Raw genomic sequence first — 55674 nt, 5'->3', positions numbered from 1 at the left:
GCAGGCGGCGCTTGTCTCCGCGCTCCGCGAGGTGGCGAGGGCGGCGGCGCCGCGGCGGATGGAGACGCGGGGCGGGCGGCGGATGTCCGTCGCGATGACCTCGGCGGGGCGGCTCGGCTGGGTTTCGGACGCGCGGGGATACCGCTACGAGCGGCGCCAACCATCGGGTGAACCCTGGCCGCCGATCCCGGAGGCGGCGCTTGCGGTCTGGCGCGCGGTATCGGGCTGGAAGGAGCCGCCCGATTGCCTCCTCCTCAACCATTACGAGGAGGGCGCGCGGATGGGCCTGCATCAGGACCGGGACGAGAACGCCTATGACGCGCCCGTCGTCTCCGTCTCGCTGGGGGACCCGGCGCGGTTCCGCTTCGGCGGGCTGGAGCGGAGCGAGCGGACGCGGAGCTTCGAGCTTCTCTCGGGCGACGTTCTCGTCATGGGCGGCCCCTCGCGGCTCATCTGGCACGGGGTGGACCGCATCCGTTTCGGCGTCTCTCCGCTGCTGGAGAAGGGCGGCCGGCTCAACCTCACGATGCGGGTGGTGCGGGAAGGGTAGGGGGCCCGGCAGGGTGATTTCCATGGAAATCGGCCTCGGAGCATTGTTTTTGCTCAATAAAAACCGTGATCGCCCTGAAACATCGCTGCTGACCGGCGCGGCCGTCGGTCAGTAGAGCTGCGACCGCGACCGCGCTTCCTGCGCCTCCGGGCTCTCGACAGGCCCGTCATCCCCGCAATGCGCCTTCAGGATTTCCCCCATCGTCGGCAGGGAGGACCGCTCCGGCCAGGTCTCCGGCTCCCAGAGATGCGAGCGCATGAAGGCTTTCGGGCAGTGCATGAACACTTCCTCGACCCGGATGCGGGTGACGGTGATGGGCAGCTTGCCCCGCGTCTCGAACCGCTTGCGCAGCGCCTCGTCCGCATGGATCGTCGCGCGACCGTTGATCCGCAGCGTCTCCTTCACGTTCGGGATGATCGCGATGAGGCCGATTGCGGGGTTGGCGAGGATGTTCTTCAGCCCGTCGATCCGGTTGTTGCCGGGCCAGTCGGGGATCAGGAGGTGATGATCGTCCTCCACCAGCAGGAACCCCGGCGCGTCGCCCTTCGGCGAGACGTCGAGCCGCGCGCCGTCCGTCGTCGCCAGCACGGCGAAAGGGCAGGCGGCGAGCCATTGCCGGCAGATCGCGTCCAGCCGGTCGATCACCTTGATCGCGGCCTTCGGATGGACGGGGCCGTAGAGGGCGAGGAGGTCGGCTTCGGTCTCGATCATGGTCACCCCGCCCGGTTTCAGGTCCAGAACGCATCCGGCGCGACGGGCGCGCCGATCCATTTCGCGAAGGCCGCGAAGAGCCACAAATACCGGCTCCCCGCCTCCGGGGCCAGCGTGATCAGGATCTCGAAGCTCGTCGCCGCGATCAGCACCGGGAGCAGCAGCGCAACGCAGGCGAAGATCGAGAGGATGAGCGGCGCCCAGACGGCGCGCATGTCCCCCTGTCGCTCATCCTCGATCATCGCGATCACCGGGCGGCGCAGGGCAGGGGGGATGATCGTCACGAGGCAGAAGAGCGACAGCGAGTAATGGAGGAAGGTCGGCGCGAGGGTGGAGAAGAAAGAGAGGTAGAGCCACCAGTAGCGGCCCGGCTGCGCGCCGATATCGGCGATGGTCTCCTGCAGGTCGATCAGCTGGGCGCCGGCGACGAAGTTCAGGAGGTGGATGGCGGCGATCAGCGTGCAGCCGAGCAGGGTGAAGAGAAGGGCGGCGGCGGCGAGGTCCAGCGCGCCGAAGACGACAGTCCAGAGGTTGCGCGCCTCGGCCCCCTTCGCGATCAGCCAGCGCGTCACCCCGAAGGAGAGCCAGTCGAACACCCCGTTCACGAGCGGCAGGAGGCCAATGAAGATCAGCAGCGTGCGCCCGCGCGCATCGTCTCCGCCACCAAGCGCGGCGGCGAGGGCTAGGAGGCTATAAATCGCGAGGGCGAGGCCGAGATAGACGAGGCGCCCGTCCGCACCGCGCCGCAGAAGCGATGCGAATGCGCCTGCGCCTGCGAATGCGCCTGCGAATGCGCCTGCGCCTGCGAATGCGCCTGCGAATGCGCCTGCGACTGCGAATGCGCCTGCGAATGCGAATGCGCCTGCGAATGCGCCTGCGACTGCGAATGCGAATGCGCCTGCGACTGCGACTACGACTGCGAATGCGACTACGACTGCGAATGCGCCTGCGAATGCGCCTGCGAATGCGAATGCGCCTGCGAATGCGAATGCGCCTGCCAGCCACCGGCAGACAACTGCGTAGCCTTGTCTGCCGGTGGCTGAATTGTAGATCGAGGCTGTATATAGCCCTGCGGCGAGGGCAAGGCCGCCTTTCGTCGCATCGCCGCGCCATCCTTCCGGCAGGGCCGGCAGAACCTCGAAGCCCCCGATCACGCCGGGCGCGCCCGTCCATGCCCAGACGGCGACGAGCAGCGCGATGGGATAAAACACCGCCAGTTTCAGCGCCAAGTCGAAGAGCGGCCAACCGAAGGCCGCGCCCGCCGCCCGCTCCGCCGCGGCCTCGTCGGGCGCGAGAAACTCGGTCATGTGATCGAGCCGCGCCCGGAGGCCGCCCGCGGGCGGTGGAAGCGTCTCCAGGCTCTTCGGCCTCAGCCCGGCGGAGACCCGCGCCAGCGCTCGGCCAACGAGCCGCTCATAGAGCTTCGTGCCCCGCCGGGATTTCAGCCAGCCGACAATCTCCTGCCGCGAAGGCTCCGTCTTCAGCCGCGCGGCGAAGACGAGAAAGACGATCCCGCCGCCGGGGGCCAGAAGCCAGCCGGAGGAGAGAATGCGCAAGGCGAGGTCGAATACGAAAAGGTCCCCCATGAGGGGGAGTTAGCCTCAGCGGCGCCAGCCTTGCCAGCGGTTTCTCCCGTTAGCCCGCCTTCGCGACGCCGACAAGGGCGGGGCGGAGGAGGCGGCCCGAGATCGTGAAGCCGGCCTGCATGACCTCGATCACCGTTCCGGGCTCGAAGCCGGGGACCGGCGCCTCGAACATCGCCTGATGGAGGTTCGGGTCGAACTTCTCCCCCGGCGCGGGCTCCACCGGCTCGATCTTGTGCTTGGCGAAGGCGGAGAGAAGCTCCCGCTGCGTCAGCTCGATCCCCTCGATCAGGCTGGCGGCGGCGGCGCGCGCCGACTCGTCCGCCGCGGCGAGGGCGCGGGCCATGTTGTCATGGACGGAGAGAATGTCCCGCGCCAGCTTCGTGCCGCCATAGGCTTCCGCATCCTTGCGGTCACGCTCGGCCCGGCGGCGGACATTCTCCGCCTCGGCCAGCGCGCGCATCAGCTTTTCCCGCAACTCGTCCCGCTCGGCGATCAGCGTGGCGACCTCCTCGCTCGCCGGCGCCGCTGCGGACGCAGGCGCGGCCTCAAAGGCGGGCGTCTCGAAGCCCCCCGACTCGAAGGCGGAAGCATCGTTCGGCGTCTCGAAGCCAGGCGTCTCGAACCCGCCTGTGTCGAAGGCCGGAGGGTCGTTCGGCGGCGGCGCGTCCGGCGTCTCGAAGGCGGGCGCCTCGAAATCCGGGGCGTCGAAGGCCGGCTTGTCGAAATCCGGAGTCTCGAAAGCCGGCGCGTCGGAGCCGCCCGCCGCCTCGTCCATGGAGAACCCGAAATCCGGCGCTTCCCATTCGTCGGCGCCCGCTTCCTTCTTCTTCCCGTTCATCACTTCGCCTTTCCGCCGGCGGTCAGGGCTTGCCCCGGCCCGCCAGCACTTCGCCCATCATGCGGGCGGTGTAGTCCACGATCGGCACGATGCGCCCGTAATTGAGCCGCGTAGGCCCGATCACTCCGATCGCGCCGACCAGCTTCCGGTCGGCGTTCATATAGGGAGAGATGACCAAAGTGGAGCCCGAAAGGGAAAAGAGCTTGTTCTCCGACCCGATGAAGATGCGCACGCCCTCTCCCTCCCGCGCCAGGTCGAGAAGCTGCGCGATGTCCCGCTTCCGCTCCAGATCGTCGAGAAGCTTGCGCATCCGGTCGAGATCGGCGGCGGCGCCGGAGAGGAGGTTGGCGCGGCCGCGGACGACGAGTCGGTCCGGCTCCACGGCGCCCTCGCCGCTCCAGACGGCGACGCCCGCCTCCACCAGAGCCTGCGCCGTGTCGTCAAGCTCCCGGCGCCGGCGCTCGATCTCCCGCGCCACCACCTCTTTCGCATCGGAGAGCGTGCGCCCGACGAGCATCGCGTTGAGGAAATTCGCCGCCTCCCGCATCGCGGAGGGGGTGAGGCCGGGCGGCGGCTGGATCATCCGGTTCTCGACCGCGCCATCCTCCGTCACCAGCACGACGAGCGCGGCGGCGGGGTTGAGCGAGACGATCTCGAGATGGCGGATCGGCGCCTCCCGCTTCGGCGCGAAGACGAGGGAGGCGCACTGACTGAGGCCGGAGAGCATGGAGCCCGCATGGTCCAGCGCGCGGGTGATGTCCCCGTCCCGGTCGTCGTTCAGCTTCTCGATCTCCGCCCGCTCCTCGGCCGAGATCTCCCCGATCTCGAGCAGCCCGTCCACGAAGAGCCGGAGGCCCGACTGGGTGGGGATGCGCCCGGCGGAGGCGTGCGGGCTTTCGAGGAAGCCGAGCTGCTCCAGGTCCTGCATCACGTTGCGGACGGAGGCGGCGGAGAGCGGCTGGTCCAGCCCCTTCGCGATGGTGCGGGAGCCCACGGGCTCGCCCGTCTCGATGTAGGTCTCCACCAGCCGGCGGAAGATGTCCCGGCTGCGTTCGTTGAGATCGGAGAGCGGCGCAGCGTGCATGGCGACGAGAGGTAGAAAGACCGGGGGGCGCGGTCAATGGCCCGCGTCGTCGCCGGCGCGGACGACGGAGACCGCAAGCCGCCGGAACCAGGCATGCGCCGGGTCGGCCTGCCGCCTCGGATGCCAGAAGAGCGAGAGCGGAAAATCCGGCAGCGCGAGCGGCGGCTCGAAGAGCGAGAAGCCGGGGCCCAGCGCCTCCGCGAACCGGCGGGGCAGGAGGCAGACAAGGTCGGAACCGGCGAGAAGCTGCGGCGCGAGGAGGAAGGATGGCACGGAGGCGACCACCCGCCGCGCGCGGCCGAGCCGCTCCAGCGCCGCATCCGCCGCCCCGCGAAATCCGCCGCCCTCGGTCGAGACGAGGAGATGCGGGAGGGCGCAGAAGCCTTCAAGATCGGGCGGGCCCTCGCCGCGCGGATGCCCGCTTCGCTGCGCCATCAGGAAGGTCTCGCGATAGAGCGGCCTTCCCACCGCGTCGGGCGCGGGCGGCGCGGCGAGAACGGCGAGGTCCGCCGCGCCGGTTTCGAGCGAAGCCCAGGCGCCTTGCGGGCTGAAAGGAAGGAGCGCGAGGCGAAGCCCGGGCCCCGCCTTCGCCAGCGCGGCGACAAGCCCTGGCGCGAAGGCCGCGGCGAAGGAATCCGGGGCGATCAGCCGGAAGGTCGCCGACGCCGTTTCCGGCTCGAAAGCCGCGCGCTCCCGCACGAGCGCATCGAGCGCGGCAAGCGCCTCGCGGAGCGGCGCCTTGAGCCCGGCGGCGAGCGTGGTCGGCGCAAGGTCGCGCCCGGCCGGGATCAGCAGCCGGTCTCCGAAGAGGGCGCGGAGGCGGGCGAGCCGGGCGGACATCGCCGGCTGGCTGATGCGGAGGCGGCGCGCGGCGCGGGTGACGCTTTCCTCCTCCAGCAGCGCGTCGAGGGCGATCAGGAGGTCGATATCGGTTCGGTTCATATCCATGCGGTGGATGGCTCCCATAGCCGTCATCGATTTTTCTTATGCCTCAACGGCGCCCATCTGGCGAGACAGGCCGCGCGGATGGCGCCCGGCGCAAAGTGAAGGGACCAGACATGAACAATCTCGATGGCCGGCGCGTCGTCGTCCTCGGCGGCGGGAGCGGGATCGGACGCGCCGTCGCCGCCGCGGCGAAGGCGGCGGGCGCGGAGGTCGCGCTCGCCAGCCGCAACCGTGCGGCGTTGAGCGCCGCGGCGGAGGCGATCGGCGGGGCCGGAATCTTTCCCCTCGACATGACGGACGCGGCGGCGGCGGAGCCCTGGGCCGCCTCCGTCGGCGCGGCGGACTATCTCGTGATCTCCGCCTCGTCATCCGCGCACGGCCCCTTCGCCACGCTCGACCCGGCCGCGGTGGCGGCGATGTTCGAGGCGAAGTTCCACGGCCCCTATCGTGCGGCGAAGGCGATGCTTCCGCATCTGCGGGCGGGCGGCTCCGTCACCTTCTTCTCCGGCGTCCTCTCCCGCCGCCCCTCGGCGGGGACGACCGGGCTCGGCGCGGTCAACGCCGCGGTGGAGGGGCTGGCGCGGGGCCTCGCGCTCGAACTCGGGCCGAAGCTGCGGGTGAACTGCCTCTCCCCGGGCCTCGTGCGCTCGGACGCCTATGCCGGGATGCCGGAAGAGGCGCGGGAGGCGATGTTCGCGGCGACGGCGGCGAGCCTCCCCGCCGGGCGGGTCGGCGCGGTGGAGGACCTTGCGGCGGCCGCCCTGTTCCTGATGGCCAATCCCTATGCGACCGGGATCGTGCTCGATGTGGACGGCGGCCATCTCGTGAAGGCCTGAGCGCGGTGGACGAAGCCGGGCGGACGGACTAAGCCTCCGCCCGAACGCTTCGAAAGGACCCCCATGCGCCCCTCCGGCCGAGCGCGCGACGAGATGCGCGCCGTCATCATCGAGCCCCATGTCTCCCGCCACGCGGAGGGCTCCTGCCTCATCCGCGTCGGCGACACGCATGTGCTCTGCACCGCCACGATCGAGGAGCGGGTGCCGCCCTTCATGCGCAATACGGGCCTCGGCTGGGTGACGGCGGAATACGGGATGCTCCCGCGCGCCACCAACACCCGCATGAAGCGGGAGGCGAAGACGCAGCAGAGCGGGCGGACGCAGGAAATCCAGCGCCTGATCGGCCGCGCGCTCCGGATGGGGGCGGACCGGGTCCTGCTCGGCGAGCGGCAGATCACCATCGACTGCGACGTGATCCAGGCGGATGGCGGCACGCGCTGCGCCTCCATCACCGGCGGCTGGGTCGCGCTCCGGCTGGCGGCGGACCGGCTGATGAAGGCGGGCGAGCTGAAGGAAAACCCGGTCACGGAGCATATCGCCGCGATCTCCTGCGGCGTGCATGAGGGCTTCCCGGTGCTCGATCTGGACTATCTCGAAGACTCGGCGGCGGGGACGGATGCGAATTTCGTCCTCACGGGCTCGGGCGGGATCGTCGAGGTGCAGGGCTCGGCCGAGGGCTCGCCGTTTTCCGAGGCGCAACTGCTGGAGTTGCTGAAGCTGGCGCGGAAAGGCGCGGGCGAGCTCGTCTCCGCGCAGAAGGCCGCGATCGCGTGAGCCGGCGGCTAGAACCCGGGCGGCTCGTCGTCGCCACCCACAATGCGGGGAAGGTGCGGGAGATGGGGGCGCTCCTCGCGCCCTTCGGGATCGAGACGATTTCCGCCGGCGAGCTTGGCCTGCCCGAGCCCGCGGAGACGGAGGAGACGTTCGAGGGCAATGCGCGGATCAAGGCGCACGCCGCCGCGAGGGCGAGCGGCCTGCCCGCCCTCTCTGACGACAGCGGCATCGAGGTCGAGGCGCTGGGCGGCCAGCCAGGCGTCCATACCGCAGACTGGGCGGAGACGGGCAGGGGGCGCGACTTCGTGATGGCGATGACCCGCGTCTGGCGCCTCCTCGAAGAGGCGGAAGCGCCGGAGCCGCGCCGCGCGCGCTTTGTCTCCACGCTCTGCCTCGCCTGGCCGGACGGGCATGACGAGGTGTTCCGTGGCGAGGTTCCGGGCCGCATCGTCTGGCCGATGCGGGGCCGCGCGGGCTTCGGTTTCGACCCGATCTTCCTGCCGGAAGGCGAGACGGAAACCTTCGGGGAGATGGACCCGGAGCGGAAGAACGCGATGAGCCACCGGGCGCGGGCCTTCGCGCTTCTGGTCGGCGCCTGCCTCCGCTGAGCGCCCCGGATTGCCGCTTGACCTCGCTTCGCTGCGCCGCAATAGAGCGGAGCAAGGCGAAGCCGGGCGGAGAGGGACATGACCGCTTTGGAGAAGGCCATGCACGCTCCGCGCGCGCTCGGGGCGCTTGTCGGCGTGATCGACATCGGATCGAACTCCGTGCGCCTTGTCGTCTTCGAGGACGGGGTGAGGAGCCCCGATTATGTCTTCAACGAGAAGGTGATCTGCGGCCTCGGCCGCGGCATGGCCGAGACGGGGCGGCTCAACCCCGCGGCCAAGCCCGCCGCGCTTTCCGCGCTCCGCCGCTTCGTCGCGCTCGCGCGGCGGATGGAGGTGGGGGAGCTGCTCGTGATCGGCACGGCGGCGCTCCGCGAGGCGGATGACGGCCCGGCCTTCCGCGACGAGCTTTCGGATGCGCTCGGCGTCACCGTCCGCGTCGTCACCGGGCGGGAGGAGGCGCGGCTGGCGGCGGAAGGCGTGCTCTTCGGCTGGCCGGCGGCGGAGGGGGTGGTGGCCGATCTCGGCGGCGCCTCGCTCGAACTGGCGGCGGTGAAGGGCGGCAAGGTCGGCGCCGTCGCCTCCGTCTCCGCCGGGCATCTCGGGCTCACGGAAGCGGACGCGCCGCTGACGCGCCGGGCGCTCCTCTCCCTCGGCGCCGCCGCCGCGCCGTTCCGGGAGCAGGCGGGGCGGCTGATCCTCGTCGGCGGCGCGTGGCGCGCGCTGGCGAAGGCGGAAATGGCGCGGGCCGGCTATCCGTTCCACGTTCTCCAGGGCTACGAGATGACGCCCGCGCAGGCGGAGGAGGCCTGCGACTGGGCGATTTCGGAGAGCGTCGCCAATGTGAAGAAGATCGCGGGCGTTTCCGCCTCCCGCGTTGGCGCGCTGGTGGGCGGGGCGCGGGCGCTGAAGCGGCTGCTGGCCGATCTTTCGCCGAAAAGCGTGGACATCTCCGCCTTCGGCGTGCGCGAGGGCGTTCTCTACGAGCGGATGGGGGAGCGGCTGCGCAAGCAGGAGCCGCTGATCGCGGCGGCGACGGCGATGGAGGCGCGGCACGCCCGCAAGCCCGGCTTCGGCGAGGAGCTGTTCGGCTGGATGCGCCCGATCCTCGGCGGGCTGACGGCGGACCGGATGCGCCTCGCCGAGGCGGTGTGCCTGCTCCATGACGTGAACTGGCGCGCGCATCCGGATTTTCGCGTCACGGCCTGTTTCGGCACCGTGAGTCGCGCCAATCTCGGCGGGGTCGGGCATCGGGGGCGGCTGTTCCTCGGCGCGGCGCTGATGCACCGCTACAAGGGTTCGCTCCAGCCGCATGAGGCGGCGGCGGTCGCGCGCCTTGGGGACGATGCGCGCCGCGATGCGGAGATCGTGGGGCGCGCGGCGCGGCTCGGAGCCATGGTCTCCGGCTCCGCGCCCGGGACGCTCGCCCATTGCGCGCTGCGGCTGGACGGGGCGCGCCTCATCCTCAGCTTCGCGCCGGAGGCGGCGGATTTCAGCGGCGAGCGGGTCAAACGCCGGCTGGATGCGCTGGCGGATGTGATGAAGCTGGAATCGGTCCTGGTCGGCTGAGAGCGGCTCAGAGCCTGACAGTCTCGCCCGGCGCGGCCTCTCCGGCGACGATCTTCGCGACGAGCCGCTCCGCGACATCGGCGGTGGGCGCGAGAGTCGCGCGGTCCTCGCCCGGCCGGAACCGGGCGCGCACGGCGGTCGGCATCGGCGGCGGGGCCGCCAGCCAGATGCGCGGCCCGCGCCGGGCCTGCTCCGCGGCGTATGAAAGCGCGAGCGTGCGCGCCGCCGCCTTCGCCGCGCCATAAGCGCCGAGAAAGGCGGCGCCGGCCGTATCGGGATCGTCGACAAACACCGCCTGTGCCGCCGGCGCCGCCTTCAGGAGCGGATGGAGGACGCGGATCAGCCGCTGCACGGCGCGGAAATCCACCGCGATGGCCTTGTCCAGATCGGCGGCGGCGACATGCTCCGCCGGCGCCATCGGCGCCGCCTCCGCCGCGCAATGGACGAGAAGGTCGAGCCGGCCCCAGCGCTGGTTGAGCGCGGCGCCGAGCCGCTCCAGCGCCGGATCGTCCCTTATGTCGAGCGGCGTCAGCGTCGCCGCGCCGCCGGCTGCGGAAATGGCGTCGTCCAGCTCTTCGAGCGCGCCCTGGGTGCGGCCGAGGGCGACGACATGCGCGCCCTGCGCCGCGAGCGCGCGGGAGACGGCGTGGCCCAGCCCGCGCGTCGCGCCCGTGACGAGGGCGATCCGGCCTTCAAGCTCCGCCATTCGTTCAGACCGTCTCTTTCAGCTTCAGGTCGCCCTTGGCGAGCCGGTCCGAAGGCGGGATCGGATAGTCGCCGGAGAAGCAGGCGTCGCAGAATTGCGGCTCCGCGGCGCGCCCGCCCTCATGCCCTGTCGCGCGATAGAGCCCGTCAAGGCTGACGAAGTTCAGCGAATCGACCTGGAGATAGGCGGCCATCTCCTTCACGCTCATGTTGTGGGCGAGGAGCTTCGAGCGTTCCGGCGTGTCGACGCCGTAGAAGCAGGACCACATGGTGGGCGGGGAGGCGATGCGGAAGTGCACTTCCTTCGCCCCGGCGTCCAGCACCATGTCCCTGATCTTGCGGGAGGTGGTGCCGCGCACCACACTGTCGTCCACGAGGCAGACGCGCTTGCCGCGGATCAGGGCGCGGTTGACGTTGAGCTTCAGCCGCACGCCCATGTTGCGGATCTGGTCCGTCGGCTCGATGAAGGTGCGGCCGACATATTGATTGCGGATGATCCCCATGGCGAAGGGGATGCCGCTTTCCTGGCTGAAGCCGATGGCGGCGGGCGTGCCGCTGTCCGGCACGGGGCAGATGTAATCCGCCTCCACCGGCGCCTCTTTCGCCAGCTCCGCCCCGATGCGCCGGCGCGCCTCATAGACGGAGAGGCCGCCGATCATGCTGTCGGGGCGGGAGAAGTAGACATATTCGAAGATGCAGAATTTCGGCCGGGCGGCGGGGAAGGGGCGCTCGGAACTCACGCCCTCGCGCGTGATGACGACCATCTCGCCCGGCTCGACCTCCCGCACGAACTCCGCGCCCACGATGTCGAGCGCGCAGGTTTCGGAGGAAAGCACCCAGCCCTCCCCGAGCTTGCCGAGAACGAGGGGGCGGACGCCGAGCGGGTCCCTTATGCCGATCAGCTTCGTCCGGGTCATGGCGATGAGGGAATAGGCGCCCTCCACCCGGCGCAGCGCGTCCTTCATCCGCTCCACGATCGTGCGCTGGATCGACCGGGCCATGAGGTGGAGGATGCATTCGGTGTCTGACGAGGACTGGAAGATCGCCCCGCGCTCGATCAGCTCCTCCCGCAGCGCCTCCGCATTGGTGAGGTTGCCGTTATGGGCGAGCGCGAAGCCGCCCCGCGCAAATTCTGCGTAGAGCGGCTGCACGTCCCGTATCGCGGTGCCGCCCTTGCCGCCGGCGGTCGAGTAGCGGACATGGCCGATGGAGACGGCGCCGGGCAGGCCGCGCATCACCTCGGCGCGCGTGAAATTGTCCCGCACATAGCCCATGCGGCGGGCGGAGTTGAACCGGCCCTCGACCGGATCATAGGCGACGATGCCGCCCGCCTCCTGCCCGCGATGCTGGAGCGCGTGAAGCCCGAGGGCGACGAAATTCGCCGCGTCCTGCACGCCGAAGACGCCGAAGATCCCGCATTCCTCATGCAGCTTGTCGTCGAACGGGGTCTCCGCCTCGATCTCGATCTGGGCTTCGGGGCCGGGCTCGGGCGATGCGGGCATGGGGCGATCCTCGACTCGGTCCGTCACAGCGCAGTCATATAGGGGCGGGGCGGGCGCGAGTCGATCATGCTCGGGGCATCCCGGCTCAGGCCGACGCCTCGACGCAGCCGCCCATGAGCCGGTCGATCCGGCTCTGGAGCCAGTCGGGCACTTCGGTCGGCGCGAGCGCCTCAAGCGCCTTTGCCGCGTCCCCGATCAGCGCGATGCTCGCCGACTGGTCGATCATCGCCACGCGCTCCGAATCCGTGATGACGAGATCGTAGAGAAGATAGACGACCGCGATGAGCGCCACGCCGCGCGCAATGCCGAAGACGAAGCCGAGCCCCTTGTCCACCGCCGCCAGCGGCGTCGCGTGGATCGCCGAGGAGAGGACGGGCGTGAAGAAGGAAAGGACGATGAGCGCGACGCCGAACACCGCGACGAAGGAGGCGAGAGCCGTCATCGTGCAGGACGAGCGCAGAAAGTCCCCCAGATAGGGCGTCTCGAGGATCAGGGGGGAGACCATCGGCGCGAAATAGAAGGAGAGGAAGGCCGCGGCGATCCAGCCGCCGATCGCCAGCGCCTCCCGCACGAAGCCGCGGTTGAAGGCGAGGAAGGCGGAGACGAGCACCACCAGCGCCACCACCGCATCCGCCATCGTCAGCGACATGCGCCCCCCGTCATCCGCTTCGCCATATCGCGTCCCCTCATCCCGGCGCCACGAGGGCGAGAAGCCCGTCGAGATCGGCGACCGTCTCCACCCTCATGCCCGATTCGCCGGGCTCCTGCACCATTGTCGGCGCCCAGACGGAGGTAAAGCCCAGCTTCGAGGCTTCTCGAAGCCGCGCCGGGGCCTGCGAGACGGGGCGGACGGCGCTGGAGAGGCTCACCTCGCCGAAGATCGCGACCTCGGGCGGGATCGGCGCGTCGCGATGCGCGGAGAGCACGGCGGCGGCGACGGCGAGGTCCGCCGCCGGCTCCGAGATGCGGAGCCCGCCGGCGACGTTCAGGAACACGTCCATCCCTGCGAGCGAGACGCCGCAGCGCGCCTCCAGCACGGCGAGGATCATGGAGAGGCGGCCCGAATCCCAGCCGATGACGTTCCGCCGCGGCGTGCCGAAGGGAGAGGAGGCGACGAGCGCCTGGAACTCGACGAGGACGGGCCGCGTCCCCTCCACCCCGGCGAAGACGGCGGAGCCGGGCGTGCGCGCCTCCCGCCCGGCGAGGAAAAGCTGGGAGGGGTTGGAGACTTCGCGGAGCCCCCGGTCCGACATCTCGAAGACGCCGATCTCGTCCGCCGCGCCGAAGCGGTTCTTCACCGCGCGGAGGATGCGGAACTGGTGCCCGCGCTCGCCCTCGAAATAAAGGACGGTGTCCACCATGTGCTCCACCACCCGCGGCCCGGCGATCTGCCCGTCCTTCGTCACATGGCCGACGAGGATGACGGAGACGCCGCGGCGCTTCGCGAAGCCGGTCAGCTCATGCGCCACGGCGCGGACCTGGGAGACGGAGCCGGGCGCGCTCTCCACATTGTCGGCCCACATCGTCTGGATCGAATCGATGACCGCGAGGGCGGGGCGTTCCGCCTCCAGCGTGGTCAGCACGTCGCGGAGGTTGGTGGCGGCGGCGAGAAGGACAGGCGCATCCGCGAGGCCGAGCCGGGCGGCGCGCATCCGGATCTGCCCAAGCGCCTCCTCGCCCGAGACATAGACCGTCTTCGCCCCCGCCCGCGCCAGCCCGGCGGCGGCCTGGAGGAGGAGGGTGGACTTGCCGATGCCGGGGTCGCCGCCGACGAGGATCGCGGAGGAAGGCGCGAGGCCGCCGCCGAGCGCCCGGTCGAATTCCGCGATACCGGTCGAAAGCCGCGGCGGCTCCGGCTCCTCCCCCGCGAGCGGATGGAGCGGGACGGCGCGGCCCTTCTGCGGCCCGAGCGTCTTCGAGGCGGGACCGGCGGCGGAGAGGCCGGAATCCTCCACCACGGAATTCCACGCCCCGCATTCCTCGCACCGCCCCGCCCATTTGCGATGGACGGCGCCGCAGGCGGCGCAGACGAAGGAGGCGGGCTTAGCCATGCTTTCGCGCAGTCAGATGCGTGTCCGTCATGATCGCCCTCGCTCCCATAGTTCGCGAGGCTCGCGACATGCGCCCGGCCGATTTGACACGCGGCAAATCGGCCCGCGGCCGCCGCCCCCGGCGGCCGCGATTCCGCGGCCACCGCGGCGGCCACGGTCCGATTTCGAATGATCGGACAAGCGGATGACCCCTCGGCCTCCGCCTGGGCTCCGGCCGAACGGCCTCTGCAGGTCTCCACTGGAGACCTGCTGGTCGAGGCCGTGGCGCCAGAAGCCAAAGCGGGTCTTCAAATCCGCCTCCACTCTAGTCACCCCGCCGCGCCGTCAGGTGCGAGAGAAGCAGCGAGGCGAGCGCGCAGGCGGCGAAGAGCCAGAGGCCCCAGCGGCTCTCCACGCTCACGAAGCCGGCTCCCTGCGCCACGACGATATAAAGAGCGACGAGAAAGACCTCCGCCATCGAGAACTTGCCGACGAATTCGACGAGGGGCAGCGCCCGCGCCGGCAGCCGCCCGAGATGGATCGCGGCGAGCGACAGCGTCTTGGCGTAGGGCAGGACCAGCGCGAAGAGCGCGACGAGGAGCGCGAGCGCGGTCTCCTCGCCCCAGAGCGCGGCGAGGCCGGAGAGGATGCTGACCTCCTCCCCCCCGAAGAGCGGCAGGAGCCGCGCCTCGGCCAGCGGCGCGGCCCAGGCGACGGGATAGAGGAGGAGGAGCGAGAGGTTGGCCCAGAGGAGGGGCGAAGCGCTCACCGCACCGCCTCGATCGGCCCCTCTTCGCGCCCGTGGATGAACTGGTCGAGATGGGCGTTCCCGCTACGCTCGATCTCGCCCACCGGGCCTTCCCATTGGACGCGGCCTTCGTGGATCATCGCCACCCGGTCCGCGATCTCCACCACGGAGCGCATGTCATGCGTGATGGTGATGGCGGTCGCGCCCGTCTCCGTCACCAGCGCGCGAATGAGCTTGTTGATGACGCTCGCCATGATCGGGTCGAGCCCGGCGGTCGGCTCGTCGAAGAACATGATCTCGGGGTCGGCGGCGATGGCGCGGGCGAGGCCGACGCGCTTCTGCATGCCGCCCGAAAGCTCGGCGGGGTAGAGGTCCGCCACCGGCTCCTTCAGCCCGACGCGGCGGAGCTTCTCCACCGCGATGGCGCGGGCCTCCGCCGCCGGGCGCTTCAGCCGGCCCTGAAGGAGGCGGAAGGCGACGTTGCGCCAGACAGGCATGGAGTCGAAAAGCGCGCCGCCCTGGAAGAGCATCCCGAACCGCTCCAGCAGACGGTCCCGCTTCGCGCCCTTCGCGCCGAGGATCGTCTCCCCGTCCAGCAGGATGTCCCCGCCGTCGGGTTCGATCAGGCCGATGATCGTCTTGATCGTGACGGATTTTCCCGTGCCCGAGCCGCCGATGACGACGAGGCTCTCCCCCTTCGCCACCTTCAGGTCCACGCCCTGCAGCACGCGGTTGGAGCCGAAGGTCTTCGTCACGCCCCGCATCTCGATTTTCGGGGATGCGCTCATGAGGTGAAGAAGATCTCGTTCAGGAGGTAGTTGGAGGCGAGGATCAGGATCGAGGCGGAGACGACGGCGTTCGTCGTCGCCCGCCCGACGCCGAGCGCGCCGCGGCCCGAGGAATAGCCGTGATAGCAGCCCATAAGCGCGATGATGAAGCCGAAGACCGCCGCCTTCCAGAGGCCGGAGGCGATGTCCTCCGTCGTCAGGAAATCCCAGGTGTTGCGCACATAGGTCGAGCCGTTGAAGCCGAGCCGGGCCGTGCCGACGGCGAAGCCGCCGAGGATGCCGATGATGTCGCCCACGAAGGCCAGCGCCGGCATCGCCAGCGTCGCGGCGACGAGGCGGGGAGCGACGAGATACTTGAAGGGATTGGTCGAAAGCGTCGTCAGCGCGTCGATCTGCTCCGTCACCCGCATCGTGCCGAGCTCCGCCGCGATGGAGGCGGAGACGCGGCCCGCGACCATCAGGCCGCCGAGCACGGGCCCCAGCTCCCGCACCATGCCGATGGCGACGATGGAGGGCACCACCGATTCCGCGTTGAAGCGGGCGCCGCCGATATAGATCTGGAGCGCCAGCGCCGCGCCGGTGAAGAAGGCGGTGAGCCCGACGACGGGCAGCGAGAAATAGCCGATCCGCATCAGCTGCCGCCCGATCTCCGCCGGATACCAGGGCGGCAGGAATACATGCCGCACCCCGTTCGCGGTGAAGATCGCCAGCGCGCCCGCCGCCGCGCAGAGCGAAAGCACGGCGGCGCCGATGGCGGCGAGAAATCCCTGGACGGCGCTCATGGCCTCTCCCTGTCAGTCGCCGCCTGTGTAGCGGCGGGCGTAGCGCGCGCCAAGGCTGGTGAGGATTTCATAGCCGATGGTCCCCGCCTTCGCGGCGAGATCGTCCACGCCCTGGCCGGGGCCCAGCAGCGTGACGAAGGCGCCGTCTCGCGCCTCCGGGCACTGGGTCGCGTCGAGCGTGATCAGGTCCATCGACACGCGGCCGGCGGAGGGGAGCGGCGCTGCGCCGAGCCAGGCGGTGAAGCCGGCACTCAGGGCGCGGTGGAGCCCATCTGCGTAACCGACTGAAATCGTGGCGATGCGCCGCGGCGCATCCGCCCGCCATGCTGCGCCGTAGCCCACCGCCTCCCCCTCCGCGACCTCCCGCACCTGGACGATGGGGGCTTCGAGCGTAACGACGGGGCGTGCCTCCGCGAAAGGGAGGCCGCCATAGAGGCCGACGCCCGGGCGGGTCATATCGTAATGGAAATCCGGGCCGAGCAGAACGCCGCCTGTCGCGCCGAGGCTGCGGGGGACGCGCGAAAGGACGGGATGCGCCGTCATCGCGCGGAAGGCCTCGCGCTGCGCGGCGTTCATCGGATGATCCGGCTCGTCCGCGCAGGCGAGATGCGACATGACGAGCGCGAGGTCGAGCCCCGCGAGCCCGTCCGGCGCGGCGAGAAGGGCGGAAAGGTCGGCCGGCTCCAGCCCCAGCCGGTTCATGCCCGTGTCGAGCTGGAGACCCACGGAAAGCGGGCGGCCGAGAGACGCCGCCAATGCCTTTGCTTCTAGCGCTTGCGCCCGGGAGTTCAGAAGCGGAATGAGATTCGCCGCGCGGATCAGCGGCGCCTCGCCCGGCATAATGCCGGAAAAGACGAAGATGCGGGGCAGGGGGCCGAGCGCCGCGCGGAGCGCTGCGCCCTCCTCCGCCAGCGCGACGAAGAAGCTTCGCGCCCCCGCCGCCATCAATGCGGGCGCCACGCGGGCGGCGCCGAGCCCGTAGGCGTCCGCCTTCACCACCGCGCCGGTCTCGCCCCGGCTCATCGCCGCCAGCGCGCGCCAGTTGGCGACGATGGCGGCAAGGTCGATCGTCAGCCGCGCCGCCGCCACTATTCGAAATCCTCGCGGCCGCCGTAACGCTCCGGCTTCGCAAGGTCGGAGAAGCGGGTGAACTCGCCCTGGAAGGCCAGCTCCACCGTGCCGATCGGCCCGTGCCGCTGCTTGCCGATGATCGCCTCCGCCTTGCCGAAGACGCGCTCCGCCTTGTCCGCCCATTCGGGGAACTTCGGATCGTCCTCGGGCGGTTTCATCCGCTCGTGATAATACTGCTCGCGATAGACGAACATCACCACGTCCGCATCCTGCTCGATGGAGCCCGATTCGCGGAGGTCGGAAAGCTGCGGGCGCTTGTCCTCCCGGCTCTCCACCTGACGGGAAAGCTGGGAGAGGGCGATGACGGGGATGTTCAGCTCCTTGGCGATGGCCTTCAAGCCTTGGGTGATGTCGGAGACCTCGTTCACCCGGTTCTCCTTGGCGGAGGCCGCGCGGGCGAGCTGAAGATAGTCGATGAAAAGCACGTCGAGCCCGTTCTTCCGTTTCAGCCGCCGCGCCCGCGCCGCGATGGCGGAGATCGAGAGCGCGGGCGTGTCGTCGATATAGAGCGGGATCGAGGCGAGGGCGCGGGAAGCGTCCACCACGCGGCGGAACTCCTCCTCCTGCATCTCGCCGCGGCGGAGCTTTTCGGAGGAGACCTCGGCCTGCTCGGCGAGGATTCGCGTCGCGAGCTGCTCGGCGCTCATCTCGAGGGAGAAGAAGCCGACGACGCCGCCGTCCACCGTGCCTTCCGTCCCGTCCGGCTTCTGGCCCTTCCGCCAGGCCTTGGCGATGTTGAAGGCGATGTTGGTGGCGAGCGCCGTCTTCCCCATCGAGGGGCGCCCGGCGAGGATGATGAGGTCGGACGGGTGGAGCCCGCCGAGCTTCCGGTCCATGTCGATCAGCCCGGAGGAGAGGCCGGCGAGCCCGCCATCCCGGTGATAGGCGGCGTTGGCGACCTCCACGGCCTCCGAGATCGCCTTCAGGAAGGTCTTGAACCCGCCCTCGTAGCGCCCCCGCTCCCCGAGCTGGTAAAGCGCCTGCTCCGCCTCCTCGATCTGGTCCTTCGGCTCGCTCTCGATGCTCATCGCCGCCGCCTTGGCGGAGATCTCGCCGCCGAGGCGGATGAGGTCGCGCCGGAGGGAGAGGTCATAGATCGTCTGCGCATAGTCGCGGGCGTTGAAGATCGTCACCGCCGCGCCGGCGAGCCGGGCGAGATAGGCGGCGCCGCCCAGCTCCGCCATGCCCGGGTCGCTCTCGAAGAAGGGTTTCAGCGTCACCGGCGTCGCGAGCGCGTTCTTGCGGATGCGGTCCGCCGCGATCTCGTAGATGCGGCCGTGGAGCGGATCGTAGAAATGCGCCGGTTCGAGAATCGTGTAGACCCGGTCATAGACCTCGTTGTTCACGAGGAGGGCGCCCAGAAGCGCCTGTTCCGCCTCGATATTGTGCGGCGCCGCCTGAATCTCCGGCGCGCTTGACCCGTCCGCCATGCCCTGTCCCTTCTTTTGCGCGCCAGCATAACCGGAAGGCGCGGCGCGGCCCATGGGTCCGGGTCGACTTCATGTGGACAGGTTGCGGTTTTCCGGGGGCGAATCTGTGGGCGAATCCCGCCTCACGGGGCCAGCCAGCGCCCCGCCCATCCCTCCGTTGCGCGGTATTCAGCACGGCGATGCCCGGTCGCGGACAGGTCGAGCGCCTCCAGCCGCTCGATCAGGAGATCGACGGCGCAGAAGTTCGGAAGGCCCGAATCGGCGTCCTCCGGCGCGATCATCGCCTCCGTCGGGTCCCCGTCCTCCGGCCGTTCGAGCCGGGAGCCGGGGGCGTAGGCGTGGCGGTAGCAGATGCGGGAGCGGGGCAGGGCGGCCTCCCAGGCGGCCCCGTCCTGCGGGAGAAGCCGGGCGCGGCCTTCGAGCCGCACCTGAAAGCCCGCCTCCATGTCATAGCCGAGGAGGGCGGCGCGGGGCTCCGCCCGCATCTCCGCGATCTTCGGCGAGCGAAGATCGGTGTTGAACCCCGCCGTTCCCGCCGCGCGGTCCGCCCGGCGGAGAACGACGGTGCGGAGACGCGGCGCGCCGTCGAGCCCCGTCGTCGCGAGATAGACCATCGAGAAGCGCGAGCGGCCAGGCGCGGCGCCGGCCTCAAGCGCGGTCCAGGCGCGGTCGAGGAGGTCGGGCAGGGCGGTCATGGCGCGGCCATGTCGTTGAGTTCCAGCACCATATCCAGCGCCTCGTCGACCGAGCGGGCGCGGACGGCGGCGCGGCCGATGGCGCCGAATTCGCGGCGGCGCGCGAGATGCGCCCCGTCACGCCGCGCGGCGTGGAAGCAGACGAGCCCCTCCGGCTTGAATTCCGAGCCGCCCGGCCCGGCGATGCCGGTCACGGCCACTGCGATGTCCGCCCGCGAATGCGCGAGCCCGCCCTCCGCCATCGCCCGCGCGACCTCGGGCGAGACGGCGCCATGCGCTTCGATCAGCGCGGCGGGGACGCCGACAAGCTCCGTCTTCGCGGCGTTGGAATAGGTAACGAAGCCGCGCTCCACCACGGCGGAGGAGCCGGCGATGTCCGTCAGCGCGGCGGCGACGAGCCCGCCGGTACAGCTTTCCACCGTCGCCAGCATCCGCCCCTTCGCGGAAAGCGCGGTGAGAACCCGCTCCGCCGCGCTCACGCCAGCCACCCATGCGAGATCGCCGCCGCGAAGAGCACGAGCGCGGCGGCGAGCGCGCCCGCCGCCGCATCGTCCCAGAGCGGGCCGAAGCGTTCGAGACGGCGGAGCGGCGGGAAGAAGAGCGTGAAGCCCTGACAGGCGAGAAAACCGCCGACCCAGCCCGGCCAGGGGAAGATCGCCGGGTCCACCCCCGCCGCCCAAAGCCCGCCGGAAAGCGGCCAGAGCGCGAGGAGCTGGCCGATCATCCGGTCCGCGATCATCGGAACCCCGGCGCGCGGCGCGGCCCAGAGGACTTTCAGCGCGCCGACGCCCGTCGCCAGGGCGACGAGCGGAAAGCCGCCGAGCCAGTGCAGCCCCCAGGCGAGCGGAAGGGCGGCGAGCGCTGCGAAGAGCCCGGAATGCTCCCCGAGCCGGTGAAGGCCGGAGACGCCCGCGATCCGGTCAGCGATGCTCACAGACTCACCGTCGCGAGCGCGAGCGCGGCGATCCCCTCCTCGCGCCCGGTGAAGCCGAGCCGTTCCGAGGTCGTCGCCTTCACGCTGATCCGCCCGGGCTCAACGCCCATGATCTCCGCCAGCCGCGCGATCATCGCCGGGGCGTGCGGCGTGATCTTGGGCCGTTCGCAGACGATGGTGACGTCGGCGTTCGCGAGCCGCGCGCCGCGCGCCGCGAGCCGCTCCATCGCCTTGCGGAGGAAGATGGCGGAATCGGCGCCCTTCCATTGCGGGTCGGAGGGCGGAAACCAGCGGCCGATATCGCCCTCCGCGATGGCGCCGAAGAGCGCGTCCGTCAGCGCGTGCATCGCCACGTCGGCGTCCGAATGGCCCGAAAGCGCCTTCTCGAAAGGGATGGAGACGCCGCAGAGCGTCACCTCGTCGCCCGGCGCGAAGGCGTGAACATCGTAGCCCTGCCCGACGCGAATCTCACGCATAGCGGCCTGCCTTTCCGCCCGCTCGAAATCGCGGGGCGCGGTGATCTTGAAGTTGTCCGCCTCACTCTCGACGAGGCGGACGGAGAGGCCCGCGGCGCGCGCGATCTCGGCATCGTCAGCCGCCTTCGGGTCCGGGTTCGCGCGGTGTGCGGCGAGAATGGCGGGGAAGCGGAAGCCCTGCGGCGTCTGCGCCCGCCAGACGCCCTCGCGCGGGACGGGCGCGCCGCAGAGCCCGCCTTCCTCCCGCCGCAGCGCATCCACGATGGGAATGGCGGCGAGGGCGCCGTCATGGCTCCCGAGCGCGTCCACCACATCCGCGATCACGCGCGGCGAGACGAAGGGGCGCGCGGCGTCATGGATCAGGACGAGATCAGGCGCGGCGGCTTCCAGCGCCTTCAGCCCGGCGAGGACGGAAAGCGCGCGCTCCGCCCCGCCATGGACCGGGGGGAGGAGCCGCGGATCCGCCGGCGCCGCTTGGGCGTAGAGCGCGGCGTCTTCGGGGTGGATCACGGTCAGCGCGCCGTCGATCAGAGGGGAGGCGAGGAGCGCGCGGATCGTGCGGCGAAGGACGGGTTCGCCGGCGACCTCCCGATACTGCTTCGGCAGGCCGCCCCCCGCCCGCGTTCCGCGGCCCGCGGCGACGATGAGGGCGACGGTCTTCATGGCGGGTCTCTCCGGCGTTTCCCGTCGAGCCTAAGCAGGCGCGCGCGGCGCGACAAGGCCGCGGCTTGCGGCGCGCGGCCGCCCTGCGGTAGAAGCACATCGAGGATGCGTAATTCGTGGGCGCCATGTTTCTGACCATCGGCGATGTTGTGCTGAAGAACCGGGCGCTGCTGGCGCCGATGGCGGGAATCACCGATCTCCCGTTCCGGCGGCTTGCCGCGCGCTTCGGCGCCGGGCTCACCATTTCCGAGATGGTCGCCTCGGGCGAATTGCTCGCGCGCGGCGGCGCGGCGAGCGCACGGCTGGAGATCGACCCGGATGCGGAGGTCTCCGCCGTGCAGATCGCCGGGCGGGAGGCAGCGCCGATGGCCGAGGCGGCGCGCATCGCGGAGGGGCGGGGCGCGCGGATCATCGACATCAACATGGGCTGCCCGGCGAAGAAGGTGACCTCCGGCTGGTCCGGCGCCGCGCTGATGCGCGAGCCCGACCATGCGCTGCGGCTGATCGAGGCGGTCGTCGGCGCCGTTTCCCGCCCGGTCACCGTCAAGATGCGGCTCGGATGGGACGATGTGACTGCCCCCTCGCTCGCCCGGCGGGCAGAGGAAGCCGGGGCGGCGATGATCACCGTTCACGGCCGCACGCGGGCGCAGTTCTACAAGGGGAGCGCGGACTGGGCGGCGGTCCGCGCCGTGCGGGAGGCTGTCTCCGTCCCCCTCGTCGTCAACGGCGACGTGACGGATGCGGCGACGGCGCGCCGGGCGCTCGCCCTTTCCGGCGCGGATGCGGTGATGATCGGCCGCGGGGCGCAGGGCGCGCCCTGGGCGCCGGCGATGGTCGGCGCCGCGCTTTCGGGCGCCCCCTTCGCCGCGCCGGCGCCGGGGGCGCGGCTTGACCTGATCGTGGAGCATTACGAGGCGATGCTCGGATTTTACGGCCGCGACCTCGGCCTTCGCGTCGCGCGCAAGCATCTTGGCTGGCATCTCGAACGGCTGGCGAACGGCGCCGGCCTCCGCGCCGCCCTCCTCCGCCTGACAGAACCGCAGGCGGTGATCGCCGCGCTCCGAGCAGGCTTCGCGGAGGCGGCGGCGCCCGGCGGAGCGAGGCGGGCGGCGTGACGGTTCGGGAGCAGAGCTGGAGCCTCCTGCCGCTCCCCGCGCTTGTCTTCGGGCCGGGAGGGGAGATAGCCGCCGTCAATCCGGCGGCCGAGAATTTCCTCGGGCAGGGCGAATCGCAGCTTCGGGGAAAGAGCGCCGGCTCCGTCTTCGGCGAGACGGGCCGCATCGCCGCGCTCGTCGCCCGCGCACGCGGGGCCGCGGCCTCGGCCGCTGACCATGATGTCGAGTTCGCATGGCCCGGGCGCCCGCCGGAGACGATCGACCTTCTCGCTGCGGCGACGGAGGAAGGCGGCGAGGTCCTGCTGGTGTTCCAGCGCCGCTCCTTCGCCATGCAGATCGACCGGACGCTTACCCACCGACACGCCGCCCGCTCGATGACCGGCATGGCCGCGATGCTGGCGCACGAGATCAAGAACCCGCTCGCCGGCATTTCCGGCGCGGCGCAGCTCCTCGAAATGTCGCTCTCGGAAGAGGACCGGCAGCTCACCGAGCTGATCCGGGAAGAGACGAAGCGCATCGCCGACCTCATCAACCGGGTCGAGGCCTTCGGCGACACCGGGCCGCCCCGGCGCGAGGCGGTGAACATCCACAACGTGCTCGACCGGGCGCGCCGCTCCGCCGAGGCGGGGTTCGCCGCGCATGTCCGCTTTCACGAGGATTACGACCCCTCCCTGCCGGCCGTGCCGGGGGACAGGGACCAGCTCGTCCAGGTGATGATGAACCTCTTGAAGAACGCCGCCGAGGCGGCGCCGCCCGTGGGCGGGGCGATCACGCTCCGCACCTCCTACCGGCCCGGGGTGGCCATGACCGGGCCGCACGGCGCGCGCGTGAGCATGCCGCTCCTCGTCCAGATCTCGGATAACGGGCCGGGAATCCCCGAAGACATCCAGAGCGAGATCTTCGAGCCCTTCGTCACGACGAAGGCGGGCGGCGGCGGGCTCGGGCTCAGCCTCGTCTCCAAGATCGTGGCGGACCATGGCGGCGCGATCGACTGCGTCTCCCGCCCCGGTTTCACATCGTTCCGCATCCGCCTGCCGATCTGGCGCGAAGAGAAGGACGCCTCGGAATGACCTCGCTCGGAACCGTGCTGCTGGCGGATGACGACCGGACGATACGCACGGTGCTCAACCAGGCGCTCACGCGGATCGGCTGCCGCGTGCGCACGACCGGCTCCACCTCCACGCTCTGGCGTTGGGTGGAGGACGGGGAGGGCGACCTCATCGTCACCGACGTGATGATGCCGGACGGCGACGCGCTCGACCTTCTGCCTGCGATAAGGCGAAAGCGGCCGGACCTGCCGGTGATCGTCATGAGCGCGCAGAACACGGTGATGACGGCGATCCGCGCCGCCGAGGCGGGGGCCTATGAATATCTCCCCAAGCCCTTCGACCTGAAGGAGGTCCTCTCCCACGCCCGCAAGGCGCTTGAGGCCCGGCAGCCAACCGCGCGCGCGGACGAGGCGCCGACGCGGGCGCGCGAGGAGAGCCTGCCGCTGATCGGCCGCTCCCCGGCGATGCAGGACGTCTACCGCATCATGGCGCGGCTGATGAACACGGACCTCTCCGTGATGATCACCGGCGAGAGCGGGACGGGGAAGGAGCTCGTCGCCCGCGCGCTCCACGATTTCGGGCGCCGCAAGTCCCGCCCCTTCGTCGCGGTGAACATGGCCGCGATCCCGCGCGAGCTGATCGAATCCGAGCTCTTCGGCCATGAGCGGGGCGCCTTCACCGGCGCGACGGAGCGCGCCGTCGGCAAGTTCGAGCAGGCGCAGGGCGGCACGCTCTTCCTCGACGAGATCGGCGACATGCCGCATGACGCGCAGACGCGCCTGCTGCGCGTTCTGCAGGAGGGGGAGTTCACCACCGTCGGCGGGCGGAAGGCGATTCGCTCCGACGTGCGCATCGTCGCCGCAACGCATCAGGATCTCCGCGGCCTGATCCACGAGGGGCGCTTCCGGGAGGATCTCTTCTATCGTCTCAACGTCGTGCCGCTCCGCCTTCCGCCGCTGCGCCAGCGGGTGGAGGACATTCCCGATCTCGCGCGCTTCTTCCTGCGGCGGGCGGAGGCGGAGGGGCTGCCGCGCAAGAGCCTGAGCCAGAAGGCGATGGAGGCGCTCGCGGCGCAGAGCTGGCCAGGCAACGTGCGCGAGCTGGAGAATTTCGTGAAGCGCCTCGCCGCGCTTTCGGCCAATGACCTGATCGACGCGGAGATGGTGGAGGCCGAGCTCGCCGCCCGCCCCTCCTCAGCCGACGAGCCGCAGCCGATGATGGGGGAGAGTCTCGGCGCCGCGGTCGAGCATCACCTCGCCCGCTATTTCTCGCTCCACGGCGATTCGAGCCCGCCGCCGGGCCTCTATGACAGGGTGCTTCGCGAGGTCGAGCTGCCGCTCATCGCGCTGACCCTTTCGGCGACGCGCGGCAACCAGCTGAAGGCGGCGGACGTGCTCGGCATCAACCGCAATACGCTCCGCAAAAAGATACGCGACCTTGACATCCCGATCACACGCGGCAAGAAACTGATGTAACCGAGCAACAGTCAGGGGCCGTCCGCATCCATGGCAGGAACGCCGGCCCTCGCCGTTTCCCGAATAGCCGCGTCCATTCCGGCGGCCAGCCTGAACGCAGGCGCGATCATCGGCTTTTCCCTCGTCGGCGTCGGGCTCGCCGTGCTCACGGCGGTGACGGTGAACCGCACCGGGCTTTCGCCTGAGACGCTGATCGCTGTGGTGATCGCCGATCTCGCCTATATCGCGCTGGTGCTCGGCATTATCGGGCGGCGCGTCTGGCTCCTGCTGTCCGCCCGGCGGCGGGACGCGGCGGGGGCGCGGCTTCACCTTCGTCTCATCGGGATCTTCGCAGTCGTCGCGCTGGCGCCGACGGTGATCATCGCCGTATTCGCGACACTGACGGTGAATCAGGGGGTGAACACCTGGTTTTCCGGTCAGGTCGGCTCCGTCGTCCGCAATTCGCTCATCACTGCGCAGGCCTACGCGGACGAGCATCGCCGCTTGATCGAGCGCGAAGTGCTGAACATGGCGAACGACATGAACCGCGCCGGCGCGCTCGGGATCGGAGACGCCGCCCTGGCCGATCTCCTGCGCCGCCAGCAGGCGCTCCGTCGCCTGCCCGAGGCCTATCTGATCAACGGCGCGGGGCAGATCCTGCATCGCGGCGATTTCAGCTACACCTTCACCTACGATCCGCCGACCGAGGTTCAGATCGCAGAGGCGCGGCTCGGACGGGTCGTCGTGCTTGAGGATCAGGAGAACAACGAACTCCGGGCTCTGGTCGATCTCACCAATTACATAGACACCTTTCTTTATGTATCGCGCCAGGTCGACGGTGAGGTGCTGCTGCTGCTCGACGAGACGGCCGAGACGGTCGCGCTCTACAACCAGACGGAGGCGGCGCGGGGGCGTATCCTCTCCGTCTTCGCGCTGATCTATGTCGGCTTCTCGCTCCTCGTGGTCACGACGGCGGCATGGCTCGGGCTCTGGCTGGCGGAGCGGCTGGCGCGGCCGATCACTGCGCTTGCGGTCGCGGCGGAGCGGGTCGGCAAGGGCGATCTCGACATCCGGGTGCCGGAGGAGAAGACGGGCGACGAGGTCGCGCTCCTTTCCCGCGTCTTCAACCGCATGACCGCGCAGGTGAAGGGGCAAAGGGACGAGCTGGTCCACGCCAAGGAGGAGAGCGAGGAGCGGCGCAACTTCATCGAGACGGTGCTGAGCGGCGTCTCCGCCGGCGTGGTCGGGCTTGACGCCTCGGGGCGGATCGCGATGCGGAACGAGGCGGCCGCGCGCATTCTCGGGGAGGCGCAGCCGGGCGGCGCGCTGCCCGAGGCGCTTCGCGGGCTCTTCGCCACCGCAGCCCGGGCCGTGGACGGGGTGGCGCAGGGCCAGGTCGCCGTCGAGACCGGAGAGGGCCGGCGCGAGCTGCTCGTCCGCGTCGCGGCGCGATCCTCCGCCGATCTCGGCCAGGGCTACGTGATGACGCTGGACGACCTGACCGCCCTCGTCTCCGCCCAGCGCGAGGCGGCGTGGGGGGATGTCGCGCGCCGCATCGCGCACGAGATCAAGAACCCGCTGACGCCCATCCAGCTCTCCGCCGAGCGCCTGCGGCGCAAGTTCGCGCCCCTGGCCGGCGAGGAGCGCGCGGCGTTCGAGCAATATGCGGACGTCATCATCCGCCAGGCGGGGGACATCCGGCGCATGGTCGACGAATTCTCCCGCTTCGCCCGGATGCCAACGCCCGCGCCGAAGCCGACCGACGTGGCCGTGCTCCTCCGGGACGCGGTGCTGATGCAGCGGACGGCGCGCCCGGACATCGCATGGGAGATCGAGGGCGCGGACGCGCCGCAGCTTCTCGCCTGCGATGGCGGGATGATTTCCCAGGCCCTCACGAACCTGCTCAAGAACGGCGCCGAGGCGATCGACTCCCAGCTGGAGCAGGATCCTGGCTTCGCCGGTTCCGGGCGCATCCACGCGCAGCTGAAGCCGGAGGGCGCCGGCGTCGCGCTGATCGTGGAGGATAACGGGATCGGCCTTCCGAAAGACCGGGCGCGGCTGACGGAGCCTTATGTCACGACGCGCGCAAAAGGCACGGGCCTCGGCCTCGCCATCGTCAAGAAGATCGCGGAGCAGCATGACGGCGCGCTCCGCCTTGAGGACGCGCGCGCGCCGGCCGACGGGAGCGGGCGCCGCGGCGCCCGCGTCTCACTTGTATTGCCGAGGCGCGAGGGCGGCGCCGGCGAGGGGGGCGGCGCCGCATGAGCGACATTCTGATCGTCGATGACGAAGCCGACATCCGCAGCCTGATCGGAGACATTCTCGCCGACGAGGGGCACGCGACGCGCGACGCCGAGGATGCGGACGGCGCGCTCGCCGCGGTTGACGAAGCCCCGCCCGATCTCCTGATCCTGGACATCTGGCTCCAGGGCAGCCGGATGGACGGCATCGAGGTCCTTAAATCGGTGAAGCGGGACAATCCGGAAGTTCCAGTCGTCATCATCTCCGGCCACGGCAACATCGAGATCGCCGTCGCGGCGATCAAGCAGGGGGCTTATGACTTCATAGAAAAACCCTTCAATATAGATCAGTTGCTGGTCGTTGTTCACAGGGCGCTGGAGGCTGGGCGGTTGCGGCGCGAAAATGCGGCGCTGCGGGCGGCGGACACGCGCGAACACAGGATGATCGGCTCCGGCCACGCGATGCAGGCGCTTCGCAGCCAGCTCGAGCGCGTCGCCCGCGCCGCGAGCCGCGTGGTCCTGACCGGCCCTCCGGGCTCCGGCAAGGAGGTGGCCGCGCGCTATGTCCATGCAAATTCCGGCCGCGCCGGCGCGCCCTTCGTCGTCTCCAACGCCGCGACGATCGAGCCGCACCTGATGGAGGAGGTGCTCTTCGGCCGGGTGCGCGAGGACGGGCGCGTGGAGAAGGGCCTTTTCGACCGCGCGCATGGCGGCACGCTGTTCTTCGACGAAGTGGCTGAAATGCCGCTCGGCACGCAGGCGAAGATCCTCCGCATCCTGCTCGACCAGTCCTTCCTTCGCCCCGGCGGCGGCGAGCAGGTGCGGGTGGACGTGCGGCTCATCTCCGGCACGGCGCGCGACCTGAAGACGGAGATCACGGAGGGCCGCTTCCGGGAGGATCTCTATCATCGGCTGAACGTCGTGCCGATCGAGGTCCCGCCGCTCGACGCGCGGCGGGAGGACATTCCGGAACTCGCCCGTCACTTCGCCGAGGCCATCGCCCTTCAGCAGGGCCTCACCCGCCGCCGCTTCACCGAAGAGGCGCTGGCCGCGCTCCAGACCTTCTCCTGGCCCGGCAATGTGCGGCAGCTCCGCAATCTCGTGGAGCGGCTGCTCATCCTTGGCGGCGAGGGGGAGGACATCGTCGCCGCCGAACTCCTCGGCGACGGCGGGGAGGGGCGGGGCCCGGACGGCGGGGCGCGCATCAGCGCAGTCCAGGTCGGCCTGCCGCTCCGCGAGGCGCGGGAGCTCTTCGAGCGGGATTATCTCATCGCCCAGATAAACCGCTTCGGCGGCAACATCTCCCGCACCGCCTCCTTCATCGGCATGGAGCGCTCCGCGCTCCATCGCAAGCTCAAGTCGCTCAGCGTCACGACCGCGACGCTCGGCGGCGCGCGCATCGCCAAGATCGAGGAAGAGGCGGATTGACCGCCAGGCGCACGCCCCCGCATAGTCCGCGGCCTGAACGGGGGCGACGATGAAGATCATCATCTGCGGCGCGGGCCAGGTGGGCGGGCAGATCGCGCTCCGCCTCTCGGAGGAGGGGCATTCGGTCACCGTGATCGACCTCAACCCCGATCTTGTCCGCAAGGTGACGGACCGGCTCGATGTTTCCGGCGTCGTCGGGCACGCCGCGCATCCGGACGTGCAGGAGCGCGCGGGCGCCGAGGATGCGGACATGATCATCGCAGCCACCCAGGTGGACGAGGTGAACATGATCGCCTGCCAGGTCGCCCATTCGGAGTTCAACATCCCGCAGAAGATCGCCCGCGTCCGCGCCAAGGGCTATCTCGAAACCCGCTGGTCGGACCTCTTCCGGCGGGATCACATGCCCATCGACGTCATAATCTCGCCCGAGACGGAGGTCGCCCGCGTCGCCGTCAGCCGTCTCAAGAAGCCCTCGGCCTTCGACCTCTCGACCTTTCTTGACGGCGCGGTCTCCATCGTTGCGATGGCGCTGCCGCCGGATTGCGCGGTGCTGAACACGCCGCTCCGCCAGCTCACCGAGCTTTTCAGCACGCTTTCGGCCCAGGTCCTCGCCTACCGGCGCGACGGAAAGCTCCGCGCGGCGGAGCCGGACGACCAGCTGAAGGCCGGCGACCTCGTCCATGTCCTTTCCACAGCCGCCGATCTCGACCGGACCATCGCGATCTTCGTCGGCGAGCGGAAACCGGTCCGCAACGTCGTCCTGATCGGCGCGGGCAATGTCGGCCTCGAGGTCGCGCAGTTGCTGGAGACGACGGCGCCGGACATCCGCGTGCGGATGATCGAGCGCAACCGCCAGCGCGCCGAACATGCGGCGGACCGGCTGAACAGCGCCATCGTTCTGCACGGGGACGGGCTCGCGCCCGACATTCTGGAGGAGGCGAAGGTCGGCCAGGCCGAGGCGGTCATCACGCTGACGGATGACGACCGGGTGAACCTCCTCTCCGCCGCGCTCTGCAAGCAGGCGGGATGCGGCCTCACCATCGCGCTGGCGAAGGAGGCCGCGCTCGCCAATCTCGCCGGGCGGATCGGCGTGGACGTGACGCTGAACCCCCAGACGACGACCGTATCGACGATCCTCCGTCATGTGCGCCGCGGCCGCGTGCGCGCCGTCCATGTGGTGGGGGATGGCGAGGCCGAGGTGCTGGAGGCGCAGATCCTCTCGACCTCGCCAATCGCCGGAAAGCGGCTGCGGGACGCCGGCTTTCCCGACGGGTCCGTGGTCGGAGCCGTGCTTTCCGGCGGCGTCGTGAAGCTGCCGCAGGGCGACCTCGTGCTGAACGCGGATGACCGCGTGGTGATCTTCGCGCTGTCGCGCCGGGTGCGGCAGATCGAGGAGCTGTTCCGCGTCTCCGTAGACTTCTTCTGACATGCGCTGGCGGGGCGCCCCCGTTTTCGGCCTCGCGCTCATCGCGCTCGGGGCGATGATGGCGGCGCCGGCCGCGCTGGCATGGGCGGAGGGGGACGGGGCAGGGGCCGCCGCCTTCGGCTACAGCGCCCTCGTCACGCTCGCCGCCGGTTTCCTCCTTTCGGTGGCGATGCGCCGGCGGGCGGACGGGCGGGAAGCTCCTGCCTCGGGCGAATTCCTGACCCTCCTCGCCATCCTCGCGCTCTGCCCGGTCGCAGCCGCGGCGCCGGTCGCCGCCGCCGCGCCGTTCCTTGCCTTCGAGGGGGCCTATTTCGAGATGGTCTCGATGATGACGACGACGGGGGCGACGGTGTTCGACCGGCTCGGCGAGACGAGCGCGGCGATCCGGCTCTGGCGTGTGCTCGTCGCCGGCTTCGGGGGCTTCGTCGCGCTGGCGATGGCCTGGGCGCTTCTCGCGCCGCGGAGCCTCGGCGGATTTGAGGTCCGGGCCGACCAGGGCCGGAGCACGGCGATCGGCCGGCTGGCGGGCGACCCGGTCTGGGCCGGGGGGCGGCCTGTGGAGGCGGCGGGGGACAGGCTCTCGGCCGCGGTCCGCTCGGTCCTGCCGGTTTATGCCGGGCTCATCCTCGCGCTTTCCCTGATCTTCTCCGCGCTCGGCCATGCGCCGCTGGAGGCCTTCGCCGGGGCGGTCGGCCTCATGTCCACCAGCGGCGTGCGCGTCTCGGACGGGCCGGCCTTCGCCGCCTCCGGGTTCTCGGGCGAGCTGGTCGCGGCGGCGGCGCTCGTCCTCGCGGTCACGCGGCACACCTATGGCGGAACCGGGCGGCCGCCCTTCGAGTTCCGCGCGATGCGGACGGACCCGGAATTGCGGCTGCTCGCCGCCGTGGTGCTGACGGTGACGCTCTGGTTTCACCTCCGCCACTGGCTCGGCGTTCTCGACCTTGAGGACGGCGCGGGGCAGGGCGCCTTTCGCGCCTTCTGGGGCGCGCTCTTCACCACGCTCTCCTTCGCGACGACGACCGGCTATCATTCGGCGGACTGGGCGGCCGCCCGCGCCTGGAGCGGGCTCGACAATCCGGCGCTCGTCCTCCTCGGGCTCGCCGTCATGGGCGGCGGCGTGGCGACGACCGCCGGCGGGATCAAGCTGCTGCGCGCCTACGCGCTCTACCGCCACGGCGCGCGAGAGCTGGAGCGGCTCGTCCGCCCCTCCTCGATCCAGGGGGCGAAGGAGGGGCGACGCGGCCTGAGGCGAGAGGGCGCGCAGATCGCCTGGGTCTTCGTCATGCTCTTCATCATCGCGCTCGCCTTCGCCATGCTGGGCGTAAGCCTGACCGGCGTCGCCTTCGAGCCCGGCCTCGCGGCCGCCGTGGCGGCGATTTCGAATACCGGCCCGCTCTTCCAGACGATGACCGGGGGCTCCTGGCTCACATCCCTCACGCCCGAGGCGCGGGGCGTGCTCGTCGTCGCGATGATCGTGGGGCGGGTCGAGATTCTGGCGCTCATCGCAATGATGAATGCGGAAACCTGGCGCTGAGGCGCCCGTTTCGCTGCGCTCCCTGCAAATAGCACTGGAAATGCTGCGCCGCAGCGCACACATTGACGCCACGGGCAGGCAGGCCGCCGCCCGCAAGACCGGTGCTGAAACAGGCGAAAAAAGAAGGACCCAAAAATGGCCGGAGACAAGCAGAACCTGCAGGACGCATTCCTCAACCATGTGCGCAAGAACAAGATTCCGGTCACAACCTTCCTTGTGAACGGGGTGAAGCTCCAGGGCGTCATCACCTGGTTCGATAATTTCTGCGTCCTTCTGCGGCGTGACGGGCAGTCGCAACTCGTGTACAAGCACGCGATATCGACGGTGATGCCATCGCAGCCGATCACGCTCTACGAAGGGGAAGACGCTGGCTGAAGCCCCGCGCACCCGCGCTTTCGTCATCCATCCGGAGATCCGCGCGCCCGGCGCGCGGCTTCGTGATGTTCCGACCCAGCTCGCAGAGGCGGTGAGCCTCGCCGCCGCGCTCGACCTCGACCTAGTCGGCGCGGAGCCGGTGACGCTCAACCAGCCGCGGGCCGGCTGGCTGTTCGGCTCGGGCAGGGTGGAGACGCTCGGCGCCGCCATCGCGGAGGCGGAGGCGGAGCTCGTCATCATCAACGGGCCTATCACGCCGAAGCAGCAGCAGAACCTCGAAAAGGCCTGGAAGGTCAAGATATTGGACCGGACGGGCCTGATCCTCGAAATCTTCGGGGAGCGGGCGCGCACGCGCGAAGGCGCATTGCAGGTCGAACTGGCCCATCTCGAATACCAGCGCGGCCGGCTCGTCCGCTCCTGGACCCACCTCGAACGGCAGCGCGGCGGGCTCGGCTTCGTCGGCGGCCCCGGCGAGACGCAGATCGAGGCGGACCGGCGGGCGCTGGACGAACGCATGATCCGCATCCGCCGCGCGCTCGAAAAGACTGTGCGGACGCGGGAGCTCCATCGCGGCGCGCGGGAGCGGACGCCGTTTCCCACGGTCGCGTTCGTCGGCTATACCAACGCCGGAAAGTCCACGCTCTTCAATCGGTTGACCGGCGCCAGCGTCTTCGCGAAGGACATGCTCTTCGCGACGCTGGACCCGACGATGCGCGTTGTCGATCTGCCCGGCGGACGGCGGATCATCCTCTCGGATACGGTGGGCTTCATCGCCGACCTGCCGACCCAGCTCATCGCCGCCTTCCGCGCGACGCTTGAGGAGGTGCTGGAGGCCGACATCGTGATCCATGTCCGCGACGCCGCCACGCCGGACGCCGCCGCGCAGGACGAGGACGTGACGGAGACGCTGCGCGCGCTCGGGCTCGGCGAGGAACGGCTCGGCCGCGTCCTGACCGTTCATAACAAGATCGACCTGCTGGAAGCCGACGCGCGCGCCGCGCTGATCGAGCAATCCGCGCGGCGGCCCGGCGAGATCGCGCTTTCCGCCGTCACCGGCGATGGCGTTGGTGCGTTGCTCGAGACGCTCCGCGAACGGCTTGGCGCGGCGGACAGCGTGCGCCGGCTGCGGCTGACGCCAGGCGCTGGCGAGGCGCTGGCCTGGCTCTATCGCCACGCCGATCTCCGCGCGCGGGAGGACGGGGAAAGCGGCGTGACCGTGGAGGTTTCTGCGCCGGACGCCGTATTCGAGCGGATGGAGCGCCGCTTCGGCGCGGATTACGTGACGCTCGCCGGCCCCGCCTTTACTTGACATAATATTCATTATGCGGGGAATGGGTGTGCGCGAGGGCGCTGCTCCCCCGCAGCACGCGCCCTATGGCCGGTTGCGCAACTGCTCCGGCAGCCATGTCGCCAGTTCCGGCGCGGCGTAGAGGATGAAGACCATCACGACCATGATCGCGAACATCGGCAACGCAGTCTTCGCGATATAGCCGATCTCCCGCCGGGTGAGCCCTTGCATGACGAAGAGGTTGAAGCCGATCGGCGGCGTGATCTGCGCCATCTCCACCACGACGACGATGAAGATGCCGAACCAGATCATGTCGATCCCCGCCCCGCGCACCAGCGGCTCGACCACCGCCATGGTGAGGACGACGGAGGAGATCCCGTCGAGGAACATGCCGATCACGATGTAGAACAGCGTCAGCGCCACGATCAGCGTGAAGGGCGAAAGCTCCAGCGCGCCGATATAGGCGGCGAGTGCGCGCGGCAGCCCGGTGAAGCCCATCGAGAGCGAGAGGAAGGCCGCGCCCATCAGGATCAGCGCGATCATCGCGGAGGTGCGCGCGGCGCCCATCAGGCTCTCGAAGAAGGTCGCCATCGTGAGGGAGCGTTGCGCGGCGGCGAGGGTGAGCGCGCCCAGCACGCCGAAGGCCGCCGCCTCCGTCGCTGTCGCGAAGCCGAGATACATCGAGCCGATCACGAGGAGGACGAGGAGGATCACCGGGATCAGGAAGCGTGAGTTCCAGAGCCGTTCCCCGAGCGGCATCCGCGGCTCCGCCTCGGGCCTCTGCCGTGGGAAAAGATAATGCCAGGCAACGATATAGGCCATGAACATGGAAGCGAGCACGAGGCCCGGGATGACGCCCGCCATGAAGAGCTGCGTGATGGATTCGTTGATCGTTACGCCATAGACGATGAGCGTCAGCGAGGGCGGGATCATCAGCCCGAGCGTCGCGGCGCCGGCCAGCGTGCCGAAGGTCATGAAATCGGGATAGCCGCGGCGCTGCAGCTCCGGGATCGACATCTTGCCGACAGTCGTGAGCGTTGCGGCGGAGGAGCCGGAGACGGCGGCGAAGATCGTGCAACCGACGACATTGGTATGTAGCAACCCCCCGGGCAGCCTCGCAAGCCAGGGCGAGAGGCCGCGGAACATGTCCTCAGAAAGCCTTGTTCTATAGAGGATTTCCCCCATCCAGATGAAGAGCGGAAGGGCTGTCAGCGTCCATGAGGAGGAGGAGGCCCAGATCACGGTCAGCATCGCGTCGCCCGCAGGCCGTGAGGTGAAGAGTTCCATCCCCACCCAGGCGACGCCCATGAGCGCGAGCCCGATCCAGACGCCGGAGCCAAGCAGAAGGAAAAGGACGAAAAGGAAGATTCCGGTGAGCGCGACCTGATCCATCACTCCCGCGCCCCCGCCGCATCCGGCTCCGCGACGCCCATATGCGCCGTCAGGACAAGCCGGATCACGTGATCCCAGAGGGCGATCGCAAGAAGGCAGGCTCCTGCGGCCAGCGCCAACTGCGGGATCCAGAGCGGCGTCGCATCCTGTCCCTGGCTGATATCGTTCAGCTTTTCGGACCAGTAGACGAGATTGATCGCGTATCGGGCGAAGAATGTGGCCGTAACGGCAGCGATCACATGCGCCCAGATCTCCCCCGCCTTCCGCCAGCGCCCCATCCGCCCGAGAAGGAGCGTGACGCGGATATGCGCCCCCCGGTTCAGCGCATGGGCGAGGGTCAATGCGGAGGCCGCCGCCATGCAATAGCCGGCATAGGCGGTCGCGCCGGGAAAGACCTGCCCCGTCCAGCGCGCGACCATCTGGGCGACGATGATGACAAGGATGAGGACGAGAAACCCCGCTCCCGCGATCCCGCCCGCAAGGTAAAGTCCGTCCAGCAAGCGCCTGACAGCCCGCGCCATCGCCATCCCCTTTCGTGAAGCGCCCCCTCCCGGCCGGGAGGGGGCGAGGAGCCCCTGCCCCTTACTGCGCCTTGTAGGCTTCGAGCAGCGCGGCGCCCTTTTCGCCGGCCGCCGCCTTCCAGTCCGCCGCCATCGTCGCGCCGACCTCGGTGAGCCCGGCCTTCAGCGCCTCGGACGGCGCGGAGACCTTCATGCCGTTTTCGGCCAGCGTCTTCAGATAGCCGTCCGCGAGCGCCGCGGAGGTCGCCGTGCCTTCCGCCTGCGCCTCGGCGGCAGCGGAGAGGAGGCAGCCGCGGCTCTTCTCGTCCAGCGCCTCGAAGGCGTCCTTGTTGGCGAAAATGGTGTTGCGCGGCAGCCAGGCCTGCGTGTCGTAGAAGTGCGTGAGCTGCTCCCAGACCTTGCTGTCCACGCCCGTCGAGCCCGAGGAGATGAAGGACTCGGCGACGCCCGTCGCCAGCGCCTGCGTCAGCTCCGCCGCTTCGACCTGGACGGGAAGCATCTTGGTCAGCTCGGCCAGCTTTGCGGTTGCGGCGTTGTAGGCGCGGAACTTGGTTCCTACCATGTCATCAAGGTTTTCCACCTCTTTCTTGAAGTAGAATCCCTGCGGCGGCCACGGCACGGAATAGAGCAGCACGAGGTTCTGCTCCGCCAGCGCCTCGCCAATCGCGTCCTTCGTCGCGGCCCAGAGCTTGTCGCTCTGCTCATAGGACGTGGCGAGGAAGGGCACGCTGTCCACCCCGAAGAGCGGATCCTCGTTCGCATGGGCGGAGAGGAGGCGTTCCCCGATCGGGGCCTGCCCCGTCTGCACCGCGCGCTTGATGTCCGCGCCGCCGAAGAGCGAGCCGCCGGCGTGGATCGTGATCGTCAGCGCCCCGCCGGTGCAGGCGGCGACCTTCTCGGCGAAGAGCTTGCCGTTCTGGCTGTGGAAGTTGGAATCGGGATAGGCCATCGGCATGTCCCAGTTTTCGGCCGCGGCGGGGGCGGCGATCAGGGCCGCGAGGGCGGCGAGCTTCATCGGCTTCATCTGTCAGTCCTCCTGTTGGTCTTCATGCATGCATCCTTGCGGGCCGGTCGGGCGCAAAGGGGGAAAGGTCGGCGTTCGGCCGGTCGCCCGTGATCAGGCCGGCGAGCCACCGGCCCGTCTTCGGCCCCCCGGTGAGACCGACATGCTGGTGGCCATAGCCGAGCCAGACATTCTCCGCCGCGGGCGAGCGCCCGATCACAGGCAGGCTGTCCGCCGTCGCCGGGCGGTGGCCCATCCAGCGGTCGATCCGCTCATAGCGGAGATCGGGGAAGGCGGCCTTCGCCTTCGCCTCGATCATCCGGAAGGGCGCCTCCGAGGGGCCGGCGTCCAGCCCCCCGAACTCGACGACGCCGGCGCAGCGGAGACGCCCCTCCATCGGGGTGGCGACGAACTTGCCAGCCGCCACCATCACCGGCGCGCGCGGCATGTAGGAGGGCGAGACGAACTCGATGTGATAGCCCCGCTCCGTCTCCAGCGGCATCGAAACGCCGAGCCGCTTAGCCAGAGGGCCGGACCATGCGCCGGCAGTGACGACGAGATGATCGGCCGCGATCTCCCCCCGATCCGTGACAAGGGCGGCCGCCCTGCCCGCCTCCATCCGGATGTCGGAGACCGAGGCGACGAGGGCTTCGCCCCCCTGCCCCGTGAAATGCGCATGAAGCGCATGGGCGTAGGCGCCCGGGTCCGAAATCCTTCCGTGGCCCGGGCAGCGCACGGCGAAGCCGAACCGGCCGGCGATCGCCGGGTCATAGGCGGCGAGCGCATCAGCGTCCATGTCCTCGGAAGCGAAGCCGCGGGCGCGGCGAATGCGCCAGGCGTAGGCGTCCGCCTCGTAGTCCTTCCGGCTCGAATAGCCGAAAAGATAGTCGCAGGGATGGATGAACCGCTCCGCCCCCGTGCCCGCGGCGAGCGAAAGATGCTGGTCCACCGTATCGCCGAGAAGAAGCGCAAGCGCATCCGCGATCCGCTCCACCTTCGGCCCCGTCGCGTGGGAGAGATAGCTCATCAGGAACGGGGCGAGCCGCGGGAGATAGGACCAGCGGAGAAAGAGCGGCTTCATCGGGTCGAGCAGCATGCCCGGAACCTTGGCGAGAAGCCCGGGCGTCGTCACCGGCACGATGGAGGCTGCGGCGAGCAGGCCGGCGTTGCCGTAGCTCGCCCCGGCTGCAGGTCCTTCCCGGTCCACCAGCGTCACGCGGGCGCCGGCGCGCTGCAGCCATATGGCGGCGGAGAGCCCGACGATCCCCGCACCGACGATCGCGACATGAACGCCCGCTTTCTCCACCCGCATCTCCCTGCATTTGCGCGACGATCCTGCGTCATCCACAATTTGTCAACAAATTATCAACGAGCACCAATCTTGCGCCTCGCAGAGCGTCGGGGGAAAGCTGGCGCGCGTCAACAGAGGGGGCGGGGATGATCGCGAAGGGCGGCAAGGCGGTTTACGGCGTCGATGTGGGCGTCCTGATGCTGGAGGCGCGATTTCCGCGCATCCCCGGCGACATGGGCAATGCGCGGACATGGCCCTTTCCCGTCCGCTATCGCGTCGTGCGCGGCGCCTCGCCCGACCTCGTGGTGCGGCGGGGCGCGCCCGGGCTGCTCGATCCCTTCATCACGGCGGGGCGGGAGCTGGCGGAGGAAGGGTGCCGGCTCATCACCACCAATTGCGGCTTCCTCTCTCTCTTCCAGGCGGAGCTTGCGGCCGCCCTGCCCTGCCCGGTCGCCACATCCTCGCTCATGCAGGCGCGCATGATCGAGGCGACGCTTCCGCCCGGCCGCCGCGTCGGCGCGCTCACGATCTCGGCGGCGACGCTCACGCCCGCCCATCTCGCCGCCGCCGGATGCCCGGCGGACATGCCGGTCTGGGGCGTGGCGGAGGGCTGCGAGTTCCAGCGTGTGATCCTCGGGAACGAGGAGCGGCTGGACGTGGCGCAGGCTGAGGCGGACATGGTCTCCGCCGCGCTGGCCTTCCAGAAGGCGCATCCGGAGCTCGGCGCGATCCTCTTCGAATGCACGAACATGCCGCCCTACAAGCGCGCCGTGGCGGAGGCGACGGGGCTGCCCGTCTATTCCATCGAGACGCTGCTCCACTGGCTCGTCGCCGCGCTGCCGGCATGAGGGAGACGCCGAGCCTCGACCCGGAGGACTGGCCGGCCTTCCGCGCCCTCGCGCGCCGGATGCTGGAGGCGACGCTCGACCATATGGAGGGCGCGGTGGCGCGGCCCGTCTGGCGCGAGACGCCGCCGGAGGCGCGTGCGGCGCTGCGCGCTCCCGTTCCTTGGGAGGGCGCGGGGGCGGAGGCGGCGGCGGAGGCCGCGCTCGAACACATCCTGCCCTTCGCGACCGGGAACACCCACCCGCGCTTCTTCGGCTGGGTCCACGGGTCTGGGACGCCGGGCGGATTGATCGCGGAGATCCTCGCCGCCGCGATGAACGCCAATTGCGGCGGGCGGGACCATGCGGCGATCCTCGTCGAGCGGCAGGTCATCGAATGGTGCCGGGAGTCGTTCGGCTTTCCGGAGGGCGCGGGCGGGCTCGTTCTCTCCGGCACGTCGATGGGAACCGTCCTCGCCCTTCTCGCGGCGCGGGAGCGGGCGGCGCCCGGCGCGCGGAAGCGGGGAGTCGGCGCGGCTCGGCTGACCGGCTACGCCTCCGCCGAGTCGCATTCCTGCATCGCCCGCGCCTTTGACCAGATCGGGCTCGGGACGGAGGCGCTGCGGCTCATCCCCGTGGACGGCGACTTCCGGATGCGGATCGAGCCGCTCCGCGAGGCGATCCGGGCGGACAGGGAGGCGGGCGCCCTGCCCTTCCTCCTCGTCGGCGCGGCGGCGACGGTGAACACCGGGGCGACGGACGATCTTTCCGCCCTCGCCGACATCGCAGAGGAGGAGGGGCTCTGGCTCCATGTGGACGGCGCCTTCGGCGCGCTCGCCGCGCTCGCCCCCGCCCTGGCGCCGCGACTGAAGGGGATGGAGCGGGCCGAGAGCCTCGCCTTCGACTTCCACAAATGGGCGCATGTGAACTACGACGCCGGGGCCGTGCTGGTGCGGGAGCGCTCCGCCCTGCTCGAAGCCTTCGGGCAGGGTGCGGATTATCTGGCGGGGATGCCGCGCGGGCTCGGCGGGGGGAAGCCCTGGCCCTCCGACATGGGGATCGAGCTTTCCCGCGGGTTCCGCGCGCTGAAGGTCTGGTTCGCGCTGAAGGAGCACGGGCTGAACCGGATCGGGGAGAAGATCGCGGAGAACGTCGCCTGCGCCGCCCGGCTCGCCCGGCTCGCGGAGGCGGCGGAGGATTTCGAGCTTCTCGCCCCCTGCCCGCTCAACATCGCCTGCCTCCGCTGGGCCCCCCCGGGCTTCGCGGGCGATCTTGACATCCTCAACCGGGAGATCGTGATGCGCCTGCAGGAAGGCGGCCTCGCCGCCCCCTCGACCACGATGATCCGCGGCCGCCTCGCCATCCGCGTGAACGTGACCAACCACCGGACAAGGGCGGAGGACATGGACATCCTTTTCGAAGCGATCCGCCGGACGGGAAAAGCCGCCCTCCCCCCGCTTGCAACCCGCGCCCGCCCCGGTTAAAGACGCGCATCCCGGCGCGACAAGCGCCGCGGCGGCGCCCGTAGCTCAGCTGGATAGAGCACCAGACTACGAATCTGGGGGTCAGGAGTTCGAATCTCTTCGGGCGCGCCATTCTTTCTCTTAGTGCGCTACCGCCCTTCGGGCTGCTTGAGCGAGCTTCTTGTGCGCTACCGCCCTTCGGGCTGCTTGAGCGAGCTTCTTGTGCGCTACCGCCCTTTGGGCTGCTTGAGCGCGTTGAGGGGCGCTTCGCTCCGGCCTTGGCGCTTGTTGGGCCCGTTTGAGGGCGCTCAACTCGGCCGTTTCAGGGGCGATTTCGGGGGATTTCCATGGAAATCGGCCTCGGAGCATTGATAATATACGAAAAAAGCCGTGATCGATTGTTTCAGCCTCCGGTTTCCGCTCTCCGCTCCGGTGGAGCGGCCCTCTCCTGCTCTCTCAGCGCCCCGGACTTGATCCGGGGCCTCGACGGTTTGGGCGCTTCGTTCTGCGGGGCCCCGGATCAAGTCCGGGGCCGGCGGGGGATGGCGGGGCCGGGTCGGGTTCCCGTCGGGGCATGTCTCTCGTCTTCAACGCGCTGCGCCATGGCCCCCAAACAGAAGCGTCGAGCGGCGGCGCGTCAATCCGCCCCGCCGGAAAGCGGAGCGGATTGGAACCCTCACGGCGCCGAAGCGTTTCACCCCGAACGCAAGGAGACCGACAATGAGCATAGAAACGCTGCTGATGATCCTCGCGCTCGGAACGCTCGCGGCCTTCGCCGGCTTCGCCTTCGTCTCTCGGAAGCGCGTGAGGGACAGGCGCGAGGACCCCGAAGCGCCGAAATCGACCCTCGCCGCCGATGCGCCGGACCAGCGCTGACTCTGGCGCTGAAGCCGGCGTGCGCCGCCGTAGACAGGAGAAGACCATGATCGACCCGAAGGAAAATCCGCTGAACCTGAGAGACCGGGAGCCCGAACAGGGCGAGCCGTTCTCCGAGCCGAAGGCCGGGGGGCTCTATCCCGTCGCCGGGATCGCGGCGGCCGCCGTGATCCTCGTCGCGGTCGTCGCGTACTACGCGATCTGACGCGGCGCCGCGCTCAGCGCTTTCCGTAGAGCGCGGCGGCCCGCCCCTCGAAGGCCCGCACGATGCGCCGCATCGCCTCGTCGAAGACGAGGCCGATCAGCGCCTGCAGCGTGCGGGACTTGAACTCGAAATCCACGAAGAAATCGACCTCGCAGCTCGTCTCGCTCACCGGCGTGAAGCGCCAGTGATTGTCGAGATAGCGGAAGGGCCCGTCGAGATAGCTGACGTCGATCTCCCGCTGTTCCGGGCGGAGGACGACGCGGCTGCCGAAGCGTTCGCGGAAGAGCTTGAAGGAGATCACGAGGTCGGCGTCCACCACCTCGCCCCCCTCCGTCTGCCGCCGGCCGCGGATGCGCGCCGCAGCGCACCAGGGCAGGAATTCGGGATAGGCGGGCACGTCCGCGATCAGCGCATACATCTCCTCCGCGCTGTACGGCATCACCCGTTTTTCGGCATGCGTCGGCATCGTTCCCCTTCGGCCCCCGGTTGCGGCGGGGCGCAACCTCTCCCATTGTGCCTTCCGGAACAAGGCGGGAGGCGGGGCATGAAGCCGCATCGGGTCGAGATCATGATCTCCGAAGCGCAGATTTCCGCCCGTGTGGGCGAGATGGCGGCGGAGATCGAGGCGCATTTCGAAGGCACGGAGAAGCTGGTGCTGGTCGGGCTGCTGCGCGGCTCCTTCATCTTCATCGCCGATCTCGCGCGGCGGCTCTCGTTGCCGGTGGAGATCGACTTCATCGAGGCCTCTTCCTACGAGAGCGGCACCAGTTCGAGCCGGGAAGTTCGAATCCTGAAGGATCTTCGCGCGCCGATCGAGGGGCTGGACGTGCTGGTGGTGGAGGACATCGTGGACACCGGCTTCACCCTCACCGCCGTGATGGAGCTTCTGGCCGCGCGGCGCCCCGCGCGGCTCGAAATCTGCGCGCTGCTCGACAAGCCGGCGCGGCGGGAGGTCGAGGTGAAGGCGCGCTTCACCGGATTCGAGATTCCGGACGAGTTCGTCGTCGGCTACGGGATCGACTATGCGCAGCGGAACCGGAACCTGCCCTATATCGGGCGGGTGGTGTTCGAGGAATAGGGCCGGCGGCCGCCCTTGCAGGCGGCGGGCGAGGGCGAAGCGCGGCCTGACGCGATCAGCCCTCCCGGCCCGGATTTCCGCGCCTCGATCAGATTCGCGCCGCACTCCCGCGGAGTCGGCGTCGCCAAGTGGCTTTAGGCGCCCGGCACTGCATGATCTCCGCCCATGATGCATCAATGGTGATTGTGCACCATCAACGCCCTTTGTGCTGCGCAGGGAGCGGGGCGACGTTATAGCCGACGCGGAAACGCCGTGCCGCACAGCTCGGTGCAGCGCTCGCCCGCTTTGGCCGGAGCGCCCGCCAAGGTCCTCCGCCGACACCGGCGGCGACCGGATGAGCCGCCTCGGCTGGCCGCAATCGGGTCAACCGGTTCCGCCCGCGGCGGCGCGCGGATATCGCGGCCGGCGCGCTCTTGCCGCCTGAGGCGCGGCGGGTCCTTCCCGCCTTCATCAAGAAGGCCGCACCCCGCCCCCGCGCCCAGCGGCTCGGCCAGAATAGGGGCGCCGCTCAGTATGGCGTGGGGCCGCCTTGCGCCATGCGGGGCGGTGAGCGCGGTCGCTGCGCTTGTGGCGCTGAAGGGATAATGCCCCCATCGCGAGAACATTCTCCGGTTCCGCGCCCGGCGGCTCCGCCCGATGCGGCGCGCAGCGCCCGATACGAGCGGTCGCCATCCCGTCATGCGATGCGGCCGTCATGCCTTCCGCGCCTGAGGCGCGGCGCCGCTTACTTCGTCTTCATCACGAAGACGCCGTCCCACCCCTCGCCCGGCGGCTCGGCCTGCATCAGGGCGCAGCGCTCGATATAGTCGGTCGCCATCGCGTCATGCGGGTTGGCCTTCAGCGCCTCCTTGAAGGAGCGGACGGCGCGCTTCCAGTCCTGCTTGCGGTAGCGGTCCACCCCCTCGCGGAAATGGCCGACCGCCTCCATCAGGTTCGGGAAGCTTTCCTCGCTGTGATAGTCGAGGCATTCGTAGATATCGACCGGCTTCGTCTTGCCCTTCACCTGCACCCGGTCGATCTCCCGCAGCCGGTAGATGCCCTTCAGCCGCTTCACCGTGTGTTCGGAGAGGAGGATGCGGGCGTGATAGGTCTTGCAGGCGCTTTCGAGCCGGGCGGCGAGGTTCACGCCGTCGCCGATCATCGTATAGTCCATCCGCTTCCGGCTGCCGATATTGCCGGCGACGATGCTGTCCGTGTTGAGGCCGATGCCCATGTCGACCGGCGGCTCGCCCCGCCGCTTGCGCGCCTCGTTCCAGTCGCGGAGCGTGGTGAGCATGGCGACGGAGGCGCGGACGGCGCGATCCTCGTCGTCCTCATGGCTGATGGGGATGCCGAAGGCGGCCATCATCGCGTCGCCGATGAACTTGTCGAGCATGCCGCCCTGGGCGGAGATGCAGTCCACCATCAGCTCGAAATATTCGTTGAGGAGCTTCACCGTGCCCTGCGCGCCGAGCGATTCCGTGATCGTGGTGAAGCCGCGGACATCGGAGAAGAGGACGGTGGCGATCGTGTCCCGCCCGCCGAGCATCTCGTCCTGGCTGCCCTCGGCCAGCATCTGGTCCGCCAGTTTCGGGTCCATGTAGCGGGCGAGCGTGGACTTCACGCGCTTCTCGGCCGTGATGTCCTCGATCATCACCATCGCGCCGAGGAAATCGCCCTCGCCGGATTTCAGCGGCAGCATGGTGAGGTTGGTGGTGATGGAGCGGCCGAAGAAATCCAGCTCCACGCCCATGATGATGTCGCCCTCGCCCGTCTCAAGCACCTTGCGGAGCCGGTCCACCAGCCAGAGATTGTCATCCCCGATCGCCTCGCCCGGCTCGCCGACGACCTTTTCCGGCGTCCGGCCCATGAGCCGCGCGGCGGCGGCGTTGCAGGTTCGCACCGTCATGTCCCGGTCCACGGTGATGACGCCGTTCGTCATGCTCTGGAGCATGGCGTCGGTGTAGTTCTTCATCATCTGCACGTCGGAGAAGAGCTTCGCGTTCTCGAGGCCGATGGCGATCTGCGCGGTGAAGGCCTTCAGGCGGCTCTCGTCCTCCCCGTCGAAGGGGCCGCCGTGCTTGTTCAGCACCTGGGTGACGCCGATCACCTTGCCCTGCTTGTTCACCACCGGGACGCAGAGGATGGAGCGGGTGAAGAAGCCGGTCTGCCGGTCGAAGGAAGGGTTGAAGCGGAGGTCGGCATAGGCGTGCGGGATGTTGATCGTCTTGCCGGTCGAGAACACGGTGCCGGCGATGCCGGCGGTGTTCGGCAGGCGGATCTCGAAACTGTCGAGCCCGGCGCCGACATGGGAGAAGAGCTCGCCCGTCTTCTCGTCGTTGAGGAAGAGCGTGGAGCGCTCCGCGTCCAGCATCCGCGTCGCCTCGGACATGACCTTGTTGAGCAGCCGGTTCAGCTCCAGCTCCGAGGTCATCTCCGAGATGATGTTGAGGAATTCGACCTCCCGCTCCCGGCTCTTCTCGATCCGCTCGACGAGTTGCATGGATTGCAGGGTGATCGCGCATTGCGTGGTGATGCCCTGCAGGATGTCGAGGTCGCGCTGGGTGAAGCGCCCCGTCTCCTTGTTCAGCATCTGGGCGACGCCGATGATCTCGTCCTTCGCCGTGCGGATCGGGGCGCAGAGGATGGACTGGGTGCGGAAGCCCGTCTCCCGGTCCACCTGGTCGTTGAAGCGCGCGTCCTTGTAGGCGTTCTCGATGATCTCCCCGGTTCCGGACTGGAAGACGGCGCCGGCGATGCCCTCGTCGTTCATGATGCGGATCTCGCGCCGGCGCATGCCGAGCGCGACGCGGCTGAAGAGCTCGCCCGTCGTGGGGTCGTTGAGGAAGAGCGTGCCGCGCTCGGCCCCCGTCTCCTGCGCGGCGAGGTCGATCAGCGTCTCCAGCACCGTATCCAGCGTGTCCTGCGCCGCAACCTTGCGGGAGACGTCCAGCAGCATCCTCAAATGCTTGAGCTGGTCCTCATGCGTCTCGCCGGTCCGGTTCGGCGCCGCATCCTCAGGCATGGCTCCTCTCCCTGTCGGCCCGGTCGCGCAGGGCGGCGATGGTGGCCTGAAGCTCCTGGATCTCGCCGCGGTGGATGCGGGAGGCCTCCTGCATCGCCTCGGCATGGCGCAGCGTCTGCCGGTCCATCTCCCCGCGGAGGGCGTTCACCGCCTCCCGCATGTCCTGCAACTCGCGGTTGGAGGCGGAGCGTTCCTCCTGCATCCGGTCCTGGGCGCGGGCGCGCTCCTCCTCCAGCCGCAGGCGGAGGGACTGGATCGTGTCCCTGAGCTGCTGCATCTCGTCCGCCGCCTCGCGCCGCTGTTCCTGCTGGCGCGCATCCGCCGCGGCGGACGCCGTCTCCATCGCGGCGCGGAGCGCCTGCGCCGTCGCCTTCAGCTGCTCGATCTCCCCGCTCGCCGCGGCCTGCGCGGCCTGCACTTCCGAAAGCCGCCGCGCCTCCTCCGCCTCCAGCGCGGCGCGCAGGGCCGCTATCGTCTCGCGCAGCGCGCGGGCGTCAACATAGCCGGGGTCCTGTTTCTCGTTGGTCTCGTTCAAGGCCGTTTCCTCTTTCCCCACGACAGCATACCAGACCGGACGTGCATTCGGGATCGTCTCCTCCCGGCGCTCATCCGGCTCCGTCCGGCGAGCCCGGGCGCACGAAACCCGCCGCGCGCTTCAGGGTCGAGACCGTCATGAACGGGCCGGAATTGGGCGGGAAATTCTGTTCGAAGAGCGCGCCATGACGCTTCAGGAACCCTGTGAAGACCGGGCCCGAGACATGGGCCGAGAACGCCGCCTCGTCCGCATAGACCTCATAGAAAGTGACCTCGCCGGCCGGAGCTGCGGGCAAAGAGGCGCCGCAGGGTTCGTGAACGAGATAGGCCAGCGTGCCCGGCTCCTCCGCGAGCACCGCCTCCGCCAGCGAAGAGAGCGCCGCCCGCGCCTCCGCCTCGCGCCCCGGCTTCAGATACCAGCGGGAGATGAGCGTATGGGTCACGCGCCCCCCGTCCGTTCGAGCCGCGCGGCGCGCAGCCTCTCGAAGTCATCCCCCGCATGGTAGCTCGACCGGGTGAGCGGCGAGGCGGAGACCATCAGGAAGCCCTTGGCGAAGGCCGTCCGCTGATAGGAGGCGAACTCATCCGGCGTCACGAACCGGGCGACGGCGTGGTGCTTCGGCGTCGGCTGGAGATATTGCCCGATGGTGAGGAAATCGACATCCGCCGCGCGCATGTCGTCCATCACCTGAAGCACCGCCTGCCGCTCCTCCCCCAGCCCGACCATGAGGCCGGACTTGGTGAACATCGCCGGGTCGAGCTCCTTCACCCGCTGGAGAACGCGCAGCGAGTGGAAATAGCGCGCGCCGGGCCGCACCTCGGGGTAAAGCCCCGGCACGGTTTCGAGATTGTGGTTGAAGACGTCGGGCCGCGCCTCCACGACCGTCTCCAGCGCGGAGGGCGGGCATTTCAGGAAGTCGGGCGTCAGCACCTCGATCGTCGTTCCGGGCGCGCGGCGGCGGATGGCGCGGATCGTCTGCGCGAAATGCTCGGCCCCGCCGTCATCGAGGTCGTCCCTGTCCACCGAGGTGACGACGACATGGGAAAGGCCGAGGGTTTCGACCGCGTGCGCGACGCGGCCCGGCTCGAACACGTCGAGCGCCTGAGGCCGCCCGGTCGCGACGTTGCAGAAGGTGCATCCGCGCGTGCAGATCTCGCCCATGATCATCATCGTGGCGTGGCCCTGGGCCCAGCACTCGCCGACATTCGGGCAGCCGGCCTCCTCGCAGACCGTCACCAGGCGATTCTCGCGGATCGTGTCGCGGGTCTTGCGGTAGCCCGCGGAGGTCGGCGCCTTCACCCGGATCCAGTCCGGCTTGCGGGGGGAGGCGTTGTCGGCCCGGTGCGCCTTTTCTGGGTGCCGGCCGGCAGGGTCTTTCAGGTCTCGGTCTTTCATGGCGCGCATCATAGCCCTTCGCCGCGCCCGCGTCTTGTCCGCTTTTCGCGAAATCGAGCGGACAGGGGAGCGGCGGATTAAGAATTCGTTCAGCGCCGCCGACGATCCCTCTGTCCCTGTTCCGCCGGTCGGTCGGGGTGTGTCGCATGGTTTCTGTTTCGGCGGTATCCGCCCCTCGACCGCGTCAGCGCGCGCGTCTCGTCGCGCAGGCCGCGCTCGCCGCGCTGTCTCTCGCGCTTGTCGCAGGCCTCCTGCATGACCGGATTGCGGCGGCGGACCTTTCCGCCGCGCTGCGGATCGCGGGAGAGACGGGCGCGGGGCCGCTCGCGCTCGCCGCGGCGGCGGCGGCGCTGAGCTGGGCCGCGGTGGCGGGCTATGACGTTCTGGCGCTCGGCGCCGTGGGGATGCGCCTGCGGCTCCGCCGCGCGCTCACGGTCGGCTTCACCGCCTCCGGCCTCGGGCAGTGCCTCGGCTTCGGCGTGCTGGTCGGCGGCGCGGCGCGCTGGCGGATGCTCCGGCGGGAGGGGTTGGGGCCGGTCCGGGCCGGGAAGGCCTCGCTCATCGTCGCGGGCGGCTTCTTCGGCGGGCTCGGCGCCTTCGCGCTCATCCTCGCGCTCCTGCTCCCCTCGGCCCGGGCGCGGCTGGAGACGCTCGCGCCGGGCTTCGAGGGCGGATACGCGCCGGCGGCGCTCGCGCTCCTCGCGGCGGCCGGCGCCCTTCTCCTCCTCCGGCGGCGGGCCGGCGCCGCGGGGTGCGGCCTCGCCTTCGTCGCGCTCGCCGCGGCGGATGTCGCGCCGGCGGCCTTCGCGCTCTGGGCGCTCCTGCCGGAGGGAACGGCCTTCGAGGCCGTGCTCGTCGCCTATCTCGCGGCGCTGACCGCGGGGCTTCTCTCCAACACGCCCGGGGGCTTCGGCGTGTTCGAGGGGGTTCTGATCGCGGCGCTGCCGGAGGCGCCGCTCGAGTCGATCCTCGCCGCGGTGATCGTGTTCCGGGTGTTCTTCCACGGCCTTCCCGGCCTCGCCGCCGGGGCGCTCCTGCTTCGCGCCGAGCTTTCCGCGCAGCGGGTCGAACGCGCGGCCCCCGACCCCCGGCTCGCCGGCGCCCTGCCACGGACGCGGCGGGCGGAAGCGGCGCTGATCCATCTGGGGGACAAGGAGGCGCTCTTCAGCGCGGACGGCGCGGCTTTCCTTCTCGTCGGCGCGCGGGGGCGCGGGCTCGTCGCGCTCGGCGATCCGGAGGGGCCCGTCGCGGCCTGGCCCGCGGCCTTCGCCGCGCTCCGGCGGGCGGCGCGGCGGCGCGGGCGGGGGGCGATGATCTATCGCGCCGGGCCGCGCGCGGCGGCTTTGGCGCGGGAAGCCGGCTTCGCCGCCTTCCGCATCGGGCGGGAGGCGATGATCGACCCGGCCGGCTTCGACCTCGCCGCCCCCTCCCGCCGGCGCCTCCGCCGCAAGGTGCGGCAGGCGGAGGGCGCGGGGCTCTCCATCACCTTCCATGAACCCGGCGCGGCGCCGCTCGGCCCGCTTCGCGCGATCAGCGACGCATGGCTCGCGGCGAAGGGCGGGGGCGAGCGGGGCTTCTCGCTCGGCCGGTTCGAGCCGAGCTGGCTCCGCCGCTTCCCGATCCTCGTGGCGCAGGACGAGGGCGGGCGCGCGGTCGCCTTCCTCAGCCTCTGGGTCTCGGGCGATGGCGGCGAATGGTCCATCGACCTGATGCGCGCGGGGCCGGAGGCCCCGCAGGGCGCGATGCAGGCGCTGATCGTCGCGGCGATCGGGCGGGCGCGGGCGGCGGGGGCGCGGCGCTTCAGCCTCTGCATGGCGCCGCTCTCCGGCCTCGAAGGCGTGACCGGCCCGGCCGCCCCCGCGCTTCGCCGCGCGGCGGAAATCGGCGCGGCGCGCCGGGGCTTCGAAGGGCTGGCGGCGTTCAAGGCCTCCTTCGACCCGGCCTGGCGGCCCTGTTACGCGCTCCTGCCAAAGGGGCCGGGCGCCGTCCCCGCGCTCGCCGCGCTCCGCGGGCTGGCGCGCGCGCCGCGGGGCTAGGCCCCTTCCCCGCCCCGCCCGCTGCGCCTAGTCTGGCGGCGGGAGGATGCGGCATGAGCGTGATCGTGGAGGACGAAGGGCCGGTCCGGATCGTGACCATCGAGCGCCCGGCGGCGCGCAACGCGGTCGATCCGGAAACGGCGACAGCGCTTTACGAGGCGTTCCTCGCCTTCGATACAAGCGAGGCCGCGGTCGCCGTGCTCACCGGCGCGGGCGGCGCCTTCTGCGCCGGGTTCGACCTGAAGCGTGCGGCGGGCGGGGTCGGCCCCGGCTGGTTCGAGGCGCTTGCGATCCGCGCGCCGGAAGACCTCGATCAGCCGAAGCCCGGACCGATGGGGCCGACGCGGCTCCGGCTCTCGAAGCCGGTCATCGCCGCCGTGGAGGGGCCGGCGGTGGCGGGTGGCATGGAGCTCGCGCTCTGGTGCGACCTTCGCGTGATGGCGGAGGACGCGTTCATGGGCGTCTTCTGCCGCCGCTGGGGCGTTCCGCTGATCGACGGCGGGGCGATCCGCCTGCCTCGCATCGTCGGCCAGGGCCGCGCGCTCGACCTCATCCTGACCGGCCGGGAGATCGGGGCCGCGGAGGCGAAGGGCTGGGGGCTGGCGGACCGGCTCGCGGCGCCGGGCGGCGCGCTCGTCGCCGCGAAGGCGCTGGCGGCGGAGATCGCGCAGTTCCCCTCAGCCTGCATGAGGGCGGACCGGGGCGTGGCGCTCGACCAATGGTCGCTTGCGCCGGGCGCGGCCTTTGCCCGCGAATGGCGCTCGGCCGGCGCGTTCGAGGCGGAGGGCGCGGCGGGCGCAGGGCGCTTCGCCGCGGGCAAGGGAAGGGGCGGCGACTTTTCGGACATCTGACCGCGTGGCGCCGCGGGCGCGGACGCCCTACCCTCTTCGCCAGCCATCCGAACGGAGAGCCAGATGACAACCGCCCGCAGCGAGGCCCTCTCGCATCATCTCACGCATGAACATCGCATCGGCAAGGTGCAGGAATTCCTCAAGGAAATCGTCTATGGCGGGAATGACGGGATCGTCACCACCTTCGCCATCGTCGCCGGGTTCGCGGGGGCCGGGGCGGAGGGGGCGGCGGCGGTCGGCGGCGTCGCCGTGCTCCTTTTCGGGCTCGCCAACCTCTTCGCGGACGCAACCGCGATGGGGCTCGGCGCCTTCCTCTCCTCCCGCTCGGAGCAGGACGTCTACAACGCCACGCGCGCGAAGGAGCTGAAGGAGATCGCCGAGAATCCGGAGATGGAGCGGCGGGAGACCATCGAGATCCTGCGCGAGAAGGGCGTGAGCGAGGAGGATGCGGTCGCGATGACGGATATCCTCCAGCGCCATCCGGAGTTCATGGCCGACTTCATGATGCAATACGAGATCGGCATGGCCGACCCTTCGGGCGACAGCCCGGCGATGAACGGGCTCGCGACCTTCCTCGCCTTCATCCTCTTCGGCGCGGCGCCGCTCATCCCCTATTTCCTGGCGGAGGCGAGCCCGGAGACCTTCCAGGCCTCGCTCGCCGCCTCCGTCCTCGCGCTCGTCGCGCTCGGCCTCCTGCGCTGGAAGGTGACGAACGAGACGGTGACGCGCTGCGTGGGGGAGACGCTGCTCGTCGGCGGGCTCTGCGGGCTCGTGGCCTACGGTGTCGGGCTGATGTTCGCCTGACTCAGAGCGCGCCGGCCTCCCGCAGCTTTTCCTGGAAATAGGCGACGCCCCGCTCGTGCCGGGGCGAGAGCGGGCCGGGGCGGTAGCCGCCGCTCTCGTAGTTCTGCTGCGTGGCGAGGCAGATCTCGAAATCCTCCCGCACGACGGCGAGATTGTCCGCGATGGTCTGTTCGCGGGCGGCCTCCGTCTCCGGCGACAGGTCCTCGAAGTAGAAGTTGTAGATCAGCTCCGTGCGCCGGTGATCTATCGGGTTGATGCGGGAGGTGTTCATGCCGCCGGCGAAGAGCGAGAGGGTCCAGTTCGGCCACATCCAGAGCCACTTGCCGCGATAGAAGAGGCCCTCCCGCGGCGGCGCGCTCATCCGCACCATGCCGTCATGCGCCGTCGTCTCGAACCGGTCGAACTCGATGGCGCGGTGAAAGGCGGGGTGGATGCCGGGGATGTGGTATCCCTCCACGAAATTGTCCGTGTAGATCTTCCAGTTGGCGTCGAAGACGAGCCGCTCCTCCCGCATCCAGCGATAGCGCTCGATCGGCTCGCTCTCGAGCTCGCCAGGAACCGCGCCGAGCTGCGCAGCGAGCGGCCCCTCGGGCGCGATGGCGACGAAGAGAAGCCCGCGCCAGATCTCCAGCGCGATCTCGTCCAGCCGCCAGGCGGCCATGTCGAATTCCGGGTCGTCGCCCCAGAAGGGGACGTTGAGGAGCGTCCCGTCCTCGTTCCAGACCCATTGGTGATAGGGGCAGCGGATGGTCGCGCAGCGCCCCGTGCCCTCCGGCAGGAGCCGCGCGCCGCGATGGCGGCAGACATTGCGGAAGGCGCGGAGCCCCTCCCGCGTCCGGATCGCGAAGACCTTCCGCCCCGCGATCTCCGTCGCGACATAGGCGCCCCGCTCGTCGAGCCGGGAGGCAGGGCCGAGGAGCTGCCATGTCCGCCCGAAGATACGCTCCGCATCGGCGGCGTGGATTTCGGGCGAGGTGTAGTTGATGGGGGGCAGGTTCAGCATGGGCGGCTCCGGGAGGTTTGGGCGGAGCGTCGGCGGAATCGGGGCGCGCCGCAAGCGGGGGCGGGCCTTCAGGCGCAGGTTCGATGGTCTGGCCCACGGCCTCGATCAGCGGCTTTCCAGTGAAAGCCGCAGAGGCCGTTCGGCCGGAGCCCCTGCGGAGGCCGAAAGGCGCCAAGCCTTCCCGAACGTCGAAGATCAGATCGTGGTCGTCACGGCGAGCGCGGAAACGCGGTCGCCGGGGGGCGACGACCGCGGGCTGATCTGACGTGGGTCAGATCAGCCGGGCGCTTTTAACTCCCGCTCCGCACAATACCGTCCGCCGAACCTGACGCCGTCGTTCCCCCGCCCTTGCGCCGCGCCGCGCGGCTATGTTCCATGGCTGCTGAAAACGGAGGCGTGAATGGGACGGATCGAGAAAACCACATCGAGCCACTGGGGCGCGTTCCGCATCGCCGCCGAAAACGGCCGCCTCGTCTCCGCCGCGCCCTTCGCGGACGATCCGGACCCGTCCCCGATCTGCCTCTCCGTGCCCGCCGCCGTGCATCACGAGAAGCGCGTCGCGCGGCCGAGCGTGCGGCGCGGCTGGCTGGAGGGCGGGCCGGGCCGGGCGCGGGAGAGGCGGGGGGCGGACGAATTCGTCGCCCTCCCCTGGGACGAGGCGCTGGACCTCGCCGCGGCGGAGATCGGCCGCGTGCGGCGGGAGCACGGGAACGGCGCGATCTATGGCGGCTCCTATGGCTGGGGCAGCGCCGGGCGCTTTCACCATGCGCAGAGCCAGGTGCATCGCTTCCTCAACTGCGCGGGCGGATACGTCGCCTCCTTCGCCAGCTATTCGACAGGCTGCGCGCAATCGATCATGCCCCATGTGCTCGGCATGGACTTCCTCCAGTTCAGCTATGGCGAGCAGACCTCCTGGAGCCAGATCGCGCGGGAGACGGAGACGCTCGTCATGTTCGGCGGGATCGGGCGCAAGAACGCGCAGGTCTCGATGGGCGGGGTGACGCGGCACGCCGTCGGCCCCTCGCTCGAGGCGATGCGGGCGCGGGGCGCCGCGCTCGTCAACATCTCCCCGCTCCGAACGGACGGATGGGAGGGCTCCGAATGGCTCCCCGTCCGCCCCGGAACGGACACGGCGCTCATGCTCGGCCTCGCCTTCGCGCTGGAGGAGGAGGGGCTGGCGGACCACGCCTTCCTCGCCCGCTGCGCGGAAGGGTGGGAGCGGTTCCGCCCCTACCTCACGGGCGAGGCGGACGGGGTGGCGAAATCGCCGGAATGGGCGGCGCCCCTGACCGGGATCGCCGCGGGGGACATCCGCGCCCTCGCCCGCCGCATGGCGGGGACGCGCTGCTTCATCTCCGTCGCCTGGGCGCTCCAGCGCCAGCGCCACGGCGAGCAGCCCTTCTGGATGGCGACCGTCCTCGCCGCGATGCTCGGGCAGATCGGGCTGAAGGGCGGCGGGATCGGCTATGGCTACGGCTCCATCGGCGGGGTCGGCACGCCGGTGAAGCGGCTCGGCGGGCTCGCCCTGCCGCAGGGGCGGAACCCGGTGCAGGCCGTCATCCCCGTCGCCCGCGTGGCGGACATGCTGCTGAACCCGGGCGCGGACTACGACTTCAACGGGGAGCGGCGGACCTATCCCGACATCCGGCTCGTGATGTGGAGCGGCGGCAACCCCTTCCACCATCATCAGGACCTCAACCGCCTCGAAGAGGCCTTCCGCCGGCCCGACACTGTGATCGTGACCGAGCCGTGGTGGACCGCGACGGCGCTCCGCGCCGACATCGTCTTCCCGGCGACGACGCCCTATGAGCGGGAGGATATCGGCCGCGCCTTCTCCGACCCGTTCCTCTTCCACATGCCGAAGATGATCGAGCCGGTGGGCGAGGCGCGCGACGATTACGCCATCTTCTCCGGCCTCGCCGAACGGCTGGGCTGCGGCGCGGCCTTCACCGAGGGGCGGAGCGCGGAGGAGTGGATCACCCATCTCTATGACCGGTTCCGACAGGGCTGCGCCGAGGCGGGGTTGGAGACGCCGTCGCTCGACGAGCTGAAGGAACGGAACTTCGTGGAGCTTCCCATCGAGGGCGAGGCTTTCGAGCGAACGGCCCTCGTCGCCTTCCGGAAGGATCCGGAGGCCGCGCCGCTCGGCACGCCCTCGGGCAGGATCGAGATCTTCTCCGGGCGGATCGCGGGTTTCGGCTATGACGATTGCCCCGGCCACCCGACCTGGTTCCCGCCCGAGGCCGATCCGGCGCACCCGCTCCGCCTCGTCTCGCCGCAGCCGGCGGACAAGCTCCACAGCCAGCTCGAATGCGCGCTGGAGGACGAGCCGGGCGCCCGCCCCGCCCCGCTCTCGATCCACCCCGACGACGCCGCGGCGCGCGGGCTCGCCGACGGCGCCATCGCCCGCGTCTTCAACGCCCTCGGCGCCTGCCGCGCCCGCGTGCGGGTGACGGAGACGGTGCTCCGCGGCGTCGTCGCGCTGCCGACCGGCGCCTGGTTCGACAAGGCGGAGGACGGGACAGACCTTCAGGGCAACCCCAATGTCCTGACGGAAGACCGCGGGACCTCCCGCCTCGGCCAGGGGACGAGCGCGCATACGGCTTCGGTGGAGGTGGAGGCGGGATAAGGGGGCGAGATTGCCGGATATCGGCGAGACCGGTATGAGGCCCCGCATCGGAAATCGAGAATGCGCGCCCCGCCCCGCCAGAGGGCGCGCGAAAGGGCCCACGCATGAGAACCGCTGCAATCATCCTCGCCCGCGGCGGCTCCAAGGGCGTTCCCGGAAAGAACCTGCGCCCCGTCGGCGGCGTGAGCCTCGTGGGCCGTTCGGTGCGGGCGGCGCGGGGGGCGGAGGGGGTGGACGCCGTCTTCGTCTCGACGGATGACGAGGCGATCGCCGCCGAGGCGCGGCGGTTCGGGGCCGTTGCGATCGCGAGGCCGGCGGAGATTTCTGGCGATGCGGCGAGTTCGGAATCGGGCTGGCTTCATGCGCTCGAAGTCATCCGCGCGGGAGGCGCGGCTCCGGAGGCGCTGGTCTTCCTCCAGTGCACCTCGCCCTTCACCACGCCGGCGGATATCGACGGCTGCCTCGCGGCGATGGCGGCTTCGGGCGCGGAATGCGCGCTCGCCGTCCGGCCCGATCACGGCTTTCTCTGGACCATCGGCGAGGGCGGGCTCGGCCACGGCGTCAATCATGACGAGACGAAGCCGCGCCAGCGGAGGCAGGACCTGCCTCCGCAATATGTCGAGACGGGCGCGGTTTACGCCGTCCGCACCGCCGCGTTCGAGGCCGCGCGCTCCCGCTTCTGCGGCAGGGTCGCGCTGCATGTCACGGATCATCCGCCGGTGGAGATCGACAGCTTCGCCGACCTCGCGCTCTGCGAGCGGATCGCCGCCGCTCCGGGCGCGCGCGAGGCGCCGCCGGAGCGGCTCCGCGTCATCCGCGCCGTCGTCATGGACTTCGACGGGGTCCATACCGACGACCGGGTGACGACGGACCAGAACGGCGTCGAGTCGGTCCGGAGCTCGCGGGGGGACGGGCTCGGCCTCTCCCGCCTGCGCGAGGCGGGGCGCTGGCGGCTGATGATCCTCTCGAAGGAGCGCAACCCGGTCGTCGCCCGACGGGCGGAAAAGCTCGGGATCGAGGCGCTGCAGGGAATCGACGACAAGGTCGTCGCGCTCGGCGCCTGGCTCGCAGCGGCGGGGATCGGCTGGGAGGAGACGCTCTTTGTCGGGAACGATGTGAACGACCTCCCCGCGATGCGCCGCGCCGGCCTGTCCGCCTGCCCCGCCGATTCCTGGCCCGCCGTCCTCGCGGAGGCGGACTGGGTGCTGCCCCTCCCCGGCGGGCGCGGCGCGCTGCGGGTCATGGCGGAGGCGCTGCTGGACGCGGCGCCGGCATGAGGCCGGCGCGGGCGGAGGCGCTTCCGGGCTGGTTCCGCGACGAGGCGCTGCCGCTCTGGCGCGGCGCGGGGGTCGACCGCGAGGGTTTCGGCGTGTTCGAGGCGCTGGATCACGAGGGGCGCCCGCTGCCGCAGACGCCGAAGCGGCTCCGCGTGCAGCTCCGGCAGGTCTTCGTCCTCGCCACCGCCTCGCGAAT

At 70.3% G+C, this 55674-nt stretch carries 52 protein-coding genes, 1 tRNA gene and 1 pseudogene (2 of these 54 running past the window's edge); 26 read left to right on the top strand and 28 right to left on the bottom strand.

All coding sequences use genetic code 11. The features are described from left to right. Positions 1-550, top strand: the 3' portion of a protein-coding gene (locus tag ACE37J_RS06120) for an alpha-ketoglutarate-dependent dioxygenase AlkB (RefSeq protein ID WP_409708630.1). Its footprint begins 50 nt before the window's first position; 550 of the gene's 600 nt are visible here — the last part of the coding sequence; its start codon lies beyond the left edge, outside the window; its stop codon occupies positions 548-550. 108 nt (positions 551-658) lie between these two features. Here ACE37J_RS06120 and ACE37J_RS06115 read toward each other — a convergent pair whose 3' ends face one another. The 5 genes and pseudogenes from ACE37J_RS06115 to ACE37J_RS06095 form a co-directional block, all read right to left on the bottom strand. Continuing rightward, positions 659-1261 carry a pyridoxamine 5'-phosphate oxidase family protein gene (locus ACE37J_RS06115; protein WP_409708627.1) on the bottom strand — a complete coding sequence of 201 codons (603 nt, stop codon included), beginning with the start codon at positions 1259-1261 and terminating at the stop codon, positions 659-661. Positions 1262-1278: 17 nt separating this feature from the next. Next, the gene (locus ACE37J_RS06110) at positions 1279-2847 is read right to left on the bottom strand and encodes a hypothetical protein (protein ID WP_409708624.1); all 1569 of its coding nucleotides are present in this window, start codon (positions 2845-2847) and stop codon (positions 1279-1281) included. 49 nt (positions 2848-2896) lie between these two features. After that, positions 2897-3388: pseudogene (locus ACE37J_RS06105) on the bottom strand (nucleotide exchange factor GrpE); the annotation flags it as partial. 319 nt (positions 3389-3707) lie between these two features. Further along, positions 3708-4769: a heat-inducible transcriptional repressor HrcA gene (gene hrcA / locus ACE37J_RS06100; RefSeq protein ID WP_409708621.1), complete on the bottom strand. Its 1062-nt coding sequence runs from the start codon at positions 4767-4769 to the stop codon at positions 3708-3710. Between the two features lie 33 nt (positions 4770-4802). Next, a complete protein-coding gene (locus tag ACE37J_RS06095) occupies positions 4803-5717 on the bottom strand; it encodes a LysR family transcriptional regulator (RefSeq protein ID WP_409708618.1) in 915 nt (304 codons plus the stop codon). A gap of 110 nt (positions 5718-5827) precedes the next feature. Here ACE37J_RS06095 and ACE37J_RS06090 point away from each other — a divergent pair, with 110 nt between their 5' ends. From ACE37J_RS06090 to ACE37J_RS06075, 4 genes are all read left to right on the top strand, one after another. Further along, entirely contained in the window at positions 5828-6550 is a 723-nt protein-coding gene (locus ACE37J_RS06090; RefSeq protein WP_409708615.1) for an SDR family oxidoreductase, read from the top strand. Between the two features lie 63 nt (positions 6551-6613). Further along, positions 6614-7324 carry a ribonuclease PH gene (gene rph / locus ACE37J_RS06085; protein ID WP_409708612.1) on the top strand — a complete coding sequence of 237 codons (711 nt, stop codon included), beginning with the start codon at positions 6614-6616 and terminating at the stop codon, positions 7322-7324. Next, a complete protein-coding gene (gene rdgB, locus ACE37J_RS06080; RefSeq protein ID WP_409708609.1) occupies positions 7321-7932 on the top strand; it encodes an RdgB/HAM1 family non-canonical purine NTP pyrophosphatase in 612 nt (203 codons plus the stop codon). The genes rph and rdgB overlap by 4 nt, the downstream gene beginning before the upstream one ends. A gap of 78 nt (positions 7933-8010) precedes the next feature. Further along, positions 8011-9498 (top strand): exopolyphosphatase, encoded by a 1488-nt coding sequence (locus tag ACE37J_RS06075; RefSeq protein ID WP_409708607.1) that lies wholly within the window; start codon positions 8011-8013, stop codon positions 9496-9498. A gap of 7 nt (positions 9499-9505) precedes the next feature. Here the strand turns inward: ACE37J_RS06075 and ACE37J_RS06070 are convergent, their stop codons facing one another. The 13 genes from ACE37J_RS06070 to ACE37J_RS06010 all read right to left on the bottom strand — a co-directional run bounded on the left by ACE37J_RS06070 (position 9506) and on the right by ACE37J_RS06010 (position 21382). Next, positions 9506-10204, bottom strand: coding sequence for an SDR family NAD(P)-dependent oxidoreductase (locus tag ACE37J_RS06070; protein ID WP_409708604.1), 699 nt, complete (start codon positions 10202-10204; stop codon positions 9506-9508). A gap of 4 nt (positions 10205-10208) precedes the next feature. After that, a complete protein-coding gene (gene purF, locus ACE37J_RS06065; RefSeq protein ID WP_409708601.1) occupies positions 10209-11705 on the bottom strand; it encodes an amidophosphoribosyltransferase in 1497 nt (498 codons plus the stop codon). 85 nt (positions 11706-11790) lie between these two features. Then, complete coding sequence (locus tag ACE37J_RS06060) at positions 11791-12354, bottom strand: CvpA family protein (RefSeq protein ID WP_409708598.1); 564 nt, start codon at positions 12352-12354, stop codon at positions 11791-11793. 37 nt (positions 12355-12391) lie between these two features. Beyond that, positions 12392-13756 carry a DNA repair protein RadA gene (gene radA, locus ACE37J_RS06055; RefSeq protein WP_409708595.1) on the bottom strand — a complete coding sequence of 455 codons (1365 nt, stop codon included), beginning with the start codon at positions 13754-13756 and terminating at the stop codon, positions 12392-12394. A gap of 304 nt (positions 13757-14060) precedes the next feature. Next, positions 14061-14504, bottom strand: a complete 444-nt coding sequence (locus ACE37J_RS06050) for a paraquat-inducible protein A (protein WP_409708592.1) — start codon at positions 14502-14504, stop codon at positions 14061-14063. After that, the gene (locus ACE37J_RS06045) at positions 14501-15271 is read right to left on the bottom strand and encodes an ABC transporter ATP-binding protein (protein WP_409708589.1); all 771 of its coding nucleotides are present in this window, start codon (positions 15269-15271) and stop codon (positions 14501-14503) included. Before ACE37J_RS06045 ends, ACE37J_RS06050 begins: the two co-directional genes overlap by 4 nt. Further along, positions 15268-16053: an MlaE family ABC transporter permease gene (locus tag ACE37J_RS06040; protein ID WP_409708587.1), complete on the bottom strand. Its 786-nt coding sequence runs from the start codon at positions 16051-16053 to the stop codon at positions 15268-15270. The genes ACE37J_RS06045 and ACE37J_RS06040 overlap by 4 nt, the downstream gene beginning before the upstream one ends. Positions 16054-16065: 12 nt before the next feature. Next, positions 16066-17142, bottom strand: coding sequence for an alanine racemase (gene alr, locus ACE37J_RS06035; protein WP_409708584.1), 1077 nt, complete (start codon positions 17140-17142; stop codon positions 16066-16068). Then, entirely contained in the window at positions 17142-18614 is a 1473-nt protein-coding gene (locus ACE37J_RS06030) for a replicative DNA helicase (protein ID WP_409708581.1), read from the bottom strand. The genes alr and ACE37J_RS06030 overlap by 1 nt, the downstream gene beginning before the upstream one ends. A 122-nt stretch (positions 18615-18736) precedes the next feature. Continuing rightward, positions 18737-19309: a pyridoxamine 5'-phosphate oxidase family protein gene (locus ACE37J_RS06025; RefSeq protein ID WP_409708578.1), complete on the bottom strand. Its 573-nt coding sequence runs from the start codon at positions 19307-19309 to the stop codon at positions 18737-18739. Then, positions 19306-19788 carry a CinA family protein gene (locus ACE37J_RS06020; protein WP_409708702.1) on the bottom strand — a complete coding sequence of 161 codons (483 nt, stop codon included), beginning with the start codon at positions 19786-19788 and terminating at the stop codon, positions 19306-19308. The genes ACE37J_RS06025 and ACE37J_RS06020 overlap by 4 nt, the downstream gene beginning before the upstream one ends. Further along, a complete protein-coding gene (locus ACE37J_RS06015) occupies positions 19785-20243 on the bottom strand; it encodes a phosphatidylglycerophosphatase A (protein ID WP_409708575.1) in 459 nt (152 codons plus the stop codon). The genes ACE37J_RS06020 and ACE37J_RS06015 overlap by 4 nt, the downstream gene beginning before the upstream one ends. Continuing rightward, positions 20240-21382: a bifunctional 2-C-methyl-D-erythritol 4-phosphate cytidylyltransferase/2-C-methyl-D-erythritol 2,4-cyclodiphosphate synthase gene (locus ACE37J_RS06010; protein ID WP_409708572.1), complete on the bottom strand. Its 1143-nt coding sequence runs from the start codon at positions 21380-21382 to the stop codon at positions 20240-20242. The genes ACE37J_RS06015 and ACE37J_RS06010 overlap by 4 nt, the downstream gene beginning before the upstream one ends. A gap of 125 nt (positions 21383-21507) precedes the next feature. Here ACE37J_RS06010 and dusB point away from each other — a divergent pair, with 125 nt between their 5' ends. The 9 genes from dusB to hflX all read left to right on the top strand — a co-directional run bounded on the left by dusB (position 21508) and on the right by hflX (position 33312). Then, entirely contained in the window at positions 21508-22497 is a 990-nt protein-coding gene (dusB, locus tag ACE37J_RS06005) for a tRNA dihydrouridine synthase DusB (RefSeq protein ID WP_409708699.1), read from the top strand. Then, complete coding sequence (locus tag ACE37J_RS06000; protein WP_409708570.1) at positions 22494-23567, top strand: two-component system sensor histidine kinase NtrB; 1074 nt, start codon at positions 22494-22496, stop codon at positions 23565-23567. The genes dusB and ACE37J_RS06000 overlap by 4 nt, the downstream gene beginning before the upstream one ends. Next, a complete protein-coding gene (gene ntrC, locus ACE37J_RS05995) occupies positions 23564-25021 on the top strand; it encodes a nitrogen regulation protein NR(I) (protein ID WP_409708567.1) in 1458 nt (485 codons plus the stop codon). The genes ACE37J_RS06000 and ntrC overlap by 4 nt, the downstream gene beginning before the upstream one ends. A 30-nt stretch (positions 25022-25051) precedes the next feature. Beyond that, positions 25052-27265 (top strand): ATP-binding protein, encoded by a 2214-nt coding sequence (locus tag ACE37J_RS05990; protein WP_409708564.1) that lies wholly within the window; start codon positions 25052-25054, stop codon positions 27263-27265. Next, a complete protein-coding gene (locus ACE37J_RS05985) occupies positions 27262-28668 on the top strand; it encodes a sigma-54-dependent transcriptional regulator (RefSeq protein ID WP_409708562.1) in 1407 nt (468 codons plus the stop codon). Before ACE37J_RS05990 ends, ACE37J_RS05985 begins: the two co-directional genes overlap by 4 nt. A gap of 49 nt (positions 28669-28717) precedes the next feature. Further along, positions 28718-30094, top strand: a complete 1377-nt coding sequence (gene trkA / locus ACE37J_RS05980) for a Trk system potassium transporter TrkA (protein ID WP_409708559.1) — start codon at positions 28718-28720, stop codon at positions 30092-30094. A gap of 1 nt (position 30095) precedes the next feature. Next, positions 30096-31628, top strand: coding sequence for a potassium transporter TrkG (locus tag ACE37J_RS05975; RefSeq protein WP_409708556.1), 1533 nt, complete (start codon positions 30096-30098; stop codon positions 31626-31628). A gap of 135 nt (positions 31629-31763) precedes the next feature. Further along, the gene (gene hfq / locus ACE37J_RS05970; RefSeq protein ID WP_409708553.1) at positions 31764-32003 is read left to right on the top strand and encodes an RNA chaperone Hfq; all 240 of its coding nucleotides are present in this window, start codon (positions 31764-31766) and stop codon (positions 32001-32003) included. Continuing rightward, complete coding sequence (hflX, locus tag ACE37J_RS05965; protein WP_409708696.1) at positions 31996-33312, top strand: GTPase HflX; 1317 nt, start codon at positions 31996-31998, stop codon at positions 33310-33312. Before hfq ends, hflX begins: the two co-directional genes overlap by 8 nt. 63 nt (positions 33313-33375) lie before the next feature. Here hflX and ACE37J_RS05960 read toward each other — a convergent pair whose 3' ends face one another. Genes ACE37J_RS05960 through ACE37J_RS05945 form a run of 4 tightly spaced genes read right to left on the bottom strand, consistent with a single transcriptional unit; the run spans position 33376 to position 37513 of the window. Further along, positions 33376-34683: a TRAP transporter large permease gene (locus tag ACE37J_RS05960; protein WP_409708550.1), complete on the bottom strand. Its 1308-nt coding sequence runs from the start codon at positions 34681-34683 to the stop codon at positions 33376-33378. Beyond that, positions 34683-35210, bottom strand: coding sequence for a TRAP transporter small permease (locus ACE37J_RS05955; protein WP_409708547.1), 528 nt, complete (start codon positions 35208-35210; stop codon positions 34683-34685). Before ACE37J_RS05955 ends, ACE37J_RS05960 begins: the two co-directional genes overlap by 1 nt. Before the next feature lie 55 nt (positions 35211-35265). Continuing rightward, on the bottom strand, positions 35266-36228 hold the full coding sequence (locus ACE37J_RS05950; RefSeq protein ID WP_409708544.1) for a TRAP transporter substrate-binding protein: 963 nt from the start codon (positions 36226-36228) through the stop codon (positions 35266-35268). Positions 36229-36250: 22 nt separating this feature from the next. Beyond that, positions 36251-37513, bottom strand: coding sequence for an NAD(P)/FAD-dependent oxidoreductase (locus tag ACE37J_RS05945; protein WP_409708541.1), 1263 nt, complete (start codon positions 37511-37513; stop codon positions 36251-36253). A gap of 131 nt (positions 37514-37644) precedes the next feature. On the opposite strand from ACE37J_RS05945, the gene ACE37J_RS05940 reads away from it, so the two are divergent. The 5 genes from ACE37J_RS05940 (at position 37645) to ACE37J_RS05920 (ending at position 40866) form a co-directional block, all read left to right on the top strand. Beyond that, complete coding sequence (locus ACE37J_RS05940) at positions 37645-38346, top strand: aspartate/glutamate racemase family protein (protein WP_409708538.1); 702 nt, start codon at positions 37645-37647, stop codon at positions 38344-38346. After that, complete coding sequence (locus ACE37J_RS05935) at positions 38343-39806, top strand: pyridoxal phosphate-dependent decarboxylase family protein (protein ID WP_409708535.1); 1464 nt, start codon at positions 38343-38345, stop codon at positions 39804-39806. Before ACE37J_RS05940 ends, ACE37J_RS05935 begins: the two co-directional genes overlap by 4 nt. Before the next feature lie 34 nt (positions 39807-39840). Beyond that, positions 39841-39917: transfer RNA gene (locus tag ACE37J_RS05930), tRNA-Arg, on the top strand. Between the two features lie 588 nt (positions 39918-40505). Continuing rightward, on the top strand, positions 40506-40661 hold the full coding sequence (locus tag ACE37J_RS05925) for a hypothetical protein (protein WP_409708532.1): 156 nt from the start codon (positions 40506-40508) through the stop codon (positions 40659-40661). 46 nt (positions 40662-40707) lie between these two features. Further along, positions 40708-40866, top strand: a complete 159-nt coding sequence (locus tag ACE37J_RS05920; RefSeq protein ID WP_409708529.1) for a hypothetical protein — start codon at positions 40708-40710, stop codon at positions 40864-40866. Positions 40867-40879: 13 nt separating this feature from the next. Here the strand turns inward: ACE37J_RS05920 and ACE37J_RS05915 are convergent, their stop codons facing one another. Further along, on the bottom strand, positions 40880-41332 hold the full coding sequence (locus ACE37J_RS05915; RefSeq protein ID WP_409708526.1) for a type II toxin-antitoxin system RatA family toxin: 453 nt from the start codon (positions 41330-41332) through the stop codon (positions 40880-40882). A 78-nt stretch (positions 41333-41410) separates the two neighbouring features. Between ACE37J_RS05915 and hpt the strand changes: the two genes are divergently transcribed. Then, positions 41411-41944 (top strand): hypoxanthine phosphoribosyltransferase, encoded by a 534-nt coding sequence (gene hpt / locus ACE37J_RS05910; protein WP_409708523.1) that lies wholly within the window; start codon positions 41411-41413, stop codon positions 41942-41944. A gap of 724 nt (positions 41945-42668) precedes the next feature. Here hpt and ACE37J_RS05905 read toward each other — a convergent pair. The 4 genes from ACE37J_RS05905 to lipA form a co-directional block, all read right to left on the bottom strand. Beyond that, positions 42669-44948 (bottom strand): GAF domain-containing protein, encoded by a 2280-nt coding sequence (locus ACE37J_RS05905; protein ID WP_409708520.1) that lies wholly within the window; start codon positions 44946-44948, stop codon positions 42669-42671. Further along, positions 44941-45483 carry a hypothetical protein gene (locus ACE37J_RS05900; RefSeq protein WP_409708517.1) on the bottom strand — a complete coding sequence of 181 codons (543 nt, stop codon included), beginning with the start codon at positions 45481-45483 and terminating at the stop codon, positions 44941-44943. Before ACE37J_RS05900 ends, ACE37J_RS05905 begins: the two co-directional genes overlap by 8 nt. Before the next feature lie 70 nt (positions 45484-45553). Next, on the bottom strand, positions 45554-45925 hold the full coding sequence (locus ACE37J_RS05895; RefSeq protein ID WP_409708514.1) for a putative quinol monooxygenase: 372 nt from the start codon (positions 45923-45925) through the stop codon (positions 45554-45556). Continuing rightward, the gene (lipA, locus tag ACE37J_RS05890; RefSeq protein ID WP_409708511.1) at positions 45922-46878 is read right to left on the bottom strand and encodes a lipoyl synthase; all 957 of its coding nucleotides are present in this window, start codon (positions 46876-46878) and stop codon (positions 45922-45924) included. The genes ACE37J_RS05895 and lipA overlap by 4 nt, the downstream gene beginning before the upstream one ends. Before the next feature lie 146 nt (positions 46879-47024). Here lipA and ACE37J_RS05885 point away from each other — a divergent pair, with 146 nt between their 5' ends. The 3 genes from ACE37J_RS05885 to ACE37J_RS05875 all read left to right on the top strand — a co-directional run bounded on the left by ACE37J_RS05885 (position 47025) and on the right by ACE37J_RS05875 (position 50569). Beyond that, the gene (locus tag ACE37J_RS05885; RefSeq protein ID WP_409708508.1) at positions 47025-48914 is read left to right on the top strand and encodes a phosphatidylglycerol lysyltransferase domain-containing protein; all 1890 of its coding nucleotides are present in this window, start codon (positions 47025-47027) and stop codon (positions 48912-48914) included. A gap of 53 nt (positions 48915-48967) precedes the next feature. Next, positions 48968-49765 (top strand): crotonase/enoyl-CoA hydratase family protein, encoded by a 798-nt coding sequence (locus ACE37J_RS05880; protein ID WP_409708505.1) that lies wholly within the window; start codon positions 48968-48970, stop codon positions 49763-49765. 63 nt (positions 49766-49828) lie between these two features. Continuing rightward, positions 49829-50569, top strand: coding sequence for a VIT1/CCC1 transporter family protein (locus ACE37J_RS05875; RefSeq protein ID WP_409708502.1), 741 nt, complete (start codon positions 49829-49831; stop codon positions 50567-50569). A gap of 1 nt (position 50570) precedes the next feature. Here ACE37J_RS05875 and ACE37J_RS05870 read toward each other — a convergent pair whose 3' ends face one another. Then, on the bottom strand, positions 50571-51572 hold the full coding sequence (locus ACE37J_RS05870; protein ID WP_409708499.1) for an aromatic ring-hydroxylating oxygenase subunit alpha: 1002 nt from the start codon (positions 51570-51572) through the stop codon (positions 50571-50573). A 400-nt stretch (positions 51573-51972) separates the two neighbouring features. Here ACE37J_RS05870 and ACE37J_RS05865 point away from each other — a divergent pair, with 400 nt between their 5' ends. From ACE37J_RS05865 to ACE37J_RS05855, 3 genes are all read left to right on the top strand, one after another. Next, positions 51973-54201 (top strand): molybdopterin-dependent oxidoreductase, encoded by a 2229-nt coding sequence (locus tag ACE37J_RS05865; protein ID WP_409708496.1) that lies wholly within the window; start codon positions 51973-51975, stop codon positions 54199-54201. Positions 54202-54305: 104 nt separating this feature from the next. Next, the gene (locus tag ACE37J_RS05860; protein ID WP_409708493.1) at positions 54306-55478 is read left to right on the top strand and encodes a cytidylyltransferase domain-containing protein; all 1173 of its coding nucleotides are present in this window, start codon (positions 54306-54308) and stop codon (positions 55476-55478) included. Next, a protein-coding gene (locus ACE37J_RS05855; protein ID WP_409708491.1) for an AGE family epimerase/isomerase crosses the window boundary here: on the top strand, positions 55475-55674 show its start. It continues 904 nt past the right edge of the window; the window shows 200 of its 1104 coding nt (coding positions 1-200); its start codon is at positions 55475-55477; its stop codon lies off the right edge, out of view. The genes ACE37J_RS05860 and ACE37J_RS05855 overlap by 4 nt, the downstream gene beginning before the upstream one ends.

It is taken from the genome of Pikeienuella sp., assembly GCF_046290545.1.
Taxonomy (GTDB): domain Bacteria; phylum Pseudomonadota; class Alphaproteobacteria; order Rhodobacterales; family Rhodobacteraceae; genus Pikeienuella.
This window is presented reverse-complemented; position numbering and strand designations above follow the sequence as displayed.

Bases quoted from the DNA above. Each gene is read 5' to 3' on its own strand.
- ACE37J_RS05885 (WP_409708508.1), top strand. From the start codon at position 47,025: ATGGTTTCTGTTTCGGCGGTATCCGCCCCTCGACCGCGTCAGCGCGCG.
- ACE37J_RS06025 (WP_409708578.1), bottom strand. From the start codon at position 19,309: ATGACCGCCCTGCCCGACCTCCTCGACCGCGCCTGGACCGCGCTTGAG.
- ACE37J_RS05880 (WP_409708505.1), top strand. From the start codon at position 48,968: ATGAGCGTGATCGTGGAGGACGAAGGGCCGGTCCGGATCGTGACCATC.
- ACE37J_RS06110 (WP_409708624.1), bottom strand. From the start codon at position 2,847: ATGGGGGACCTTTTCGTATTCGACCTCGCCTTGCGCATTCTCTCCTCC.
- purF (WP_409708601.1), bottom strand. From the start codon at position 11,705: ATGCCCGCATCGCCCGAGCCCGGCCCCGAAGCCCAGATCGAGATCGAG.
- ACE37J_RS05865 (WP_409708496.1), top strand. From the start codon at position 51,973: ATGGGACGGATCGAGAAAACCACATCGAGCCACTGGGGCGCGTTCCGC.
- ACE37J_RS06060 (WP_409708598.1), bottom strand. From the start codon at position 12,354: ATGTCGCTGACGATGGCGGATGCGGTGGTGGCGCTGGTGGTGCTCGTC.
- ACE37J_RS05990 (WP_409708564.1), top strand. From the start codon at position 25,052: ATGGCAGGAACGCCGGCCCTCGCCGTTTCCCGAATAGCCGCGTCCATT.
- ACE37J_RS05985 (WP_409708562.1), top strand. From the start codon at position 27,262: ATGAGCGACATTCTGATCGTCGATGACGAAGCCGACATCCGCAGCCTG.
- ACE37J_RS06045 (WP_409708589.1), bottom strand. From the start codon at position 15,271: ATGAGCGCATCCCCGAAAATCGAGATGCGGGGCGTGACGAAGACCTTC.
- ACE37J_RS05870 (WP_409708499.1), bottom strand. From the start codon at position 51,572: ATGCTGAACCTGCCCCCCATCAACTACACCTCGCCCGAAATCCACGCC.
- lipA (WP_409708511.1), bottom strand. From the start codon at position 46,878: ATGAAAGACCGAGACCTGAAAGACCCTGCCGGCCGGCACCCAGAAAAG.
- hfq (WP_409708553.1), top strand. From the start codon at position 31,764: ATGGCCGGAGACAAGCAGAACCTGCAGGACGCATTCCTCAACCATGTG.
- hpt (WP_409708523.1), top strand. From the start codon at position 41,411: ATGAAGCCGCATCGGGTCGAGATCATGATCTCCGAAGCGCAGATTTCC.
- ACE37J_RS05920 (WP_409708529.1), top strand. From the start codon at position 40,708: ATGATCGACCCGAAGGAAAATCCGCTGAACCTGAGAGACCGGGAGCCC.
- ACE37J_RS05860 (WP_409708493.1), top strand. From the start codon at position 54,306: ATGAGAACCGCTGCAATCATCCTCGCCCGCGGCGGCTCCAAGGGCGTT.
- ACE37J_RS05905 (WP_409708520.1), bottom strand. From the start codon at position 44,948: ATGCCTGAGGATGCGGCGCCGAACCGGACCGGCGAGACGCATGAGGAC.
- ACE37J_RS06115 (WP_409708627.1), bottom strand. From the start codon at position 1,261: ATGATCGAGACCGAAGCCGACCTCCTCGCCCTCTACGGCCCCGTCCAT.
- ACE37J_RS06090 (WP_409708615.1), top strand. From the start codon at position 5,828: ATGAACAATCTCGATGGCCGGCGCGTCGTCGTCCTCGGCGGCGGGAGC.
- radA (WP_409708595.1), bottom strand. From the start codon at position 13,756: ATGGCTAAGCCCGCCTCCTTCGTCTGCGCCGCCTGCGGCGCCGTCCAT.
- ACE37J_RS05950 (WP_409708544.1), bottom strand. From the start codon at position 36,228: ATGAAGCCGATGAAGCTCGCCGCCCTCGCGGCCCTGATCGCCGCCCCC.
- ACE37J_RS06070 (WP_409708604.1), bottom strand. From the start codon at position 10,204: ATGGCGGAGCTTGAAGGCCGGATCGCCCTCGTCACGGGCGCGACGCGC.
- ACE37J_RS05915 (WP_409708526.1), bottom strand. From the start codon at position 41,332: ATGCCGACGCATGCCGAAAAACGGGTGATGCCGTACAGCGCGGAGGAG.
- ACE37J_RS05935 (WP_409708535.1), top strand. From the start codon at position 38,343: ATGAGGGAGACGCCGAGCCTCGACCCGGAGGACTGGCCGGCCTTCCGC.
- ACE37J_RS06010 (WP_409708572.1), bottom strand. From the start codon at position 21,382: ATGAAGACCGTCGCCCTCATCGTCGCCGCGGGCCGCGGAACGCGGGCG.
- ACE37J_RS05940 (WP_409708538.1), top strand. From the start codon at position 37,645: ATGATCGCGAAGGGCGGCAAGGCGGTTTACGGCGTCGATGTGGGCGTC.
- ACE37J_RS05955 (WP_409708547.1), bottom strand. From the start codon at position 35,210: ATGGCGATGGCGCGGGCTGTCAGGCGCTTGCTGGACGGACTTTACCTT.
- ACE37J_RS06030 (WP_409708581.1), bottom strand. From the start codon at position 18,614: ATGGCGGACGGGTCAAGCGCGCCGGAGATTCAGGCGGCGCCGCACAAT.
- ACE37J_RS06040 (WP_409708587.1), bottom strand. From the start codon at position 16,053: ATGAGCGCCGTCCAGGGATTTCTCGCCGCCATCGGCGCCGCCGTGCTT.
- hrcA (WP_409708621.1), bottom strand. From the start codon at position 4,769: ATGCACGCTGCGCCGCTCTCCGATCTCAACGAACGCAGCCGGGACATC.
- rph (WP_409708612.1), top strand. From the start codon at position 6,614: ATGCGCCCCTCCGGCCGAGCGCGCGACGAGATGCGCGCCGTCATCATC.
- ACE37J_RS05925 (WP_409708532.1), top strand. From the start codon at position 40,506: ATGAGCATAGAAACGCTGCTGATGATCCTCGCGCTCGGAACGCTCGCG.
- ACE37J_RS06095 (WP_409708618.1), bottom strand. From the start codon at position 5,717: ATGGATATGAACCGAACCGATATCGACCTCCTGATCGCCCTCGACGCG.
- dusB (WP_409708699.1), top strand. From the start codon at position 21,508: ATGTTTCTGACCATCGGCGATGTTGTGCTGAAGAACCGGGCGCTGCTG.
- ACE37J_RS05975 (WP_409708556.1), top strand. From the start codon at position 30,096: ATGCGCTGGCGGGGCGCCCCCGTTTTCGGCCTCGCGCTCATCGCGCTC.
- trkA (WP_409708559.1), top strand. From the start codon at position 28,718: ATGAAGATCATCATCTGCGGCGCGGGCCAGGTGGGCGGGCAGATCGCG.
- ACE37J_RS05875 (WP_409708502.1), top strand. From the start codon at position 49,829: ATGACAACCGCCCGCAGCGAGGCCCTCTCGCATCATCTCACGCATGAA.
- ntrC (WP_409708567.1), top strand. From the start codon at position 23,564: ATGACCTCGCTCGGAACCGTGCTGCTGGCGGATGACGACCGGACGATA.
- ACE37J_RS05960 (WP_409708550.1), bottom strand. From the start codon at position 34,683: ATGGATCAGGTCGCGCTCACCGGAATCTTCCTTTTCGTCCTTTTCCTT.
- ACE37J_RS06075 (WP_409708607.1), top strand. From the start codon at position 8,011: ATGACCGCTTTGGAGAAGGCCATGCACGCTCCGCGCGCGCTCGGGGCG.